At 68.7% G+C, this 56,739-nt stretch carries 53 protein-coding genes (1 of these 53 only partly in view); 22 read left to right on the top strand and 31 right to left on the bottom strand.

From position 1 onward, the window contains the following. From OOZ19_RS24965 to OOZ19_RS24950, 4 genes are all read right to left on the bottom strand, one after another. A protein-coding gene (locus tag OOZ19_RS24965) for an FtsK/SpoIIIE domain-containing protein (RefSeq protein WP_266092595.1) crosses the window boundary here: on the bottom strand, positions 1-432 show its beginning. Its footprint begins 939 nt before the window's first position; the window shows 432 of its 1,371 coding nt (coding positions 1-432); it begins with the start codon at positions 430-432; the stop codon falls past the left edge of the window. A 176-nt stretch (positions 433-608) separates the two neighbouring features. Beyond that, the gene (locus OOZ19_RS24960; protein WP_266092594.1) at positions 609-788 is read right to left on the bottom strand and encodes a hypothetical protein; all 180 of its coding nucleotides are present in this window, start codon (positions 786-788) and stop codon (positions 609-611) included. Continuing rightward, on the bottom strand, positions 788-1,036 hold the full coding sequence (locus OOZ19_RS24955) for a hypothetical protein (protein ID WP_266092593.1): 249 nt from the start codon (positions 1,034-1,036) through the stop codon (positions 788-790). The genes OOZ19_RS24960 and OOZ19_RS24955 overlap by 1 nt, the downstream gene beginning before the upstream one ends. A gap of 333 nt (positions 1,037-1,369) precedes the next feature. Next, positions 1,370-1,720: a hypothetical protein gene (locus tag OOZ19_RS24950; RefSeq protein ID WP_184484444.1), complete on the bottom strand. Its 351-nt coding sequence runs from the start codon at positions 1,718-1,720 to the stop codon at positions 1,370-1,372. Positions 1,721-1,852: 132 nt separating this feature from the next. Here OOZ19_RS24950 and OOZ19_RS24945 point away from each other — a divergent pair, with 132 nt between their 5' ends. Beyond that, complete coding sequence (locus OOZ19_RS24945; RefSeq protein WP_266092592.1) at positions 1,853-2,680, top strand: sigma-70 RNA polymerase sigma factor region 4 domain-containing protein; 828 nt, start codon at positions 1,853-1,855, stop codon at positions 2,678-2,680. Between the two features lie 4 nt (positions 2,681-2,684). Then, positions 2,685-3,479, top strand: a complete 795-nt coding sequence (locus OOZ19_RS24940) for a protein phosphatase 2C domain-containing protein (RefSeq protein WP_266092591.1) — start codon at positions 2,685-2,687, stop codon at positions 3,477-3,479. Between the two features lie 5 nt (positions 3,480-3,484). Here the strand turns inward: OOZ19_RS24940 and OOZ19_RS24935 are convergent, their stop codons facing one another. Then, entirely contained in the window at positions 3,485-3,679 is a 195-nt protein-coding gene (locus OOZ19_RS24935) for a MerR family DNA-binding transcriptional regulator (RefSeq protein ID WP_266092590.1), read from the bottom strand. A 111-nt stretch (positions 3,680-3,790) separates the two neighbouring features. Between OOZ19_RS24935 and OOZ19_RS24930 the strand changes: the two genes are divergently transcribed. Together OOZ19_RS24930 and OOZ19_RS24925 are read left to right on the top strand one after the other, a co-directional pair. Further along, positions 3,791-3,982 carry a hypothetical protein gene (locus OOZ19_RS24930; protein ID WP_184482113.1) on the top strand — a complete coding sequence of 64 codons (192 nt, stop codon included), beginning with the start codon at positions 3,791-3,793 and terminating at the stop codon, positions 3,980-3,982. Between the two features lie 3 nt (positions 3,983-3,985). Beyond that, positions 3,986-4,324: a sigma-70 RNA polymerase sigma factor region 4 domain-containing protein gene (locus OOZ19_RS24925; RefSeq protein ID WP_266092589.1), complete on the top strand. Its 339-nt coding sequence runs from the start codon at positions 3,986-3,988 to the stop codon at positions 4,322-4,324. Between the two features lie 647 nt (positions 4,325-4,971). On the opposite strand, the gene OOZ19_RS24920 is transcribed toward OOZ19_RS24925, so the two are convergent. The 4 genes from OOZ19_RS24920 to OOZ19_RS24905 form a co-directional block, all read right to left on the bottom strand. After that, positions 4,972-6,000, bottom strand: a complete 1,029-nt coding sequence (locus tag OOZ19_RS24920) for a reverse transcriptase family protein (protein WP_266092588.1) — start codon at positions 5,998-6,000, stop codon at positions 4,972-4,974. Between the two features lie 134 nt (positions 6,001-6,134). Further along, on the bottom strand, positions 6,135-6,920 hold the full coding sequence (locus tag OOZ19_RS24915; protein WP_266092587.1) for a hypothetical protein: 786 nt from the start codon (positions 6,918-6,920) through the stop codon (positions 6,135-6,137). Positions 6,921-7,653: 733 nt separating this feature from the next. Then, entirely contained in the window at positions 7,654-8,175 is a 522-nt protein-coding gene (locus tag OOZ19_RS24910; protein WP_266092586.1) for an anthrone oxygenase family protein, read from the bottom strand. Between the two features lie 38 nt (positions 8,176-8,213). Further along, positions 8,214-9,638 (bottom strand): MFS transporter, encoded by a 1,425-nt coding sequence (locus OOZ19_RS24905; RefSeq protein ID WP_266092585.1) that lies wholly within the window; start codon positions 9,636-9,638, stop codon positions 8,214-8,216. Positions 9,639-10,131: 493 nt separating this feature from the next. Here OOZ19_RS24905 and OOZ19_RS24900 point away from each other — a divergent pair, with 493 nt between their 5' ends. From OOZ19_RS24900 to OOZ19_RS24890, 3 genes are read left to right on the top strand one after another with little or no spacing between them, the layout of a single operon-like run. Further along, positions 10,132-10,704 (top strand): (2Fe-2S)-binding protein, encoded by a 573-nt coding sequence (locus OOZ19_RS24900; protein ID WP_266092584.1) that lies wholly within the window; start codon positions 10,132-10,134, stop codon positions 10,702-10,704. Beyond that, the gene (locus OOZ19_RS24895) at positions 10,701-11,693 is read left to right on the top strand and encodes an FAD binding domain-containing protein (RefSeq protein ID WP_266092583.1); all 993 of its coding nucleotides are present in this window, start codon (positions 10,701-10,703) and stop codon (positions 11,691-11,693) included. The genes OOZ19_RS24900 and OOZ19_RS24895 overlap by 4 nt, the downstream gene beginning before the upstream one ends. Further along, positions 11,690-13,807, top strand: coding sequence for a xanthine dehydrogenase family protein molybdopterin-binding subunit (locus OOZ19_RS24890; protein ID WP_266092582.1), 2,118 nt, complete (start codon positions 11,690-11,692; stop codon positions 13,805-13,807). Before OOZ19_RS24895 ends, OOZ19_RS24890 begins: the two co-directional genes overlap by 4 nt. A 381-nt stretch (positions 13,808-14,188) precedes the next feature. Here the strand turns inward: OOZ19_RS24890 and OOZ19_RS24885 are convergent, their stop codons facing one another. The 4 genes from OOZ19_RS24885 to OOZ19_RS24870 form a co-directional block, all read right to left on the bottom strand. After that, on the bottom strand, positions 14,189-14,758 hold the full coding sequence (locus OOZ19_RS24885; RefSeq protein WP_266092581.1) for a TetR/AcrR family transcriptional regulator: 570 nt from the start codon (positions 14,756-14,758) through the stop codon (positions 14,189-14,191). A gap of 259 nt (positions 14,759-15,017) precedes the next feature. Next, positions 15,018-16,838, bottom strand: coding sequence for an RHS repeat domain-containing protein (locus OOZ19_RS24880; RefSeq protein WP_416309496.1), 1,821 nt, complete (start codon positions 16,836-16,838; stop codon positions 15,018-15,020). A 506-nt stretch (positions 16,839-17,344) separates the two neighbouring features. Continuing rightward, positions 17,345-17,803, bottom strand: a complete 459-nt coding sequence (locus OOZ19_RS24875) for a hypothetical protein (RefSeq protein ID WP_266092580.1) — start codon at positions 17,801-17,803, stop codon at positions 17,345-17,347. Between the two features lie 349 nt (positions 17,804-18,152). Then, entirely contained in the window at positions 18,153-18,344 is a 192-nt protein-coding gene (locus OOZ19_RS24870) for a hypothetical protein (protein ID WP_266092579.1), read from the bottom strand. Between the two features lie 253 nt (positions 18,345-18,597). Here OOZ19_RS24870 and OOZ19_RS24865 point away from each other — a divergent pair, with 253 nt between their 5' ends. Further along, complete coding sequence (locus OOZ19_RS24865) at positions 18,598-19,101, top strand: RDD family protein (protein ID WP_266092578.1); 504 nt, start codon at positions 18,598-18,600, stop codon at positions 19,099-19,101. On the opposite strand, the gene OOZ19_RS24860 is transcribed toward OOZ19_RS24865, so the two are convergent. The 3 genes from OOZ19_RS24860 to OOZ19_RS24850 are packed head-to-tail and all read right to left on the bottom strand — an operon-like array spanning position 19,094 to position 21,402. Further along, on the bottom strand, positions 19,094-19,744 hold the full coding sequence (locus OOZ19_RS24860; protein ID WP_266092577.1) for a response regulator: 651 nt from the start codon (positions 19,742-19,744) through the stop codon (positions 19,094-19,096). The two genes, OOZ19_RS24865 and OOZ19_RS24860, sit on opposite strands and share 8 nt — an antisense overlap. Then, complete coding sequence (locus tag OOZ19_RS24855; RefSeq protein ID WP_266092576.1) at positions 19,741-20,952, bottom strand: sensor histidine kinase; 1,212 nt, start codon at positions 20,950-20,952, stop codon at positions 19,741-19,743. The genes OOZ19_RS24860 and OOZ19_RS24855 overlap by 4 nt, the downstream gene beginning before the upstream one ends. A 33-nt stretch (positions 20,953-20,985) precedes the next feature. After that, on the bottom strand, positions 20,986-21,402 hold the full coding sequence (locus OOZ19_RS24850) for a hypothetical protein (protein WP_266092575.1): 417 nt from the start codon (positions 21,400-21,402) through the stop codon (positions 20,986-20,988). A gap of 181 nt (positions 21,403-21,583) precedes the next feature. Between OOZ19_RS24850 and OOZ19_RS24845 the strand changes: the two genes are divergently transcribed. From OOZ19_RS24845 to OOZ19_RS24820, 6 genes are all read left to right on the top strand, one after another. After that, positions 21,584-23,317, top strand: coding sequence for an alpha/beta hydrolase (locus OOZ19_RS24845; RefSeq protein ID WP_266092574.1), 1,734 nt, complete (start codon positions 21,584-21,586; stop codon positions 23,315-23,317). Positions 23,318-23,673: 356 nt separating this feature from the next. Beyond that, positions 23,674-24,186 (top strand): RNA polymerase sigma factor, encoded by a 513-nt coding sequence (locus OOZ19_RS24840; RefSeq protein ID WP_266092573.1) that lies wholly within the window; start codon positions 23,674-23,676, stop codon positions 24,184-24,186. Continuing rightward, positions 24,183-24,983, top strand: coding sequence for a zf-HC2 domain-containing protein (locus tag OOZ19_RS24835; RefSeq protein WP_266092572.1), 801 nt, complete (start codon positions 24,183-24,185; stop codon positions 24,981-24,983). Before OOZ19_RS24840 ends, OOZ19_RS24835 begins: the two co-directional genes overlap by 4 nt. A gap of 21 nt (positions 24,984-25,004) precedes the next feature. After that, positions 25,005-25,790, top strand: coding sequence for an ABC transporter ATP-binding protein (locus OOZ19_RS24830; protein ID WP_266092615.1), 786 nt, complete (start codon positions 25,005-25,007; stop codon positions 25,788-25,790). After that, positions 25,787-26,662, top strand: a complete 876-nt coding sequence (locus tag OOZ19_RS24825; RefSeq protein ID WP_266092571.1) for a hypothetical protein — start codon at positions 25,787-25,789, stop codon at positions 26,660-26,662. Before OOZ19_RS24830 ends, OOZ19_RS24825 begins: the two co-directional genes overlap by 4 nt. 86 nt (positions 26,663-26,748) lie before the next feature. Further along, positions 26,749-27,198, top strand: a complete 450-nt coding sequence (locus OOZ19_RS24820) for a hypothetical protein (RefSeq protein WP_266092570.1) — start codon at positions 26,749-26,751, stop codon at positions 27,196-27,198. Between the two features lie 53 nt (positions 27,199-27,251). Here OOZ19_RS24820 and OOZ19_RS24815 read toward each other — a convergent pair whose 3' ends face one another. The 8 genes from OOZ19_RS24815 to OOZ19_RS24780 all read right to left on the bottom strand — a co-directional run bounded on the left by OOZ19_RS24815 (position 27,252) and on the right by OOZ19_RS24780 (position 37,551). Then, positions 27,252-28,748, bottom strand: coding sequence for a sodium:solute symporter family protein (locus tag OOZ19_RS24815; protein ID WP_266092569.1), 1,497 nt, complete (start codon positions 28,746-28,748; stop codon positions 27,252-27,254). Positions 28,749-28,935: 187 nt separating this feature from the next. After that, positions 28,936-30,078: a mannitol dehydrogenase family protein gene (locus OOZ19_RS24810; RefSeq protein WP_266092568.1), complete on the bottom strand. Its 1,143-nt coding sequence runs from the start codon at positions 30,076-30,078 to the stop codon at positions 28,936-28,938. A gap of 109 nt (positions 30,079-30,187) precedes the next feature. Continuing rightward, positions 30,188-31,600 (bottom strand): glucuronate isomerase, encoded by a 1,413-nt coding sequence (gene uxaC, locus OOZ19_RS24805; protein ID WP_266092567.1) that lies wholly within the window; start codon positions 31,598-31,600, stop codon positions 30,188-30,190. Between the two features lie 36 nt (positions 31,601-31,636). Then, on the bottom strand, positions 31,637-32,629 hold the full coding sequence (locus OOZ19_RS24800; RefSeq protein ID WP_266092566.1) for a LacI family DNA-binding transcriptional regulator: 993 nt from the start codon (positions 32,627-32,629) through the stop codon (positions 31,637-31,639). Between the two features lie 389 nt (positions 32,630-33,018). Continuing rightward, entirely contained in the window at positions 33,019-34,107 is a 1,089-nt protein-coding gene (locus OOZ19_RS24795; protein WP_266092565.1) for a zinc-binding dehydrogenase, read from the bottom strand. Positions 34,108-34,288: 181 nt separating this feature from the next. Next, positions 34,289-34,924, bottom strand: a complete 636-nt coding sequence (locus OOZ19_RS24790; RefSeq protein WP_266092564.1) for a TetR/AcrR family transcriptional regulator — start codon at positions 34,922-34,924, stop codon at positions 34,289-34,291. Positions 34,925-34,940: 16 nt separating this feature from the next. Beyond that, positions 34,941-35,750, bottom strand: coding sequence for an acetoacetate decarboxylase family protein (locus OOZ19_RS24785; RefSeq protein WP_266092563.1), 810 nt, complete (start codon positions 35,748-35,750; stop codon positions 34,941-34,943). Positions 35,751-36,342: 592 nt separating this feature from the next. Further along, a complete protein-coding gene (locus OOZ19_RS24780) occupies positions 36,343-37,551 on the bottom strand; it encodes an MFS transporter (RefSeq protein ID WP_266092562.1) in 1,209 nt (402 codons plus the stop codon). Between the two features lie 306 nt (positions 37,552-37,857). Here OOZ19_RS24780 and OOZ19_RS24775 point away from each other — a divergent pair, with 306 nt between their 5' ends. The 3 genes from OOZ19_RS24775 to OOZ19_RS24765 all read left to right on the top strand — a co-directional run bounded on the left by OOZ19_RS24775 (position 37,858) and on the right by OOZ19_RS24765 (position 40,773). Further along, positions 37,858-38,139 carry a metal-sensitive transcriptional regulator gene (locus OOZ19_RS24775; protein WP_184477411.1) on the top strand — a complete coding sequence of 94 codons (282 nt, stop codon included), beginning with the start codon at positions 37,858-37,860 and terminating at the stop codon, positions 38,137-38,139. Between the two features lie 58 nt (positions 38,140-38,197). Then, a complete protein-coding gene (locus tag OOZ19_RS24770) occupies positions 38,198-38,407 on the top strand; it encodes a heavy-metal-associated domain-containing protein (RefSeq protein WP_243789613.1) in 210 nt (69 codons plus the stop codon). A gap of 116 nt (positions 38,408-38,523) precedes the next feature. Next, positions 38,524-40,773, top strand: coding sequence for a heavy metal translocating P-type ATPase (locus tag OOZ19_RS24765; RefSeq protein WP_266092561.1), 2,250 nt, complete (start codon positions 38,524-38,526; stop codon positions 40,771-40,773). Between the two features lie 306 nt (positions 40,774-41,079). Here OOZ19_RS24765 and OOZ19_RS24760 read toward each other — a convergent pair whose 3' ends face one another. Together OOZ19_RS24760 and OOZ19_RS24755 are read right to left on the bottom strand one after the other, a co-directional pair. After that, entirely contained in the window at positions 41,080-42,249 is a 1,170-nt protein-coding gene (locus tag OOZ19_RS24760; RefSeq protein ID WP_266092560.1) for a DUF1015 family protein, read from the bottom strand. 103 nt (positions 42,250-42,352) lie between these two features. After that, positions 42,353-42,799 carry a hypothetical protein gene (locus OOZ19_RS24755; protein ID WP_266092559.1) on the bottom strand — a complete coding sequence of 149 codons (447 nt, stop codon included), beginning with the start codon at positions 42,797-42,799 and terminating at the stop codon, positions 42,353-42,355. A gap of 221 nt (positions 42,800-43,020) precedes the next feature. On the opposite strand from OOZ19_RS24755, the gene OOZ19_RS24750 reads away from it, so the two are divergent. Then, a complete protein-coding gene (locus tag OOZ19_RS24750) occupies positions 43,021-44,109 on the top strand; it encodes a hypothetical protein (RefSeq protein ID WP_266092558.1) in 1,089 nt (362 codons plus the stop codon). Between the two features lie 386 nt (positions 44,110-44,495). Here the strand turns inward: OOZ19_RS24750 and OOZ19_RS24745 are convergent, their stop codons facing one another. From OOZ19_RS24745 to OOZ19_RS24735, 3 genes are all read right to left on the bottom strand, one after another. After that, positions 44,496-44,729, bottom strand: a complete 234-nt coding sequence (locus OOZ19_RS24745; RefSeq protein WP_266092557.1) for a hypothetical protein — start codon at positions 44,727-44,729, stop codon at positions 44,496-44,498. A gap of 4 nt (positions 44,730-44,733) precedes the next feature. Beyond that, the gene (locus OOZ19_RS24740) at positions 44,734-45,489 is read right to left on the bottom strand and encodes a TNT domain-containing protein (protein ID WP_266092556.1); all 756 of its coding nucleotides are present in this window, start codon (positions 45,487-45,489) and stop codon (positions 44,734-44,736) included. Between the two features lie 613 nt (positions 45,490-46,102). Continuing rightward, positions 46,103-46,369: a helix-turn-helix domain-containing protein gene (locus OOZ19_RS24735; protein ID WP_266092555.1), complete on the bottom strand. Its 267-nt coding sequence runs from the start codon at positions 46,367-46,369 to the stop codon at positions 46,103-46,105. Between the two features lie 731 nt (positions 46,370-47,100). Between OOZ19_RS24735 and OOZ19_RS24730 the strand changes: the two genes are divergently transcribed. Genes OOZ19_RS24730 through OOZ19_RS24715 form a run of 4 tightly spaced genes read left to right on the top strand, consistent with a single transcriptional unit; the run spans position 47,101 to position 53,204 of the window. Continuing rightward, on the top strand, positions 47,101-48,507 hold the full coding sequence (locus OOZ19_RS24730) for a family 2B encapsulin nanocompartment shell protein (protein WP_416309497.1): 1,407 nt from the start codon (positions 47,101-47,103) through the stop codon (positions 48,505-48,507). A gap of 6 nt (positions 48,508-48,513) precedes the next feature. Continuing rightward, positions 48,514-50,679, top strand: coding sequence for a terpene synthase family protein (locus OOZ19_RS24725; protein ID WP_266092553.1), 2,166 nt, complete (start codon positions 48,514-48,516; stop codon positions 50,677-50,679). A 59-nt stretch (positions 50,680-50,738) separates the two neighbouring features. Then, positions 50,739-52,154, top strand: coding sequence for a family 2B encapsulin nanocompartment shell protein (locus OOZ19_RS24720; protein WP_266092552.1), 1,416 nt, complete (start codon positions 50,739-50,741; stop codon positions 52,152-52,154). Positions 52,155-52,169: 15 nt separating this feature from the next. Then, entirely contained in the window at positions 52,170-53,204 is a 1,035-nt protein-coding gene (locus OOZ19_RS24715; protein ID WP_266092551.1) for a family 2 encapsulin nanocompartment cargo protein polyprenyl transferase, read from the top strand. 242 nt (positions 53,205-53,446) lie between these two features. Here OOZ19_RS24715 and OOZ19_RS24710 read toward each other — a convergent pair whose 3' ends face one another. Both OOZ19_RS24710 and ilvD read right to left on the bottom strand, forming a co-directional pair. Beyond that, the gene (locus tag OOZ19_RS24710; protein ID WP_266092550.1) at positions 53,447-54,409 is read right to left on the bottom strand and encodes a sporulation protein; all 963 of its coding nucleotides are present in this window, start codon (positions 54,407-54,409) and stop codon (positions 53,447-53,449) included. Between the two features lie 418 nt (positions 54,410-54,827). Beyond that, complete coding sequence (gene ilvD, locus OOZ19_RS24705; RefSeq protein ID WP_266092549.1) at positions 54,828-56,522, bottom strand: dihydroxy-acid dehydratase; 1,695 nt, start codon at positions 56,520-56,522, stop codon at positions 54,828-54,830. Positions 56,523-56,739 lie beyond the last annotated feature (217 nt).

The raw sequence follows: 56,739 nt of genomic DNA, 5'->3' as shown, positions 1-56,739 counted from the left end.
GCGGCGCTGGAAATCCAGGCTGATCACACCCGGCTTGAGGGTGCGGACGGTGGCCCGGCGTGCCCGGTAGGCGTTGGCGAGGCGTTCCAGGACGGCTTCGAAGTCGCCGGGTTCCTGGGTCTTGACCATGCGGATGCGCACGTGGTCCCAGCACCAGGACGACGACACTCGGAGCACCTTCGGTGCCCACGACCGGCCCCGGTGATCGGTCACGACGAGTCCGGCGCGGTAGGCGAGGTCGAACCACTGGCGCTGGTAGACCGCCCACCGTCTCCACCACGCCCGCAACAACCGGCCCGCGAACCGATCGAACGTCGGACGATCCAGCACGCACCAGGAGGCACCGGCAACCACAGCGATAGTGGCGGCACTGAGCACCACCAGGTAGCCCAGCCACACCACCGACGCCCCCAGCACAACCGTGCTCGTCATGGAACGCGGATGCCGCGCCACCCACTTCCCTACCGCTCGTGCCGGAGTCATACCCACTGCTACCCGTGTGTCCGTCATAATCTGCTCCCCGGAAATACTGTGTGCGCATGAGAAAGGGGTGCCGGACTCGGTGAGGAGTCCGGCACCCCGGTGCCGATGTGTTCTGGTCTTGCGGTCTAGCTGCGTCGTTCGGCCATCTCCAACTGCGCGATGACCTCCCCGACAGCGGTTTTCACCGCCCGCAATTCGAACGCCACTTCCTTCGGTGTCCCGAATTTACGCAGGACTCGATTCATCGCGGCCATCGAGGAATCAATCCGCCGCACCGTCCCGTACACGCTCTCGCCCCGTGTCATCACTTGTATCCCTTCGCCACCACGGCACCGCCGTGTTCGGCTAGCGCGTCCCGCAACCGGGTCAACGCCACCTGCGCCTGCTGCGCCTGGTCCTCGATATCGGCGAACCGGCGTGCGTCGACGATGTCGTCTTCCAGGAACGCCACCCGGCCCAAGTCCTGGTCCAGCTCATCCACGAACCGCGCCAACACCTCCAGACGCGTCACCGCCACCGACGCCGGACCCACCCGCTTCAACGCCTGCTCCATCGCCACAATTGATCACCCCTTTCTCTTGTCACTCGCCGTTGTCGGCGAGATGCCACCGGCCACCCACGCAGCCGGAACCGTGACACCAAAAATCCCGATCAGAACGAACCCACATCATCTGGTCCTCTCAAAATGGACAAGGCCATGAAGACCCCCGAGCCCACGGCAACACCAGCAGGCTCGGGGACCAACAAAGCCCCACCGGCACACACATTCGTGCCGGAAAAAGGCATAGATCGGCCCACTATGGAATTCATCAAAGAACAAACAGCCCACAAAAACGGCTTGAAAAAATGCTTTAGATAAAGACCGTCACGCCCAGAGAGGCGGAGATCAGATCTGCGGAGTCAGTCCCGCCGCGCGGTACGCGAGCCCGGAGGCGTAGCGGCCGTTGCGCTCGGTCTGCCACGGCGACACCGTCGCATCGATCAACTGCACGTACGTGCCCTCCTCGAACCCGTCACCGGGGTCCGCGGTCAGGGTCACCTTGATCTCCTCACCCTTCTCCGCGAACTGCCCTTCCTGCGGACGCTTCTTCGCGAACAACGACACCACGAAGTGCTGAACCCCAGACCGGTCCGTCACCACTTCCTCGACGCCGTTGTCGTTCTCCCGCATCTTCAACGCCGGAGACTCCGTCACCATCAACTTGTAGCCCTGCAAGTTCACCGGGATGTTCCGCACCACTGCCTCCAAGAACTTCGATCGTTTACCCCCCTAAACGCTCCGGCATGCAAGGCCGCCGACGTGTTGAGGGGGTCTAAACACAAGCTAGGCACTTCCGCGAGAGCTGTCAAGGGGGTCTAAACTTGCGGCATGACGACGCGGGACGAGTTCGAGGCGGTCCGCCGGGAGGCCGACCCCATCCGACGCGGCCTGCGCGCCACCGAGCTGATCACCACGTACCAGCAGCGCGCCGCCGAGTTGGCTCGCCTGCGCAAGGCTGCGATCGAGGAAGCTCACCGCGATCTGGACATGAGCTACACCGAGATCGCGACCGCCCTGGGGATCACCAAGGGCCGCGTGAGTCAGGTGAAGAAGGACGCCGCCGGTCCCGAACGGGTGATCTTCGGCGTCGGCCCGGTCAGTGTCGGTATCCCCTACCGCTACCAGGTCACCGACCGCGAGCGCCCGCTGATCGCCGCTGAGGACTCCGCAACCCAGGCGCAGTTCGAAGACCTGTTGGGTGCAATGCGGTTCGCGGTGGACAAGTTCCACGTCGGCCCGGAGACCGAGGAGCTTCCATCCGGTGACGCTCTGGTGGTCTGCGGCCCGAAGTCCGCACCCGTCGCGGGCGCACTGCTAGCCGAGGACGAACGCGCCGCACTGGTCAAGGACGGGGGCCGTTGGTGGTTCGAGCACCGTCCCACCGGAAAGCGCTACGGCTCCCCCGCCGACGATGACGAACCGAAGTCCGCGGACATCGCCTACGTGGCCCGCCACCGCTACGACGACCGCGTGATCGTCCATGTCGCCGGAATCCACGCGATCGGCTCCCTCGGCGCGGCTCACTACCTGACCACGAACCTCGCCGAGCTGTTCCGCCAGGTCGGCGACGTCTCGTTCAGCCTGGCGGTTCGCTGCACCTACGACGGCCTGACTATCACCGGTAGCGAACTCGCCGCCGGCCCCTTCGCGTGGTGACCCGATGCGCATCGAAACGGCCCAGCTGCCCGACTACGCCGACAGCGACGACAAGATCCTGACCACCGAGAACGCGGTGATCGTGCTCGACGGAGCATCGGCGTTCCGCCCGGTCCCCGTCCCGGCAAGCCTGTACGCGGCCACCCTTGGCGAAGCTCTTCAACTCCGGTTGAGGCAGGAGCCTGCCGCGGATCTGCGCGCAGTCCTCTCCGAGTCGATCCGAGCTGCGGTCGACATGCTGGAGTTGACGCCGGGTGACTCGCCATCGAGCACGGTCGCGATCGTGCGCCGCAGTGGCGACCAGGTAGACGAGCTAGTTCTCGGCGACAGCCCGATCATCACGGCCGCGGGGGTGTTCGAGGACCCCAGGCTCGATGAACTGGAACTCCCCGAACGACGTGCCTACCGGGACCGACTCGCGTCCGGAGCGGGCTACGACGAGCACCACCGCACCATGCTGCGAGAGCTGCAAGACGCCCAAGCCGAACGGCGAAACCGCGAGGGCGGGTACTGGATCGCCGAGGCCGCCCCAGCGGCAGCTGCTCACGCGTTGGTGCGGTCGCGGAACGTCCGCGAATCCCCGTGGGCCGTGCTGGCCACCGATGGCGCGTTCAACACGATGACTCACATCGAGGCCGACGACTGGCCTCGCATGGCTGGGATGAGCTCTGCGGACTTGTTCGCCGAGCTAGAGCGCTGCCAGGCATGGGAAGCCCACGTGGACCCGGACGGGACGGACCTTCCACGGTCGAAGCGCCACGACGACAAGAGCATCGCCGCCGTCTGCTGGGACGCCTGAGCCCCTCAGTTTTCGCCGGAATCGGCGCGACGCTTGCGGATCTGCTGCCGGACGTCGTCTATGTCCCACCGGTAGTGACCGCCAAGCGTGACCTCGGTCGGGACCAGCAAGCCTTCGCGCACATAACGAGCGACAGTGCGCGTGCTGATACCCAGCTCACGCGCAAGGTCACCGGTCGGGACCAGACGAGGTTGCGCCACCCACGAACTGTCGCATTTGGCTCGTTTAGATGCCTATCCCTAGGCTCGTTTGAGTCCTTATGGTTGAATGTCTCGATTGAGTCGTATTGACCTGCGCGATTGGAGGATGGGATGTCCGACGAGTCCCGATCGCTAGCGGTGCTGCTGCGCCAGGCGCAGTGGGCGCTCGACGATGCCGCCTTCGACATCGGAGCCGGGCGCGCAACAACCGGCCAGCGCGAGCAGCTGGCAGCCGCCTTAGTCCGGCTCGCCCAAGCACTCCACGGCGACGAGCAGCCGCTGATCATCGACAGCCGCGGCTGAGTCATGACCACCACACCGCCGCCTGCCGACGACGCCATCAACGAATCTTCGACAACGCCGCTAGTTCCGGAACAGGCAACGCCCCGAAGCAGCGAAACCACCACCTGGGACGACATCGAAGAAGTACGCCAGGAGCACGATCCCGTGCGCCAGGCCACCCGAGCCACCGAGCTGATCAACGAGTGCCGCCGACGGGTCACAGAACTGGCCGCACTCCGCCGCAGCGCGATCGAGCGTGCCCACCGAGTCAACGGCATGACCTACGCCGACGTCGCCGACTCCCTCGGCATCACCAAAGGACGCATCGCTCAGATCCGGAACGGCCGCACAGAGCAGAACTGACCTACGAAGCTGGGCATCGTGGGCAAGCACCGCACCAGAATGGAACCTGCCGGGTACATCACCGCGTGGCGCGGAGAACTCTTCCCCGAGACGCCGCCGGAGATCCCCGCCCCTCGTGTCATGTCTGAAGCGCCGCCAAGCCCAACGTGGGCGACGCCTACCGTTCCACTGCTGCGACACGTCCTCGACAAGCTCCACGAGCTCTAGGCCCAGGCCAGCGCCCCAGAGCGCTCGTGTTCAGAGTTTCTTTTCTTCATCAAGGGCGGCCCCTGCGGGGCCGCCTGCCTGCTGTATGCGAGCCCCGGCCAAGTCGGGGGTCGCCGGGCGTGCGGCTGGCGCCGGTCCCAGCGCCCCCCGGCGTCCGGGGCGCAGAAGGAAGGCAGGCGGCCAGGAACCACGCAGGGGCCGCATGAAAGACCGAAGCACATCGCACAAGCTGATTTCGAGGCATAGGAGGCACAGTCAGGTTAACGAGATATCGTGAAGCGTCGCGCTTTCTCGCAAATTTCTCTACACCGTGCTGGGCACGCTACGTAGGCGGACATCTTGCCAGTTCCTACTGGCAGCTTTGCCTCATCAGGCGTAGCGGGTTGCCCGGCGGTGGTCGACAACCAGGGAAAATTGAATCAAATATAATTAATTTGAATTCACTCGTTACGCCTCAGCGAATCTCGATGGATACGTATATATTCACCAATAGAGAAACTTTTACCTTGAATCCCGGGAGAATCCATACTTCCGAAACCGCCAAAATAACTATTGGCGGGGATATTTTCCAAGAAAAACTTCAGCATCGGTTTCCCGATTTCCGGCTCTACTGAAGCAACATACCGAGCCCACCCCAATAGGCGATTCGGAAACATTTCTGACTCTCCGCCGCCAAAATCTTCATAATATACCTCGTAACCCACAGTTTTAATCATGTGCGTCACCCAGCGGAGCTGCTTCTTTATTGCACGAGGCACACGCGGTCTATCTGCGCAGCCCACGTAAAGCCCGGTCACATACTGCGGTCCTCCACGTCGCATAAAAGCTACTTTTCGATCATTAACAGACCATCCATCCTCCTCAAGTATTTCACGAATATCTAGCAGTTGCCGATCATTGACATCGCCAGAAAAAATCAAATCATCCACGTACCTGGTGAACGATAACCCTTGAATCTTGCTGTATTCCGCCAACTTAACGTCAGTATCATAAAAAACTAGATTAGACAACAGAGGTGACGTACTTAACCCGATCGGCAAAACCGAATTGATTGTCACAATGCGGGAGCAGATTTCCGCAGCATCCGGATTTAATCCTTGCTGAGCTAAAGAAGACTGCACCCGAGAAAAACTAATCGAAGGAAAAAATTCTTTGAGGTCCACCCTTAGAACACATGGCTTAGCCAAATGCTCCATCGCATTTGTCAGAGTAGAGCGGCCTTTGATAAAGCCATGAACGTGCATCGGCGGAGAGTAGGAAAACTCCTGAACAAAGTTACGATAAAGGTTTTTTGTGATATTATCCAGAGGAGCAGCCGGAGCCACTATTTCCCTAGTCCCCCCACCCCGAGTGGCATGACTAAACGACTGAAAGTCTCGCCCGGAAGGCAATCTATCAGCAATAACACCTAAGTATTTCACGGACGTGCCCGCAAACTGAGCGAGATCTTCAACCGTAAATTTAGCCATTACGTCGTCTGCCTCATCTTCAAAGTAAGGGGCGGAGCCATGTCCCTACACTGCGCATGACCTCTGCTGCAACGTGTGCGTAGTCGCACACTACTCTGACGATGGCTCCGCCTTGCGTAGCATATCACACCCCTTCAGTTCGCGCCAGAATTCCGATTCAGCAGGACTCCATGCTCGACCGAATACAATAATGATATGGTCGACTCCACTTCTCGAAAATTGCGGTATCCTCGCTTAGTTATATCTCTCAAGTACTGATCACGAGCCCAGCGACTGATGGCCATCATAATATAATCAATGATAGATACCAAAATCTTTTCACGCTTTTTTACCATTTCGACCCGAAGCGTCGGAAGCGAGACCTTACGCCCTAGCTTTTCGACCGCTTTGCGTGGCGCAATCAACGGCAGTTGCCGGGCAAATTCACGAAGTGAGCTATTCTCCTCAATATAGCAAAAAACTTCTTCTTCCCTGCGGTATCGAATCAGATTATCCGAAACCAGGGCTGCGTAAAGTTCCTTAATTTGCTCAACTTCCGAAAGAGGAGAGAGTCCACTTCGATCTGTTATGTAAACATAAGCCTTGAACGCCACGCTCTCTTGGATTAGCCTAAAGAAGGGTACAGAAATTTCAACAGAATCACTGCTGGCATGGAACCCATGCTCTCGAAATTTCTCGAAGCTTTCGTAACCCCTGAGATACCGGCGGGCAGCAAGGTTCTCATACAGCTGCTCAACTTCAGACTCCAAGCTTTCTGATTCAATGTCGGCAACAATCCCCCCTACGAGTAATGGATCTCGCTGGTTCCCATTTCCGGATTCATCCATATAGAGTTTAACTGGATATAACGAGAGCGCGTTTCCGTCAACTTCGTCTGGCGTACTTTTCTGGGAAAAGATCGTCCGTCTTTTTTGTTTCATTTTTATCCTCTCTTAATTCGCGCTACGCTTGATTGCTTCGATGAAGTGTATACGCCGGGAGTATGTAGCGTCACTAGCAAATTTGTGACCTTGGCTCTCGAATTACACAGCAAGCGATCATCGATGAGACACGAAGTCATCACCATTCGAGACAAGACGACACGGAACAACGGTTAAGTCGCACTAGACGACACAGGCCGTCACGAAGAATCCACAGTCCAGCCAGCCGAACCACCGCGCCGCTGCTCGCAAATCAGCAGGTTCCAAGTCACCGACCGCCTAGAGGCACATCCGGGGCACATGCAGCCCGCAGACAACCGACGACGACTGCACCTGACCGATGCTCGCGACTGGCTGCCCCACGCGGGAGGCCAGCCGCGCTTCAGAAAGATGCCACGGCTGGGAAGCCCTCCGGAGGCAGGGTTAATCGTGAGTGACTGTTGGTGGACACAGCCTAAAAGTTGCCAATGAAGTGCCAATAATCGACCCTCGCCGACGTCAGATGACGGCAAGCGACCTCACCTCTGCTCATGGCGTTCATGCAGGTGACCGGGGTTGTCGTCAAGCGTTGGAAGATGCCGGACAGCGCGGACACCAGAACAGCGGGTTCGGGGTTCAAGTCCCTGTTGGCGCACAGAAACCCCAGGTCATCGGCCTGGGGTTTTTTCTTTTGGCGGGTGTGGGGTGCCTTGATTCCGGGGCGGCCGTGAATGAATCGGCGCTCGCCTTCCGGTTACTTCCGGTGTTCTTCTCGGTGGCCTGAAATGAGCAAGGCGTACGAGAGCGCCGCCAAGGCCGCGGTCGAGGTCACGGCGCGGACGGTGTTCCAGCGGATCCAGGTGGCGGCGTTCGCCTCGCGGACCGCGTGCAGGTTCGGCGCCCGGTCGGGTGGTCCTGCGGCGTCGAGCGCGGCGTTGAGCGGGAAGTGGACCACCGATGTGATCACGACGGTGGCCATGGCCAGCAGGAATCCGACGGTCACCGACGCCCACAACGCCCGCCGCGTGCGGCGGTGGGTCACGACCGCGATCAGCGCGAGCACGGGGGCGCCCAGGAAGGTCGCGAGGAACCACGGGTTGATGAAGGAGACGTTGAACTGCTGCATCGCCGCGACGAACGTCCGGTCGTCGCCGAGCTCCAGTCCGGGCATCACCCCGCAGGCGAAGATGTAGTAGGTGCCTGCTTGCAGCCCGGTGGTCAGCGTGGCCAGCAGCAGGATCACCGTCCCGATCCGCGGCGAATCGATCACCGTCATCGCCCTCCGCTCCGGAGTTCCGCGAGGCGGGGGCCGGGTCATGTCGTCCCGTCCACTTCGCCGCGCTGTTCTGCCAAGGTTTCGCGGGCTTCCTCCCGCGAGCCCGCGGTGGGTTTCGCTCCGGGCAGGGGGCGGCCCGCGGTCTCCCTCGCGAACCAGGACGCGATCAGGCCGAGCAGCCCGGCGGCGATGAGCACGAACGCCGGGGCGGTGGTGTTGCCCGTTGTGCTGACCAGGTATTCCGACAGCAGCGGGGTGGTGCCGCCGAAGACCGCCACCGAGATGTTGTAGCTGATCGAGACGCCGCCGTAGCGGACGTGCGTGGGGAACAGCGCGGGGAGCGTGGAGGGCATCGTCGAGCTGAAGCAGATCAGCATCAGGCCGAGGATGATCAGGCCGCCGATCACGGCCCAAACCGCTCCGCGGCTGATCATCCAGAACGCGGGCCAGGACAGCACGACGAGCGCGCCGGCTCCGGCCGCGACGATCGGCAGGCGGCCGATCTTGTCGGAGATCCGGCCCAGCCGCACCACGAATCCCATGATGACCAGCATCGTGACCAGCACGAACACCAGCGCCGAGGTGTGGGCGTAGTGCAGGTCCGCGGTGATGTAGGTGGGGATGTACGCGGTGAGCATGTAGTTCGCGACGTTGAACACGGCTACCAGGGACACGCAGGTCAGCACCGGGCGCCAGTGGTCGCGGAAGATCGTGCGGTAGATGCCGAGACCGCTGTCGGCTTCGCCGTCGGCCGAGGACTCCGCTTGCTGCTGCGCGGGCGTCTCCTCCAAGCGGAAGCGCAGGTACAGGCCGATCACGCCGAGCGGTCCGGCCAGCAGGAACGGGATGCGCCAGCCCCAGTTCACCATCTCCTGCTCGCCGAGGGTGGTGAGCAGGATCGTGACCACCGCCGCTCCCAGCGCGTAGCCGGTGAGGGTTCCGAACTCCAGCCAGCTCGCCAGGAAACCGCGTCGCTTGTCGGGCGCGTACTCGGAGACGAACGTGGTGGCGCCGCCGTACTCGCCGCCGGTGGAGAAGCCCTGCACGACCCTGGCGACCAGCAGCAGGATCGGCGCCCAGATGCCGATCGTCGCGTACGAGGGGATGAATCCGATGGCCACGGTGCCGAGCGCCATCATGATCATCGTGATGGCCAGGACCCGCTTGCGGCCGAGGCGGTCGCCGAGCGGGCCGAACACGAATCCGCCCAGCGGGCGCACGATGAAGGCGACGGCGAAGGTGGCGAACGTCGACAGCAGCTGGACCGTCGGATTTCCCGCGGGGAAGAAGACCTTCCCGGTGATCACGACCAGGTAGCTGAAGACGCCGAAGTCGAACCACTCCATCATGTTGCCGATGCCCGCGGCGGTCACGGCACGGCGGACCTTGCCTTCCTCGACGATGTCGACCTGGTCCTCCAGGCGCTGCCCGCGATGTCGCCGCTTCCGTGCGCTCGCCGCCATCGGCTCCTCCTCGGCCGGGGTCCGCCCGGAACACCCGCGAACGATCATCGGCATGCGGGACGGCCCACCTCGGATTCGCCGGTGGTCTCTCCCGACCACCTTCGGCGACCTGCAGGACTCCGCGACCAGGCCCGCTCCGGCCGCGGGGAACCCAGCCTCACATCCCTGGATGCGACGCACATCTTGATGTGGTCGCGGTTCGGCTCACCTCGCGCGATCCGATTCGACCCGAACAGGTGGCCGAATGCGGGATTTTTCCGAAGCGCCGGGTCGTTGAGCGGTTTGCCGGGTCCGCCGCAGGTCGCCTACAGTGAAGTGGAGACGTCCCCGCTTGGATGGGTTTCCACTGGACCTTCGACGATCCGGCTGCGGCGACGGTCGTGTTCGACCGCTGCCGCGCGGTCTCGTGAGCACGAAGGTGGCCACCGCGGCACGCCCCGGAACCATCGCGCGACGTCACTTCCCGTCCTTGTCTGATACCGACGGAGACTCCATGTCCCACCACAGCTCCACCATCTCGCTGCGGGTGAACGGCGAGGACCGTTCCCTCACGGTCGACAACCGCACCACCCTGCTCGACGCGCTCCGGGACGAACTCGACCTGGTGGGCACGAAGAAAGGCTGCGACCAAGGGCAGTGCGGCGCCTGCACCGTGCTGCTCGACGGCAAGCGGGCGGTGTCCTGCCTGCAGTTCGCCGTCGGCGTCGACGGATCCGAGGTCACCACCGTCGAAGGGATCGCCGACGGCGACCGGCTGCACCCGGTGCAGCAGGCCTTCCTCGACTTCGACGGCTACCAGTGCGGTTACTGCACTCCCGGCCAGATCTGTTCGGCCGTCGCCGTCATCGAGGAGCACGCGGCGGGCTGGCCCAGCGCCGCCACCGAAGACGTCCGGCCCGACGCCGGCGCACCACCGCTGGACGCCGCGGAGATCCGCGAGCGGATGAGCGGCAACCTGTGCCGCTGCGGCGCGCACAACTCGATCGTGCGCGCGGTCGCGCAGGCCGCCACCATGCACGAGGCCGAGAGCACCGTGTCCCACGGCGGAACGGAGGTCTCGGCATGAAGGAATTCGACTACCGGCGCGCCACCGACGTGCGCACGGCCACGACCCTGCTCGCCGAGAACCCGGACGCGCGGTTCCTCGGCGGCGGCACGAACCTCGTGGACCTGATGAAGACCGGCGTGGAGAACCCGCCGCAGCTGGTCGACGTGCGCAGGCTGCCGCTGGACGCCATCGAGGTCACCGACGACGGCGGGCTGCGCATCGGCGCGACCGCCACCAACAGCGACGTGGCCAACCACCCCGAGGTGCGGCGCCGCTTCCCCGCGCTCGCCCAGGCGGTGCTCGCGGGCGCCTCCGGGCAGCTGCGCAACGTCGCGACCGTCGGCGGGAACCTGTTGCAGCGCACGCGGTGCGGCTACTTCGCCGACGTCACCCAGCCCTGCAACAAGCGGGTGCCCGGCAGCGGCTGCCCCGCGATCGAGGGCGAGCACTACAACCACGCGATCTTCGACTGGTCCGAGCACTGCGCGGCGACCAGCCCGTCGGACATGGCGGTGGCGCTGGCCGCCTTCGACGCCGTGGTGTCCTACGAGACCGCGGACGGCCCCGGCGAACTGTCCTATTCGGACTTCCACCGGCCCGTCGGGGAGCACCCGGAGCAGGAGATCGCACTGCCCGCGGGTGCGCTGATCACCGGGATCACCTTGCCCGGTGCCGCGCTCGCCGCCCGCTCCCGGTACCGCAAGGTGCGGGAACGAGCCTCCTACGCGTTCGCCAACGGCTCCATCGCCGCCGCGCTGGACGTGCGCGACGGGGTGGTCGACGACGTGCGGATCGCGTTCGGCGCCGTCGCGAACCGGCCGTGGCGGGCGCACGCCGCCGAGCGGGCGCTGCTCGGCCGCGCCGCCACCGCCGAGGAGTTCGGCGCCGCCGCCGACGCCGAACTCTCCGCCGCGAAACCCTTGCCGCACAACGGTTACAAGGTGCCGCTCATCCGGAACATCGTGGTGTCCGTGCTGACCGAAATCACCGAGGAGGCCACCCGATGACCACGATCGACCCGCGGGTGAGCACGACGAGCACCACCTCCCCCGCCGACACCGGGACCGCCGGCTCCGCCCGCACCCGGCTCGAAGGCCGCGCCAAGGTCACCGGTGCGGCCCGCTACGCCGCCGACCACTCCATCGAGGACCTCGCGCACGGTTCGCTCGTGCTGTCCACCGCCGCGCACGGCCGCATCACCTCGATCGGCGACGAAGCGGTGCTGGACATGCCCGGCGTGCTCACCGTCCTGCACCACGGCAACGCGCCGCGGCTGAACCCGGAAGCCGGGATCTTCGGCCCCGACCCGGGATTGCAGCTGCTGCAGGACGATCGGGTGCGCTACGTGGGGCACCCGGTGGCGCTGGTGGTGGCGAAGACGCCGGAGCAGGCCCGTGCCGCCGCCGACGCCCTCGAAGTCACCTACGAGGTCGAGCCGCACGACTCCGAGTTCCGCGCCGACCACCCCGCCGAGTACGCGCCGGAAGGCGCGGGCACCGTCGACAAGGGCGACGTGGACGCCGAAGCCGACGGGGCCGCGGCCGTCGTCGAGCAGACCTACAGCACTCCCGAGGAGCACCACGCGGCGATGGAGCCGCACGCGTCCATGGCGCGCTGGGAGGACGGGCGGCTGGAGGTCGTCGACGCCAACCAGGGTTCCTACCTGGTCGCGCAGATCTTGGCGACGCTGTTCGACCTCACTCCCGAGTCGGTGCGGGTCCGTTCCGAGCACGTCGGCGGCGGCTTCGGGTCGAAGGCCGCCGGTCCGCAGCTGGTGCTCGCGGTGATGGCAGCGACCCTGACGCAGCGCCCGGTGCGGGTGGTGCTGACGCGCCCGCAGGTCTTCGCGGTCACGTCGCTGCGGTCCGCGACCGAGCAGCGGGTGCGGCTCGCCGCCGACGCCGACGGCCGGATGCGCGCCATCGACCACGAGTCCAGGTCGTTCACCTCCACCATCAAGGAATTCGTGGAGCTCGGCACCGAGCTCACCGGCGTGATGTACGCGTCGGAGGCGATCCGCACCCGCACTCGCGTGGTGCCGTTGAACGTGCCCTCGCCGGGCTGGATGCGGGCACCCGGCGCGGCGCCCGGGTCGTTCGCGCTGGAATCGGCGATGGACGAGCTCGCGGAGCGGCTCGACATCGACCCGGTGGAGCTGCGGCTGCGCAACGAGCCGAACGTCGGACCCGTTTCCGGGACTCCGTTCAGCAGCCGCAGGCTGGTGGACTGCCTGGAGCAGGGCGCGAGCCGCTTCGGCTGGTGGCAGCGGGACCCGCGGCCCGGCATGCGCCGCGACGGGCGCTGGCTGCTGGGCACCGGGGTCGCGGCGGGCTCGTTCGGCGCCGGGCCGATGCCCTCCACAGCCGCGATCACCGCCGAGGCCGACGGCACCTACGAGGTGCGCATCGCCGCCGCCGACATCGGTACCGGGGCGCGCACCGCGCTGTCCCAGGTCGCCGCGGAAGCACTGGAGGTGCCGCTGGAAGCGGTGCGGATCCGGATCGCCGACAGCGACTTCGGGCCCGCGTTCCTCGCGGGCGGTTCGCGCGGCACCGAGTCCTGGTCCTTCGCGATCATCGAGGCGGCGCGGGCGCTGCAGAAGAAGCTCGCCGCGGGCGAGCGGGCACCGGTGACCGCGCGGGCCGACACCACCGAGCTGATCGGTGCCCGCAAGCAGCTCGAACGGCATTCCTTCAGCTCCCAGTTCGCCGAGGTCGCGGTCGACGTGGCCAGCGGTGAGGTGCGGGTGCGGCGGCTGCTGGGCATGTTCGCGGTGGGCCGGATCATCAACCCGCTGACCGCGCGCAGCCAGTTCGCCGGCGGCATGATCATGGGCTTGTCGATGGCGCTGCACGAAGAGGGCGTGCGGGACGCGACCGGGAGGCAGGCCAACGCGAACCTCGCCGGGTACCACATCGCCGCGCACGCCGACGTCCCCGAGATCGAGGTGGACTGGGTCGACGACCCCGACGAGGACAACCCGTCCGGGGTGAAGGGCGTCGGCGAGGTCGGCATCGTCGGCACCGCCGCCGCCATCGCGAACGCCGTGCGGCACGCGACCGGCGTGCGGCACCGGGACCTGCCGATCAGCCTGGACCGGGTGCTCAACGCGGCCGGGTAGTGCGCAGGTGATCACGTCGGCGGTCCGCCCGCCCCGAACGGGGTGGGCGGGCCGCTGTGCGTTCGGCTTCGTCGCGGACGCTCCGGAGTGAACGGTCCGTTCGCCCAAACCCGTTGGACGAATGGGCCGTTCACCCACATCCCCACCACCGAGCCACAACCGACTCCCCCTAGCGCCACCACACGCGCCCGGAAGCGATTCCAGTGGAGTGAACGGCCTGTTCGTCCGAACCCGTTGGACGAACAGGCCGTTCACTCGAATCAGCTTCCGACGTGAGCAACGCGGGGAGACGGCGCGGCCATGAGCTTGGTGGGGGCGATGCCGATGAAGTGAACGGACCGTTCGCCCACTCCTATTGGACGAACGGGCCGTTGACTCGGGTCAGCGCACGCGGAGGCCGTCGAAGAGCAGGTCGAGCAGCCGTTCGGCCTGCTCCCGGTGCTCGGCTCCCCCGGCGGCCATCGCGATGCCGAACAGGCCCAGCAGCAGGTCCGCCGCCGGAACGTCGTCCCTGATCACCCCGGCGCGGGCGCCCGCGTCCAGCAGCGGCGTGATCGAGTCGAGCAGCATTTCCTTGCTCTTGTCGTACGGTGCGCCACCGGAATCGATGACGGCGCGCAGCGCGTCGGCCATCCCCAGCTTCGCCGTCGCGTAGTCGAGGGCCCGGGCCATCCAAGCGCGCAACGCCTCTCCCGGAGGCAACGTCGCCAGCAGGTGCGGCGAGGCATCGCAGAGGCGGCTCAGCTCGTGCCGGTAGGCGGCCTCGATCAGCGCCTCCCTGGTCGAGAAGTTCCGGTACAGCGTGCCGGAACCGACGCCCGCTTCCTTCGCGATGTGATCGAGGTGCGCGTCCAAGCCCCGCTCGGCGAACATCCGCGCCGCGGTGGACAGGATCTTCTCCCGATTCCGCTGCGCGTCGGACCGCAGCGGACGGTCGGTGTCCCTGGCCATGTTGCGCCTCCTCCGGTCGCACCTCCCGGAATCGGGCACGTCACGGCCCACCGGAGCGTGCGGTGCGAGCCCGCATTCTAGGCCATCCGCCCTCCGCGAATTCGACGATCGAGCCCGAGCCCGGTGCCACGGACGGAACTACTTCTTCTCGCTGAGACCGCTACCAGGATCCGTCGTAGTCCAGGACTCGCCAACGGCCTCGGGATGGGACTCGAACCCGGACGAGCTGTTCCGCGTCCCGCTGGGGTGAGTTCCCCGGCTACTTCGGGTCCTCGTTGAACACTGCCGTCAACCTGTCGTACGCCTTCGGGTTGACCTTGGTCTCGTTGAGGCCGCTGCCCTTTTCGTTCTTGTCCGTGAGTGCGTCGTGATCGTTCATCATCTTCTCCTTGTAGGCGGGATCCTCTCGCATCCTCTTCGGGTCGGCCTCGGCGATATCGAGCTTATTCCCGCCGGAATCTCGCTTCGCGTAGATATCGAACACCTGGTGGTCCTTTCCAGCGGCCACCTTCGCGTCATAAGCAGCCGTGTCCGCTTGCCACTGCTTAAAGCTGCCCGTCATCTCCGGAGCATCACCATAGGCAGATGTCTCGGCAAATTCGTTCGCCGTTTTCTTGTCCGGGGTGACGTAGAAGCCGTCGCCCAGGTTCGTACCAGCGTTTGACCCGGCCTTGGGCGGGTTGATACCGGAGAGAATGCTTTCGGAATTCTGCTTTCCGGTACCGTGGTGGCCGATTAAGTCCCAGCCGCCTTCGTTGATCTTCTCCCGGTTCTTGGCGTTCAGCTCGTCGCACGCCATGAGCCCCAGCGGGTCGGTCAGGAGGTGCGGGTTCGCGACGTAAGCGTAGTTGTTGGGACCGGCTTCCAAACCGAGGGGGTCAGCGCTGGCATATCGCCCGGTCGCCGGATCGTAATAGCGGAAGAAGTTGTAGTGAAGTCCCGTTTCGCGGTCGTAGTACTGACCGGGGAACCGCAGCGGGGTCTCCGCCCCGGTCCGGCTCTGGTCGAGCGTCGAACCCCACAGCGTGTGCCGGTGGAACCACGCGATCTCACCGTCGTCGGTGACGAGTTCGGTGGGGGCCCCGGCGAGAGCCGTCACGATGACGTAGAACTGCTCGTCCACCCATTGCTGTGGTGCGTCTCGGAGCGGGAACCGCTCGCTTTGCAGCAGCGGCCGGTAGCCGTCCGGTTCGTGGTTCCACACGGTCACCCGAGCGCCGCCGCGCCCCGGCTCGCCGACCTGCGCCCGTTCCGCGAGCACCAGGCCGTCCCAGACGAAATCGACCTGCTCGATCACATTCCTGCCGTCCGGGGCGAGGCGCTGCTTCGCGATGCGCCGTCCGAACGGGTCGTAGCGATAGCGCCAGCGGGAACCGTCGGGAGTGACAACGCCGACGAGGCGATCCTCCGCGTTCCAGGAGTAGCGCCACGTGTCCGGTTTGTGCGACAGCCGCTGCCGCTGCCGGAGCACGATTCGCCCTTGGGCGTCGTACTGGTAGTGGAAGTTCCCAGCACGCCGGAGCAAGTTCCCCGCGTACTCGCGGTCACCGGGCGCTTCCTGGTTCTCGGAGGTCGCCGGGGTCGCCCACGTCGCCTGCGCGACGTTGCCCGCGGCGTCGTAGGCGTACTGCTCGGTCAAGCCGGAACCCTGCACGGCCGTCACCCGCCCGACCTGGTCCAGGCCGAACGTGCGGGGTCCGGTGAGCCGGTCGTGGACAGCGGCGAGGACGCCGTCCTCCTGGTAGCTGTACGAGCGCTGCTGGACCTGGTGCCCGGCCGCTCCGGTGATCGTCTGCGACAGCAACCGGTTCTTCGGGGTCCACGCCTGGGCCAGCGTCAAACCGGAGTCGAGACTGCGCTGGACCTCGCGCCCCAGGCCGTCGTAGCCGAAGCGCATCGTCCTACCCGCCGTGCGCAGGGTGACCGGGTTGTCGTTGTGGTCGTACTCCCAGACGCTTTCCGCGCCGGAAGGCGTGCGGCGGTGGGCCCGGCGCCCCCGCACGTCATCACGGGACGCGATGGTGCGACCGTTGGTCGTCTCCGCCACGATGCGGCCGAGCGCGTCGCGTTGGAAGGACACCGTCGCGTCCCCGTTCGCGGCCTCGACGGTCCGTCCGAGCGCGTCGTAGACGAAGGTGGAGACCTCCGAACCGGTGTGGCGCTCGATGACGTTGTCCAGCGAGTCGTAGACGAAGCGGGTCGTCTCGCCCGCTCCGTTGGTGCGCTCGACGAGCCGCCGCGCCGCGTCGTACCGGTAGCTGACCGACCGGCCGTCGAAGTCGGTCTCCCGCACGAGGTTGCCGACTGGGTCGTACTCGTAGTGCCAGACGAGTCCCTGCTGGTTCGTGACTCGGGCCAGCCGCAGTTCGGTGTCGTACGCGAAGCCGACCCGGGTCCCGTCGGGACGGGTCTCGGCTGAAACCCGGTCGAACTGGATGACCTCGGCGCTGGTCGTCCTGGCGAGCTGATCGACGTGGGACCGCGCGTTGCACGGCCGCCTCTGGACTCAACGGTCCGGCACCGGCGCAGCGGACTGCAGCACGACGGCGGCCGGGGCGACTGCCCTCGGCCGCCACCACGCGCGGTTCACAGCTGCGACTTGAGGTTCTGGAACATGTCGACCGCATGCTCGTCCACGGTCTGGTAGCGGCGCACCGCCTCGGCCACCGCGCCGTGCGCTTCGTCGAGATCCTTGCGGTACTGCGTGAGCACGCCGGTGAACGAGTCGCCCTCGCTGGTGGTCCGGTCGACGAACTTGCCCGCCATCGCCTCGCCCACGGGGTTCTGCCCCAGCGGCGCGCGGCGGCCGAGGTCGTCCGACCGGCGCAGCCAGGCGTCGACCTGATCCATCTGCTCGGTCAGCAGTTCCTGGACTTCGCGCCCCGCCGCCGGATCCAGCTTCAACCGGCCGGCCGCCACATCCGTCCGGAGCGTGCCGACCGCCACCGCCGAAGCCTGCAACCGCTGCTTCGCGGCCTTCAAAGGCTGCGCCTGCTCGGTTCCGACCTGCATCGGACGCAGCTCGGCTTCCTCCCCGCCACTCATGACTCCCCCCCGGAGCGGGCACCTGCCGGTGACACGAGATCTACCGGAGCCATTGCGATCGGCAACAGGGCGATCGCGGTGATCGTTACCGCCGGGCAACCACATTGGTCCGATCAGTCACAAGATCCACCGCGGACTCAACCTTCGGCCGTCCCACACGTCCACTTGTTGGGGAAAACTGCGATTTCCCAGGTGAAGAAGGAAACCCGGTCACGGGTTGACCGCAAGCTCATGGTTCCAAGGCGCCGCACCGGCGGGAGGAGCCCGCCCCCCTCCGCCGGAGCCGGTCCGTCCCCGCGCGGCCACGATCTCCGTCCGGAGACGTCGATTTCCACGCCGCGCCAACGGTTCAGCGCAACGATCCAGTGGCGGACCGCGCCAGGTCGACCACGAACCACACCGCGGCGAGCGTCAGCGCTCCCGCGATCACGTAATTCATCGCGTCCCACTCCTCGGCCCTGATCAGATTCGGCACCACGGAAATGGAGACAAGGACGAGGACCAGGAAGTTGACCAGGTTGCGGCGGGTCGGCTTGGACATGCTCTGCTCCATTCGCTTCGCGCCGGTGCGGCGCGATCTCGTTCGCTGTCAGCACTGATCTTTCCGAAGCGGCACCGCCTGCACATCGGACCCGAGAACGAACCCGGGTCCGGGCCACCGGCCGAAAGTACGAGACGCGCGGACACGTCCGGTTTCCTTGCCCGACAACGGAACCGGGCGTGCGGTGGGCCGTGACCGGACGCCGTCGGCCCCGAGTACCATCAGCGAATCGTTGCCGCTTTGGGGAGAACGCATGGTGCCGACCGGTGTGGAGCAAGGCGACCAGCACTCCGCCGCGGATCCGGTGAACACCGGCCCCGCGTTCCTGCGCAGGCGCTTCGGTCAGATCGGGCTGGACGCGCTGGCGCGCACCGCGATCACGATCCTGTTCGTCCCGCTCGTGCTGCCGCTCGCGTACGTGGTGCGGCAGTTCGGCGCATCGGCCACGACCAGCCTGGTCGGCGGCTTCTCCTTCTACTTCGTCCTGATGGTCGCGCTCGCCTGGTGGTGGCACGTGTGGTTCCCGCACCGGCACGGCGACCAGACCCCCGCGATGCGCTGGCTGAAGCTGCGCCTGATCGACATGGGCGGGGACGAGCCCGGCCTGGGGCAGTACAACGCGCGGTGGGTGATCACGGCCGCGGACTCGATGTTCTTCGGCCTGGTCGGCATCGTGCTGATCATCATGACGCCGCAGCACCAGCGGGCCGGCGACATCGTGGCCCGCACCCGCGTGGTGCGGACCGACATCAGCTGACGAGGCCGTGCTGCCAGGCCCAGATCGCGATCTCTGTGCGGTTGCGGACCGACAGCTTCTGCTGCGCGCTCGCCAAGTGCGATTTCACGGTGGACAGCGAAACGTGGAGCTCGGCGGCGATCTCCGCGTTCGTCGCCCCGCGCGCCACCGCCAGCACCGTGTCCAGCTCCCGCTCGCTCAGCGGCGCGTCCCGGCGGTTCATGCGGCGGCGCTCGGGCTGGGTGAAGTGCGACAGCAGCCGGGTGGTCACCGACGGCGAGATCATCGACTCCCCGTCGGCCGCCGCGTGCACGGCGTTGACCAGCAGCGTCGCTCCCGCGTCCTTGAGCAGGAAGCCGCGCGCCCCGGCCAGCAGCGCGGCGTAGACGTTCTCGTCCACGTCGTAGGTGGTGACCACGACGACGCGCAGCGGATCCGGCACGTCCGGCCCGGCCAGCAGACGCGTCGCCTGCAACCCGTCGACCTTCGGCATCTGGATGTCCATCAGCGTCACGTCCGGCCGCAGTTCGCGGGCCAAGTTGACGGCGGACTCACCGTCCGCGGCCTCACCGACGACCTCCAAGTCCGGTTCGGCGCTGAGGATGAGCCGGAACCCGGTCCGCACGAGGGTCTGGTCGTCGGCGATGAGAACGCGAATGGTCACCGGGGGCCTCCTTGGCCGTCGCCGCCGGCGTCCTGCGGAGGTGCGATCGGGAACCGCGCGGTCACCCGCCACCTCCGCCCCGGTGCGGGACCGGCCTGCACGGTCCCGCCGACGGCCTGCACGCGTTCGGCCATGCCGACCAGCCCGTAACCGGAACCCGTGCGGTCCGGCGATACCGACGGCACGTTGTCGTTTTCCACGACGAGCACGAAATCCGCACCTTCGCGGCGGCCGGAGACGCGAGCCTCGGCGGCGTCCGGGGAGTGCTTGCGCGCGTTGGTCAGCGCTTCCAGCACGATCCGGTGCGCCGTGGTCGCGAGTTCCGGGTTCACCGGCACCTCGTCGAGGTCGGCCGCAACGTCCACAGTGGCATGCACGCCCGCGGCCTGCCGCACCGCTTCGCCGAAACCGGTGCCGTGCGGGAGGGAATCGTCATCGTCGGTGCGGAGCATACCGACGAGCCTGCGCATCGCGGCGAGCGCTTCGGCCCCCGCCTGCTCGATCTCGGTGTAGACCTCGACGGGGTCCTCCGGTGAGACCCGCGGGTTGCTCGCCAAAGCGCGGGCGGCGTTCGTGCGGACCACGATGCCGCTCACGTGGAAGGCCACGAGGTCGTGCAACTCCCTCGCCAGCCGCAGCCGCTCACCGGTGCGGACCGCGGCGAGTCCACCGCGCCTGCGGTTGTCGGCGTCGCGCAGCACCAGGCCGATCGCCAGCGCGATGCCCCAGGTCAGAGCCGCCGCCACCGTGATCAGCGTGCGCGCGGTGCCCTCGTAGCGCAGCAGCGAGGCGGGCACCAGCGCGATCAAGCTGCCCACCGCGAGCAGCACCGCGGGCCGCGGGCGCAGCCGACGGCAGCATGCGCCGACCAGCAACGACAAGCCGAGGACCTCGGCACCGGTCGGCACCTGCCCCGTGGCGAACCCGGCGTAACCGAGCCCTTCGCTGATCACCGTGCTGAGCAGGCTCAGCGCGATGGCGGCGGCGGCGAGCCCGCCGACGTGGGCGGGGAACCGCCGTCGCAGCACCGCCAGCAGCGCGGCGATGGTGCCGCTCGGCGGAATCAGCAGTGCCGCGGTCGTCGAGGTGCTCGCGTCGATCCACGCCACCGAAGCCGCGTCCGCGAGGCAGACCACCACCAACGCGACGGCCTCCACGGCGAACAACCCGCGGCGGGCGGGCGGCCCGAAGAACCACGGACTGCTCATGATCACCGACCTTATCCCAGTGGAGGACGGAAATTACCGCGGCGCCTTGACGTCCACGACGTAGCGGTTCGAGTCGGGCAGGAAGCTCAGCACCAAGCCCACCGCGGCCAGGCCCAGCCCGACGTAGGCCGCCGCCCCCGCCGGACCGAACAGCGCGAGCAGTTGCAGCACCGTGAACACCGCCAAGACGATCCGCGCCCAGTTGCGGCCGGCCCGCAGCTTCAAGCTCAACCACACGTAGATCAGCATCGACACCACGGAGATTCCCAGCGCGAGGTTCACGAGCATCGAGTTCAGCTCCGGGGGCACACCGGGCGCCGGGGGCTGCGAACCGGAGAACAGCTCGATCGTTCCCCAGACCATCGGAATCACCGCGGCGGCGAGGTAGGCGAGCACTGCGCAGTTGATGGTCGACGGAGCGGAAGGGACGTGCACGTTCGAAGTCGTCATGGCCGGAAAACTAATCTCCCCGAAGAATCCGCGGCAAGCTCTTCCGGTGCATTTCGTACTTTCGGCCATGCGCCTCATTCCCGCGAACTAGAAGATTCGAATCAATTCATCCACGAGACCAGTACACAAATCCTAAAGCCCACGCGAACAATCGAACCGACCACTTTTCACTGGAGGTTCGATGCGTGATTCAGCGAAGCGGGCGGCACTCACCGCCGCCTGCCTGGGACTGGCGGTGACCGGCCTGCCCGGCGTCGCCTCGGCCGCCGACGACGCGGCCCCGCCGAAGTACTCCGGCCAGCAGCTCACCTGGGGCCCCTGCCCGTTCGAACCGGCCGAAGGCAGCCTTCCCGCCGAGTGCGCCGTGGTGACCGTGCCCCGAGACTGGGCCGACCCGGAAGCCGGACCCGACCTGGCGGTCTCGATCAGCCGAGTGCGGGCCGGTGGCGAACGACTGGGATCGCTGCTGGTCAACCCGGGAGGACCCGGTGCACAAGGCAGCTCGATGGCCGGAGCGATCGCCGGGCTCGAACCGGACCTGCACCAGGGGTACGACCTCATCGGCATGGATCCGCGCGGCACCGGACAAGAAGGCGCGGTCGCACCGGAACAGCTGGGATTCCTGTGCGAAGTGCCCCTCGACCGATTACCTCAAGGCACCAGCCTGGACGCGCGGGACCGCTCCGCGGCGAGCATCGCCGAACATCGGAAAACCCCGCGGGCCATCGCCGAATCCTGCCAGAGCGATGCGATCGCCCCGTACATCACGACCTGGCAGACCGCCCACGACATGGACCTCATCCGCGCCCTCCTGCACGAGGAGAAGCTCAACTACCTCGGCTATTCCTACGGGACCTGGCTCGGCGCCAAATACGCCGCCCTCTTCCCACGGCATTCGGGGCGAATGATCCTCGACTCGAACGTGAACTGGCAGGGCAGGTTGCAGGCCGCGTTCGAGGACTTCCCGCGCATCGGCCAGCGCTGGTTCGACGACGTGTACCTGCCGTGGACCACCCGGCAATTCCCCGAACTCGTCGGCACCGACGTCGAATCCGCCCGGCGCACCTGGGAGGACGTGCGTGCGTTCTACGCCGCGCAGGGCATCGCACCGGACAACTTCGACGCGCTGTTCGTCGGCGCGGGCAGCGAGATCCGCTGGGCGTTGGCGAGCGCGGTGCTCGTCGCCGCCATCAACGAGATGAACGGGCAGCAGCCGCCGGAGCCGGCCCGCTCCGCGGAGTTGCAGGCGATGCTCGACGAGCAGGCGCGGGCGAACTTCGGCGTCCCGCTCACCGAACTGACCCCGCAGCGCGTCGCCGACGGGCTCGCCGAGGACTACGTGCCGGTGTCCGGAACGCGGTTCGCCGTCGCCTGCGGTGACCAGCCGACCCGCTCCGCGCAGTGGTACCAGGAGCTCAGCGACCGCCAAGGACCGGACCTGCCGCTGAACGGCTGGGCCTACGGGCTGAGCGAGACCTGCGGGTACTGGTCCGACACCCCGCGCCAGGAACTGCCTCAGCTGCCGCCCGAAGTGGCGGACAACGTGCTCGTCGTCCAAGGCGAGTTCGATCCGCAGACCGCCTACGAGCAGGGTTCCGCCGCCGTGGACGCGGCCGGCGCGGTCAGCATGGTCTCGGTGGACGACTCACCGACGCACGGGCAGTACGCGATGGCGAACAACCCCTGCGTGGACGGCATGGTGAACGTGTTCCTGCTGCACGGCTCCCGCCCGGCCGACGCGGTGTGCCCGTCCGTGCCGCTACCCGGCGAGCAGGAGGTGTTCCCGGTCGACGGCCCGGTGACCTCGGCGCCCGCGCCGATGCCCGCCGACCTCGGCACCGGCCCGGACCACCCCGAGCTGCGCCGCTCCCTCCAGGACCAGATCAGCCGCGCCAACCAGAACCCCGCCGCCTGACCCGCTCCAGGAGCGCAGCACCCACGGGGTAGCGCACCACCTCAAGTGAACGGACCGTTCGCCCAATCCCGTTGGACGAACGGTCCGTTCACTCCGCCCCAGCAGTGCCAGCCGTCGTGCGTGTTCGGAGGTGGGTGAACGGACCGTTTGCCCCGTCTAGTTGGACGAACGGGCCGTTCACTCATCGATGGCGGTGGGCGAGCGGACCGTTCGTCCCATCTGGTTGGACGAACGGTCCGTTCACTTGATGTGATCCAAGACACTGCTCGTGGGAGAACCGGGGGCGGGTTTGCGGCGTCTTGCGGAAGGTGAGATGGGGCCGAGCGACGATCGAGCGGGCCGATGACGGTGCGCTCGTGCGGCTGGTCGCCAAGGGCGACCAGCGCGCCTTCGAGGAGCTGTACCGCCGCACCGCACCGTGGTTGACGGTGCGGCTGCGGCGGCGGTGCGCCGACGACCAGATCGTCGCGGACGTGCTGCAGGAGACCTTCGTCGCCGTGTGGCGCGCGGCAGGCACCTTCACCGGGTCCGATGTGGACGGTGGTTCGGCAGGGTGGTTGTGGACGATCGCCTCGCGCCGGCTGGTCGACGCGTTCCGCCGCCGCGCCCGGCACGCCGTTCCACCGCCCGCCGCGGCGGAGCCGGTGAGCGCGCCCGCCGCCGAGGAGGTCGCCCTGGAGGGCGCAGTCGGCGGCGAGCTCGGGGGCGCGCTGAACCGGCTGGCGCCCGAGCTGCGGCAGGTGCTGCAGGCGATGGTGCTCGACGGCCTGTCGGTGCGGGAGACCTCAGCCCTGCTGGGGCTCCCCGAAGGAACGGTGAAGACCCGAGCGCGACGCGCGCGGATCGCGATGCGGGAGGCCCTGACATGACCGAGCACGCCTCCGAGGAGTTGATCGCCGGATACGTCCGCGGCGACACCACGATCAGCCCGGAGCAGGAGTGGGCGCTGGAGGGCCACCTCGAATCCTGCGCCGAGTGCCGCGTCCGGCTCGCGGACGTGCCGAACGAGCAGGTGTCCGCGCTGGTCCTCGACGCGTGGGAAGGGATCGCCCCGGAGCTCGGCCACGTGGCACCCGCGCCGCGTCGCCGGTTCCGGGTGGTGCTCGACACTTGGGCCGCGCCCGCGATGCTGCCGTGGATCGCCGGGGCGCTGCTGGTGGCGGTGTTCGCCGTGCTGCTCGCGCTCGTGTCCGGGCGGCCCGACGGGGACTCGCCGCTGCTGCTGTTCGCGCCGGTGGTCCCGGTGCTCGGTGTGGCCGCGGCCTGGTCGACGGGGCTCGACCCGATGCACGAGCTGGCGGTGGCGACGCCGCGCGCCGGGCTGGCGCTGGTGCTGCGCCGCACGTTCGCGGCGCTGGTGCCGGTGGTGCCGCTGCTGACGGGCACGAGTCTGCTGGTCGGCACTTCTCCGCTGCTGTGGCTGCTGCCGAGCGCGGCGTGCACGGCGTTGTCGCTGGCGCTCGGCAGCGCCGTCGGCGTGCACCGGGCGACCCTCGGGGTGGCCGGAACCTGGTTGCTGCTGGTCGGCGGCGCGCTGTTCGTCGCCGAACTGCCCGCGACGGTGCTGGCGTGGACGACGACGCCGGTGTGGGCGGGCGTCGCGGTGGTCTCCGCCGTGGTGCTGGTGGTTCGAGCGGAGGCGTTCACCCGCCTCGCCGGAGGATGAAAGAGGGAGATCGTGGCACGAATGGTGACCGCCGCCGAGACGGCGCCGACGACGTACGCGCACGAGGTCCGCGCAGCGGACCTCACCCTGCGGGCGGGCCGCCGGGTCGCGGTGCGCGGGCTGGACCTGGCGCTGGGCACCGGCGTGCACGGACTGCTCGGCCCGAACGGGGCGGGCAAGAGCACCTTGCTCAGAGCGCTGGCCACCGTGCTGCGCCCGCGAAGCGGTGAGCTGGAACTGCTCGGCGTGCCCGCGGGTTCGCCCGCGCTGCGGGACGTGCGGCGCCGCACCGGGTACCTGCCGCAGGATTTCGGCTATTACCGCCGGTTCACCGTCCGCGAATTCGTGACGTACCTGGCGTGGCTCAAGGAGATGCCGGCCGCAGAGGTGCCGGGAGCGGTGCAGCGGGCGATCGAGCGGGTCGGCCTCGCCGATCGGGCGGACGACCGGATGCGCACGTTGTCCGGCGGGATGGTGCGCCGGGCCGGGATCGCGCAGGCCATCGTCAACGACCCACGCGTGGTGCTGCTGGACGAGCCGACGGCGGGGCTCGATCCGACGTTGCGGATGCGGTTCCGGGATCTGCTGCGCGAGCTCGCCGCCGACACGTGCGTCGTCGTCTCGACGCACCTGGTGGAGGACGTCGCAGCCGCCTGCGATTCGGTGCTGCTGCTCGACGGGGGGCGGCTCGCCTTCCGCGGCACTCCGGGCGAGTTGGCGGCGGCGGGCGCCGAATCCGACGACGGGGACACCGCGAGCGAGCGCGGCTACGCGGCACTGCTCGCGCGGCGCGGGTCGGCCGCGTGATCGGGCGGCTGCTGCTGATCGAGCTGCGCCGGTCCGGCGCGCTCTGGTTCGCGGCGGGTTTCCTGCTGCCGACGGTGGTGCTGCTGAACATGAGCGGCCCGTGGGCGCACGGCGGCGCGCAGTGGGACGAGCAGTGGACGGCGCTGGTGCTGTGGCAGCGCCACCAGCTGTCCTTCACTTGGCCGGTGGTGGTCGGGTTGGGCGCGTGGCTGGGTTGCGCTCGGCGCCGCGCCCGGCTGGACGAGGTGCTGGCGGGCATTCCGCGCCCGGCCTGGCACCGGATGGCTCTGCTCGTCGCTCCCGTCGCGGGTTGCCTGGTGGTGGCGATGCTGGTGCCGCTGGCGTTCGGCGCGGTGCGGGTCGCGAGGTACACGAGCTGGTACTCGACCGGTTGGGTGGCGCCGCTGCTGATCGGCGCGCTCGCGCTGGTGGCGGGCGCGGTGGCCGGGATGGGGCTGGGGCACGCGCTCCCGGTTCCGATCACGCCTGCGATGGCGACGCTCGCGGCGTTCGCGGTGACGGTGGTGCTCCAGCCGGGGCCGCAGACGTTCACCCCGGAGGGCGGGTTGCCGATCGCGGTGGAACTGCTGTCGCCCGTGCTGCGCGGCCCGAACTCGCCGTACACCACCGTCGCACTCGAAGTCCACATTGGACAACTGCTGTTGTTCGGCGGTCTCGGAGCAGGCGGGTTCCTGCTGCTGGTGCTGCGCCGCGCCCGCTGGACGGCGGTGCTGCCGGTGCTGCTCGGCATCGCGCTGGCCCTCGCGATCTTCCCGGACCGCGCGAGCGACGCCTACCCGATCGATCCGGCGTGCACGGGGTCGACTTGCGTTGAGACTTTCCGCGATTCGCCCGCACGACCACTTGAGTGATCCACGTCACTTCGATTCGGAGAACCTGGAACCCCGCCCGGTTCGACTTGCTTGATGAATGCGGAAGAACTGGCAAAGGGGCGAACATGGCGAACTCGAAGAATTTGACGAGCATTTCCAGCGCGATCATCGGAATCGCGCTGATGGCGGCAGGAGCAGGTGTGGCGTACGCGGCCAACGCCCCGCAGGACCAGCAGCACGACCGGCAGGAGAGCAACGTGACCAGTGAGATGCAGGCGAAGGACCTTCCCCCCAAGGGCGCTCGCGCCGTCGTGAACGTGAGCCCGAACCCGACCTCCGAACGCGGCCAGGAAGTGACCCTGACCGGCCATTGCGGCGGCGGGAAGGAACTGCGCGGATTCATCAGCGGAATGGGCGGCAAACCCGTTCTGGAGAACATCGAGATAGTCAATTCCGACCCGAACGGATTCGAGGCCAAGGCCACGCTCCGGGAGGAGGTCGGCAACGGCGTCGGACCCGTTTTCGTCGACTGCGGCGACGAGGTCGGCGTGACGCTGCTGGTGACCCACGTCTGATCCGCGCGCCGCGACCGCGAACGCCAGGTGTTCGCGGTCGCGGCGCGCTCGGATCACGTCGTGGCGGGTTCCGCGCCGGTCGGATCCGGATCGCGGGTGAGCGCGCCGGTGATCTCCTCGGCGGCGGGCGGAGCGTCCCGGCACCAGGAACCGACCGCCGCGAACAGCAGCAACGAGACCAGCACGGGCGAGACCACGGTGATCGCCTCGGACAGCCCCAGCACGTACTTCGTGAGCGCGAAGGTGAGCAGTCCGCCCGCCCAGGAGGTCAGCGCGGCCGTGGGCCCGACGTGCCGGAACGGCCGCAGCATGCCCAGCATCATCGGGATCGAGATCGGCCCGATCAGCGCGCCCACCCAAGCGACGATGATGCCCAGCACGCCGCCGAGGTTCTCGGCGTTGAGCGCCAGGACCACGCTGAGGAACACGAACACCACCGTCAGCACCCGGCCCGCCCGGAGGAACTGCTCGTCGGTGAAGCCCCGGGCGCGACGCCACACGTGCGGCAGCACGTCGCGGGTCATCACCGCCGAGATCGCGGTCGCGTCGGACGCGGCCATCGCCATCGTGTGCGAGAAGACCCCGACCAGCACCAGCCCCAGCAACCCCGCAGGCAGGAACTGCAAGGCCATCTCGGCGTAGACGTCCTCGGAGTCCTGCACCCGCACCAGCAGCGGTGCCGCGAACATCGGCAGCATCAGCACGATCGGCCACACCAGGTAGAGCGCGCTGGACAGCAGCGCCGTGCGCCGCGCCGCCGCCGAGGTGGGGGTGGCGATGTAGCGCTGCGCCAGGTTCCACATGCCGCCGTTGTACTCGAACGTCTTCACCAGCACGTACACCAGCAGGAAGTACGCGGGATAGCTGCTCGTGGTCGGCGAGGTGTGGCCTTCCGGCAGCGCGGACCAGAAGTTCGCGTAGCTGAACCCGCGGTCGGCCAAGGCGATCCCGACCGCGCCGATCATCGCGAACGCGGCGACGCCCTGGATCACGAACTGCCCCAGCTCGGTGAGCGCGTCGGCCCACAAACCGCCCGCGGTGCAGTACACCAGCGTCACCGCCGCGGTGATCACGATGCCCCAGCCGAGCGGGATGCCGACGAACTTGTTGAGCAGCAACGCGATCGCCGACCACTTGGCCGCCACGTCGAACACCTTCAGCAGCGAACCGCTCCACGCCAGCACCTGCTGGGTGGGGACGTTGAACCGCTGCGCGAGGTACTCCAGCGGGGAGGCGATGCGGTAGTGCGTGCGCAGCCGGTTCCACTTGGGGGCGAACAGGAAGGCGCCGATCCCGGTGGCGACCGCCAGCGGGAACATGAACACCACGTACGACACGATGCCCTGGTCGTAGGCGACCCCGGCGTAGGCGACGAACACGACGGCGCTGTAGCCGGACATGTGGTGCGAGATCCCGGCCAGCCACCACGGCATCCTGCCGCCCGCCGTGAAGAAGTCCGCGGTGTCGGCGACCTGGCGGTGCGCCCAGACACCGATCGCCAGCATGATCAGCAGATAGCCTGCGATGATCACCCAGTCCAACGGGTGCATGTGGTTTCCCTTCCCTGGCCGGAGGAATCCGGCTCTCACGTCGTTGTGGGGGTTCGCCGCCGTCGCGGCTCTCGGGCGGTGCGGAGTGCGTTCAAGCTAGGGAGGCGCGGCACCGGCGGCAATCAGTTGCCACTACTTGCCACGGGCCGGGGATGTGCGCGGAGGTCGGGCCGGAAGCGTTTCGCCGCTACGGTTGCTCGCTGGCCGTAGTGGTCGGGGTTTCGGCGTCGATGGCCGCGATCAGCTCGTCGTCCGAGGTCAGGTCGGTGTCGAGTGCGGTGAGCACTCCGCGGGCGCCGGAGCGCGCCGCCGGTACCAGGGCCGCGGACATCGGATCGTGGACGTCGCCGTCTCGGAGGTGGGCGATCCATGCTGCGAGCACCGCCACCGCGGCCTCCGGCAGCCGACCGGCGGCGCGTTCGCGGTGCAGGACCGGCAGGATGCGCGCCGGGATCTTCTGCGAACCGTCCACCGCGATCTGCCGCAGGCGGTGCTCGATGGCCGGTGCCTCGAAGCGCCGCCGCAGAGCGGCCCGGTACTCGTCGAGTTCCGCCGTGGGCAGCGGCAGGTGCCGGGCGACGGTGTCCCACCACGACTCGACCAGCCCGGTGAGCACCGCGTCGTCCATCGCCTCCCGGACCGAGCTCCGGCCGCGCCCGAGCCCGGCGTACGCGAGCAGGCTGTGCGCGCCGTTGAGCAGCCACAGCTTGCGCCGCTGGTAGTCGTCGACGGAGTCGACGAACCGCGCGCCCGCCCGCTCCCAGCCCGGCCGGTCACCGGGGAAGTCGCCCGCCAGCAACCATTCCGCGTACGGCTCGGTCACCACCGGCACCGCGTCGCGGACACCGGTCAGCTCGTGCACGGCCCGCACGTCGGCGGCGGTCGTGGCGGGCGTGATCCGGTCCACCACGGTGCTCGCGATCGACACCCCGGCTTCGACCCACGCCGCGAGCGCCGCACCCTCCCCCGCCACCGCCGCCCGCAGCACCGAGCGCAGCACCGCCCCGTTGTCCGGCACGTTGTCGCAGGGCACCAGGGTGATCGGCGCGGCGGCGCCGCGGAACCGAGCGCGCAACCCCGCCACCAGCCGGGAGATCGCGGAATCCTCCCCCGCCCGCGGCACCCGGTAGGCCGCCTCGGTCACGGTGAGCGTGACCACCGCGACCTCCGGCGCGGCGAGGTCGGCGAGCCACCGCTCGCGCTCGGCACCCGCGTGCGCCCGGCTGATCGAGCCGACGGTGCGCACGCCCTCGCCGCGCACCAGCAGCGAATACAGCCCGCCCTGCGCGGTGAGCTCCGCCTGCGGAACGTGTACGCGGCGATGCCCCACTCCGGATCGGCGGCCGTGTAGGAGGCCTGGTGCGCGCGGTGGAACGCGCCGAGGCCCCAGTGCACGGCGCGGACGGGGGCGGGTTCGGTGTCCCGATGCAGGCGCACGATCACAACCTGAAGGCGGTGCGGGGCTGGCGGTCGTTGAGATCGCGCAGGACCTGCGCGGCGTCGTCCTCGCTGAGCACGTGCTCCGCGACGAGCGAGGCCAAGTGCCCGGCGTCCACCCGGCGCGCGGTGTCGTGCCGGGCGGGGATGGAGCAGAAACCCCGGGTGTCGTCGATGAATCCCGCGGTGCGGTGGAAACCGGCCGTCTCGGTGACGGCGTCCCGGAACCGCCGCATCGCGCGCGGCGCGTCCAGGAACCACCACGGCGCGCCCAAGTACACCGACGGGTAGAACCCGGCTATCGGGGCGAGCTCGCGGGAGAACACCGACTCGTCCAGCGCGCACAGCACCGTCCGGAACCGCGGATCGGTGCCGAACCGCCGCAGCATCGGGCGCAGCGACTCCGTGAACTCGGCGCGCGTCGGGATGTCGTGGCCGGTGTCGGGGCCGTAGCGGGCGAAGGTCTCCGGGTGGTGGTTGCGCAGGCTCCCGGTGTGCAGCGCCAGCACCAGGCCGTCCTCGCTGGACATCCGGGCCATCTCGCCGAGCAGCTGCCGCGACAGCAGCGCCGCGTCGCCGCGCCCGGCGCACACCTCCGCGAACAGCCGGGACGCCTCCCGCTCCGGCAGGAACTCCATGCGCGGGTCCGGGGCGCCGTGATCCGTCGCGGTGGCGCCGTGTTCGCGGAAGAACTCCCGCCGCGCCTCCAACGCCCGGACCAGCCCGCGGTAGTCGCCGGTGTCGATGCCGCTGACCTCCGCGAGCCGGTCCAGCGCCGCCGGCCAGTCCGGGCGGGCCGCGTCGAGGTAGCGGTCCGGGCGGAACGTCGGCACCACCCGCCCCTGCCAGCTCGAATCCTCCGCGAGCGCGCGGTGGTGGCGCAGATCGTCGGCGGGATCGTCGGTGGTGGCGAGCACCTCCATCCCGAAAGACCGGTACAGCGCGCGAGGCCGCAGCTCGGGCCGGGCCAGTCGTTCGGTGAGCTCGTCGAACAGCGCGTCGGCGGTCGCCGCGGACGGCTGCACCACCACACCCAGCACGTCGTGCAGCTCCGACTCCAGCCACTGCCGCGACGCGGTGCCGAGGAACAGGTGCCAGTGCGAGCAGAACGCCCGCCACACCTCCCGCGGCGGCGCCGGTTCCTGCGGCCCGCCGGGGAGGCCGCACTCGTGCAGCGCGACGCCGTGGGCGTGCAGCAGCCGCGTCACGTAATGATCGGGCGTCACCAGCAGCGCCGCCGGGTCGGCGAACGGCCGGTCCGCCGCCAGCAACTCGGGGTCGACGTGCCCGTGCGGACTGATCAGCGGCAGGTCGCGGACCGCCGCGTAGAGGCGCCGAGCGATGGGCCGCTGCACCGGATCGCTGGGCAGCAGCCGATCCGGGTGCGGCGCGAGCGGAGTCGAACCACTAGCCATGCCCGCAGAATCGGCCGCGGGTCGCGCGTCGGACAACTAGTTGCCATCGGTTGCCGGTGCCGGTCCAGTGGAGCCGCGGACCACGAGGTGCGCGTCGAACGTCAGCGACCGGGTCGCGCCGCCGGTCAACTCCGCGTGCACCAGGTCGACCGCGGCCCCGCCGACCTTCTCGGCAGGCCCGGCGATCGTCGTCAACGCGACCAGGTCGGCGCCGAAGATGTCGTCGCAGCCGACGATGCTGCGATCCACCGGCACCCGCAGCCCCATGCTCCGCACCCGCTGCATCGCTCCGATGGCGACGAGGTCGTTGTAGGCGATGGCCGCGGTCGCCCCGTCGAGCACGAACGCCTCCGCCGCATCCCGCCCGCCTTCCCTGGTCGGCGGATGCGGCCCGAGGTACGCCGACTGCAAGCCCAGTGCCGCGGCCTCGGCGTGCACCGCCGTCCAGCGCTGGCCGTTGATCCACGAATTGCGCGGACCGGACAGGTACGCGATGCGGCGGTGCCCGAACGCCGCGACGTGGCGCACCGCCGTGCGCATCCCGCCCGCGGTGTCCACCACCAAGCTCGGCAAGCCCTCGATGACGCGGTTCACCATCACCAGCGGGCGGTGCCGCGCCAAGTGCCGCACCACATCGTCGGCCAGCCGGGACGTGGCGAGGATGCCACCGGTCGAATTCGCCAGCAGGTGCCGCAGATTCCCCGCCTCCACTTGCGGTGACTCGTCGCTGTCGGTGAGCGCCAGCGTGTAGTGCCGCTCGATGGCGCGGGACTGCACCGCCTTGATCATCGCGGCGTAGTAGGGGTTGGCGATGTCGGTGACCACCAGCATCAACGTGCGCGACCGACCCGGCGCTTCGGCCCTGGCCAGCGGGCGCGGCTCGTAACCGATCTCCACGGCCGCGGCCCGGACCCGGCTGCGGGTCGTGGCGTTGACCCGCGACGGATTGCTGAACGCGCGCGACACGGTGGAAGCGGCAACACCGCAGCGCCGCGCCACGTCGTAGATCGTCGGCCTTCGCTCGCCCACGCCCCCACTCCCTTCTCCGCTCTCCCCAATCGACCACGCCCCCCGAACCCCTGACAACCACTGGAACCTCGTCGCCACCCCTCGCCCCCGCCGGAGACCACACCCCGCGGCACCCACCCGGTTGGAGTGAACGGACCGTTCGCCCAATCCCCTTGGACGAACGGTCCGTTCACTCGATCCCGCCCGCACCATCCGAAGCCGGCGCTCCGACCGGGCTCCCCGAGTGAACGGACCGTTCGTCCAATCAGATGGGACGAACGGTCCGTTCACTCCAAATCCGTCCCACGGCCGCTACCGAGCAGGCGTGACGTCAACGACCGAGTTCGGGGCGGGTGAGCGGACCGTTCGTCCAGTGAGATTGGGCGAACGGTCCGTTCACTCCGACCCCGTCACGGCGCCAGCAGGATGCGGATCGGGGCGCCGTCGTGGTCGCGGAGCCTGCGGATGCCCTCGGCCACGTCGTCGAGCGGCAGCACGGCGGTGACCGAACCGGACACGTCGAGCCTGCCGCGATCGGTCAGCTCCACCAGGTCTTCCAGGTGCCGCATCCGGTAACCGGTGTGGCCGATGACGCTGTGCCGATTGCGCACGAAGTGGATCTCACGACCGACCTCTAGCTGATCCGGGGAGATGCCGATCAGCACGAGCCTGCCGCGATGCCCCAGTGCCGCATCGGCCTGCGCGAACGTCGTGCTCCGCCCGACGCAGTCGAACGCCGCGCGCAGCCCACGACCACCGGTGATCTCTTTGATCCGAGCGGCCGTGTCCGCAGCGGCCGGGTCCAGCGCGTAATCCGCGCCCAGGTCGAGCGCACGTTCTCGCGCCGACGCCAACGGGTCCAGCGCGATGATCGGCGAGGCGCCGCAGATCCGGGCCAGCTGCACGAGGTGCGTGCCCAGCCCACCCAAACCCCAGATCCCCACCGATTCCGCCGCGCGCAGCTCCGCGGTTTCGATGGCTCCGTACGGGGTGGACACGGCGTCGGCGAGCACGGCCGCGTGCTCCAACGGCACCGACCGGGGGACGTCGACCAGGGAGACGGCAGCGGTCAGCACGTACTCGGCCCAGGCGCCGTCGTAGTGGAACGCCATCACCTGGAGGTCCTCGCACCGGTCGGTGCCGCCGCCGGTCCGGCATTCCGAACAAGCGCCGCACTCGTTCCCCGCGGCGATCACCACCCTGTCGCCCACCTGCCGGTGGTGCACTCCTTCGCCGAGCGCGGCGACCACACCGGCGGCTTCGTGCCCTGGCGTGATCTCGGGCAGCCGAGGTGCGATGTGGCCGTCGAGCTGGCTCACGTCGGACTGGCAGATTCCGCAGGCGGCCACTCGCACCAGCACTTCACCCGGCCCCGGCAGCGGAACGGGCACTCGGCGGATCGCGAGCTCGCGGGTCGCCGCGTCGAATCGAGCCGCGCGCATCGTGGTGGGCAGGTCAGGGGACGACGGGTGTTCGGTGAGCGCCGGGACAGCTGTCATCGGAGTGTCCTTTCGGATGTCGGTCGAGCTCACGTTTCCGGGGCCTGGCGGTGATTTCCGGGCACGGTCGATCACGCCGCCGGGCTGCCTCGGCCAGGCGAACGCGAACCGCTGGGTGGCATGGGGAAGAGGGGGCGAACGATCGTCGGCCGGCGCGGGAAAACCCGTGTGAGGGGGAACGTCAGTCGTCGAACGCGGGAACGCCGCCGGCGAACAGGGTGCGCACCGAGTCGGCGAGCTCCTCGGGGCTCCAGTCGGGTTCGGGGTCGAGCAGCAACCGGGCACCGGATTCGGCCGCACCGACCGCCAGCGCGGCCAGCGCGCTCGCACGGCGCTCACTGCCAGGGCGGGAACCGGAGCCGTCCAGCCAGCCGTGCAGCACCGGGGTGAGCCGGGTGATCGCGCGGGACCTCGAGCCTTGCACGGCTTGCGCCCGGTCCGCACGCACCCTCGTCCCGTACAGCAGCCGGTAGCTGTCCGGGGAGTCGCGGACCGCGGCGAAGTAGGCCACGAGGACCCCGTGCAGGGCGCGCGCCGGGTCGGATTCCGCCTGCGCCGCGTCCAGCGCGGTGGCCAGCTGCTCGGCGAGCCGACTGCTCTCCCGCTCGTCCAGCGCGTGCAGCATCGTCTCGCGGTTGCTCCAGCACCGGTACAGCACGGTCTTCGCCACACCCGCCTCGGCGGCCACGGCGTCCATGGACACGGCGTCCCCGTCGCGCAGCGACACCCGCAGTGCCGCGTCGAGCACGAGTTCCTTGCGGACCGCGAGCGGCAGGTGCTGCGCGCGCTCCGGCTTCTCCCCCTTGGCACCGGTCATGACCGGCTCCCTTCGCTCAGCTGTCCCGCATCGGGTGCATGCGCAGCAGGAAGGTCGGCGACACCAGGCCCACCGGCAGCGGCAGCTTGCCCACCCTCATGTTCACCCGGCGGAAGTGCGCGTTCAGCGGCGGGCCGGAGATGAGGGTGTCCAGCGGGTCGGTGTAGGAGCCGCCGACGGTGAGGTCGACGTCGGCGTTGCGCTGCTCCAGCGGGTGGTCGACGGTGCTGAAGGTGACCAGCCGGGGCACCGAGAGCCCGACGGTGCCGATCACGTTGCGGAACGGCTGGTTGAAGATCGGCGGGACCGAGTCGACCTCCTCGCCGAACTTGCCGCTCATCCGGATCAGCTCGACGCCGCGGCGCCGGACCACTGCCTCAACGCCATCGTCCTGCTCGGACCAGTCGATCTCGGCGATCTTCTTCGGGAAGCCCAGGGTGTCCCTGCCTCCGATGAGCGCGGTGTCGTCGTCCACCACGATCCACGGGCAGTGCGCGGCGCGGAACGGGCCGTGCTTGACGTTCAGGAACAGCGCGGCCTCGCGGTAGGTGCTGTTGAAGTTCGTCCACGGGTAGTCGACGACGAAGAGCGTCGCGGTGCTCGATTCGTCCATCTTCACGCCGGCGGGCAGCACGTGGTCGGCCGCTTCGCGGTTGATCGGCACCGTGGCGGAGAGGAACTTCGCGTTCTTGTACTTGTCGGCCTTGGGGTTCTGCCTGCGGCGGAGATCGCTCTTGGCCTCTTCGAAGGTGAACTCGGGACGGGCGTCGGCGGGCGCCACTCCCTCCTCGGACATCTGCACCTTGTTCGCGCTCTGAGCGGTCACGCTTACCTCCCGTGGTTTGTACTGTCAAGTACAATCATTGTACGAGCGAGTACAAAAGTCAAAGCCCCAGGTGATCACCCGCCCCACCCCGCCGCACGACGCCCAGGAACGCACCCGACGAGCGACCACACCCCAACCACCACTTCCGGAGTGAACGGACCGTTCGCCCGAACTCGTTGGACCAACGGTCCGTTCACTCGCCCCGACCACCTCAGCTACCCGTGAACCACCGGGATCGACTGGAGTGAACGGCCTGTTCGTCCAATCCCGTTGGGCGAACGGTCCGTTCACTCGGAAACGCTCGGCGGGCCGACGGCCGGGCAGATGCTCGCCGACGCGCTCAGCCGTGGACGTGCACGCGGTCGCTTCTGGCGGAGTGAACGGACCGTTCGTCCAGCTGGATCGGGCGAACGGTCCGTTCACTCACATCCAGCCCAGGCCGGACGGAGCACGGATCAACCCGGGGCGCTCACGGCGAGAGGGGGGTCGAGGAGGCGACGTACCGACCGGAGCCCCGGCATCCGGGCGCCCTCACCTCCGCGAGCCCGCGTCGAGCCGGAGGCCGATCAGAGCAGCACTCCAGCACACCCGCTCACCCGCGCGAAACCGCACCGTCGCGCACCGGCACCCCACCGAAACGGCGCAGGAAGTGCTCGGTGGTCTGCGGTACTCCCAGCACGACCGCGATGGCGACGACGGGGCCGACCATCAGCGCGGTGAACGCGGTGGTGTAGCCGGCGTGCTCGACGACGTAACCGAACACGCTGGGGCTGAGCACCCCGGCGAGCTGCCCACCGAAGAGGATCACTCCGGCCGCGGCTCCGCTCAGCGCGGCGGGCAGGCTGCGCAGCGGTACCGAGAAGCACGGCAGGTAGGCCAGCCCGGCGACGCCGCCGAGCACCGTCGCGCAGGCCACGAACAGCGGCACCGTGGGCATCCGCGGCAGCAGGAACAGCAGCACCCCGACCACGATCATGCTGGGCACGACCACCCGCTGAGGACGTCCGCCGAACCGGTCCGACAGCCGGCCGCCCACCACGATCCCGATCGCGCCGAGCAGCGTCGGGCCGACGACCACCAGCCCGGCCTCACCGATCGGCAGCCCGTGCCGTTCCACCAGGTAGGAGGTGGTCCAGGTGCTGATCCCCCAGCTCACGATGTCGTAGGCGAAGAACATCACCGCGAAACCCCAGATCGCGGGTGAACGCAGCACCCGCATCGTGCCGCCCGCGACCCGGCGTGGTCCGGTCAGGTCGAGCGAGAGCGGCTCCGGCATCCACCGCAGCACGGCCACGAACACCAGCAGGCCCAGCCCGGCCACCGCGCAGAACGCGATTCGCCAGTCCCAGACGGACAGCAGCGCCGAGCCCACCACGGCTGCCAGCAGCGCGCCGATGGCGTTGGAGCTCTGCATCCAGCCGTTGGCCGTGAGCCGCTGCTCGGGAACGCTGCGGGCGCTCAGCGCGCTCACCGAGGCTCCGGGAAACAGACCTTGCGCGGCCCCGAAGCTCAGCCGCACGGCCAGCAACGCGGTGAACGACCACGCGAAGGCGGTGAGCCCGGTGAACACCGACCAGAGCAGCAGCGCCAGCGAGGCCATCCGCACTCCGCCGTAGCGGTCGGCGAGCAGCCCGCCGGGGATCTGCATCAGCGCGTAGGTGAGGAAGAACGCCGAGACGACCAGTCCGCGTTCGCCGTGGTCGAGGCCGAAGGTTTCACCGATGGACGGCAGCGCGACGTTGATGATGAGCCGGTCGATGTAGTCCACGGTCCAGGCCGCGAACAACAGGGCAACGGTCACGCGGGTCGTTCGGTGCACTGATGCTCCTCCCGCCCGGAACGGGCGATCACACGGCGGCCACCCCGGAACCTACCTCTAGTAGGTATCCGGTCGGGAGGGGTGAACCTGCGATCGACCGGCCGAATCCGCCGCACGTGGACCGGCGCTGGAACGCTCGAACCCCTCCGGCACCTCCCGGCGCACCGCACGCCCCTGACGTGCATGTTCCGCACCCCGTGCATCGATGCCCACATTCAGGCCACAGTTGACACCCATACCCCCCATGGGTATACCTGTGTCCGTTGGCGCCGGACCGGGGAGAGCTCGATGCACGGATACACACAGGACAAGGACGAGTACGCGAAGCGGCTGCGCCGCATCGAGGGACAGGTCCGCGGCCTCGCCAAGATGATCGAGGACGACAAGTACTGCATCGACGTGCTCACCCAGATCAGCGCCACCACCAAGGCGCTCCAGTCGGTCGCGTTGGGACTGCTCGACGAGCACCTCAAGCACTGCGTCACCGAAGCACTGGCCGAAGGCGGCGACGCCGCCGACGAGAAGGTGGCCGAGGCCGGCGCCGCGATCGCCCGGCTGGTGCGCTCCTGACGGACGACGAGAGCGGCCGGCGCCCGCAAGGCAAGACGACCATGAGGAAGGGACGTACATGAGCCAGTCGACCTACACCGTGACCGGGATGACCTGCGGACACTGCGTGAGCTCGGTGACCGAGGAGATCAGCGAGCTCTCCGGCGTCTCCGACGTCGCCGTGGACCTCGCCACCGGCGCGGTGACCGTGACCAGCACCGAACCGCTGTCCGAGAACGCGGTGCGCGGTGCGGTCGAGGAGGCCGGCTACCAGCTGGTGAACGCGTAGGCGTCCAGGCGGGAGCGGTTCCGCCGCTCCCGCCGCCTCGCGGCACATCCCGACAAGTCCACTGCGGACGTCCCTTCCGGACGGATCCGCGCGGCGGGTGAACAGGAGATCGCACGATGAGCACTGGAGCATCGACGGCACCGGGCGCCACCGGACGGCAGGTCGAGCTGATCATCGGAGGCATGACCTGCGCTTCGTGCGCGAATCGCGTGGAACGCAAGCTCGGCAAACTCGACGGTGTGACCGCCACGGTCAACTACGCCACCGAGAAGGCCGCCGTCAGCTACCCCGCCGAGCTCGACCCGCAGCGGCTCATCGACCAGGTCGAAGCCGCCGGATACACCGCCGCGGTCCCCGCACCACCCGCTGAGGACACCTCCCCGGACGACGCGGAGGACGACTCGACCACCGCGCTGCGCGACCGGCTGATCACCGCTGCCGCGCTGTCGATACCGGTCATCGCGCTGGCCATGGTGCCCGCTCTGCAGTTCACGTACTGGCAGTGGATTTCGCTGACGCTGGCCGCTCCCGTCGTCGTCATGGGCGGTGCGCCGTTCCACCGCGCGGCGTGGACGAACCTGCGCCACGGCGCGGTCACCATGGACACCCTGGTCTCGCTCGGCACGCTCGCCGCGTTCCTGTGGTCGCTGTACGCACTGCTCTTCGGCACCGCCGGCATGCCCGGCATGACCCACGACTTCGACTTCAGCACCGGCTCCGGCAGCGGATCCGGGTCGATCTACCTGGAAGTGGCCGCCGGCGTCACGACGTTCATCCTCGCCGGGCGCTACTTCGAAGCCCGATCGAAGCGCCGGGCCGGCGCGGCGCTGCGGGCGCTGCTGGAACTCGGCGCGAAGGACGTCGCGGTGCTGCGCGACGGCCGGGAACAGCGCATCCCCATCGACCAGCTGGTCGTGGGCGACCGGTTCGTGGTCCGCCCCGGCGAGAAGATCGCCACCGACGGCACCGTCGACGAAGGCGGTTCGGCGATCGACGCCAGCGTGCTCACCGGTGAATCCGTTCCCGTCGAAGTGGGTCCCGGCGACTCCGTGGCCGGTGCCACCGTCAACGCGGGCGGACGGCTGATCGTGCGCGCCACCCGCATCGGATCCGACACCCAGCTCGCGCAGATGGCGCGACTCGTCGAAGAAGCGCAAACCGGCAAAGCAGCGGTGCAGCGCCTCGCGGATCGGATCTCCGCGGTGTTCGTCCCGATCGTCATCGTGCTCGCCCTGGCCACCTTGGTTGGGTGGCTGCTGGCCGGCGGCGGCGTGGACGCCGCGTTCACCGCGGCCGTCGCGGTGCTGATCATCGCCTGCCCCTGCGCACTCGGGCTCGCGACCCCGACCGCGCTGCTGGTCGGCACCGGCCGGGGCGCGCAGCTCGGCGTGCTCATCAAAGGCCCGGAAGTGCTGGAATCGACGCGGCGCATCGACACGGTCGTGCTGGACAAGACGGGGACCGTCACCACCGGGCAGATGTCGCTGGTCGGCGTGCACTTCGCCGACGGCACCGACGAGATCCAGGCGCTGCGGCTGGCGGGTGCCGCCGAGCACGCCTCGGAACATCCGATCGCGCGGGCCATCGCGCTCGGCGCCGCGGAACGGGTCGGCGAACTCCCGGTCGCGGCCGAGTTCGGCAACGTCGAAGGGCTCGGGGTGCGAGCCACCGTCGAAGACCACCAGGTCAGCATCGGCCGGATCTTCGACGGTGAACTCCCGGACGCGCTGCACGAGGCAAAGGCCACCGCGGAACGCGCAGGGCACACCGCAGTCGTGCTGGCCTGGGACGACGTCGCGCGGGCCGTGCTCGAAATCGCCGACACCGTGAAGCCGACCTCCGCCGAAGCGATCCGGCGGCTGCGCGGCCTCGGTCTGCGCCCGGTGCTGCTCACCGGCGACAACGAGACCGTGGCGCGCACCGTGGCCGCCGAAGTGGGCATCGACGAAGTCATCGCCGAGGTGCTTCCGCAGGACAAAGCCGCGGTGATCACCCGGCTGCAGGGCGAAGGGCGCGCGGTGGCGATGGTCGGCGACGGCATCAACGACGCCGCCGCTTTGGCCCGAGCCGACCTGGGCCTGGCGATGGGCACCGGCACGGACGTGGCGATCGAAGCCTCCGACATCACGTTGGTCCGCGGTGACCTGCGGGCGGCGGTGGACGCGGTCCGCTTGTCCCGCCGCACCTTGCGGACGATCAAGGGCAACCTGTTCTGGGCGTTCGCCTACAACGTGGCGGCGCTCCCGCTCGCCGCGGCAGGCATGCTGAACCCGATGATCGCCGGGGCGGCGATGGGCTTCTCCAGCGCCTTCGTGGTCGCCAACAGCCTCCGCCTCCGCCGCTTCCACCCCACAACCCCCTCCTGATCGGGGTGGAGTGAACGGACCGTCCGTCCAATCCCGCAGGACGAACGGTCCGTTCACTCCATCCGAATCCCCACCCCGCTCGAACGGCTTTCGAAGTGAACGGCCCGCTTGCCCAATAGCGTTGGGCGAAAGGGCCGTTCACTTCTCTCGAACGTCGGATTCTCAGGTGCGTCGAGATCAGCGTTGGCAGCCGATCGAATTAGGTGAACGGACCGTTCAGCCAACGGAATTGGGCGAACGGGCCGTTCACTCCGCCGGATCCCCCAGCGGCCACGGTGGATTCGGTCGGGCTGCCGCTCGGAGAGGTCAGGGCAGGCGAGGACTGGGAAGCGTGCGCAGGACCAGGCCGGGATGCGGGTTGGGGCCGAACGCCGTGGCCTTCGGCGGGAGGCGCACACCGGTCGCCGCAGCGGCGGACAGGTCCAGCTTGCTCGGGGGGAACGTGATGGCGGCGATCCCTCCGACTTCGCGCACCACGTGCAACGCCCTCGGCGCACTCGGTTCGTAGTGCACGGTCATTTCCGGCGAATCCCGCACCGTGTCGAGGAACGCCTGCAACACCGAGATGTGCATCGACCGCAACGACTCCGGGAACCTCCCGCACGGCCCGGCCAGGAAGTGCGCATCAGGCCGGTCGAGCAGGAACGCTCTGTCCGGTGTCGCCACGATGAAAGCCGGGCCGTGATACGCCCGCGCCCGCAGCACGTCGAGCCATTCCTCCAGCGGCCCGCTCAGCGCGGTGATCTGGAACCACTGCTGCGCGGCGGCGAGCACCTTCCACGGGTCGGCGTGCGGCAACACCCGGTGCACCGGCCGCAGCCGCAGCGGGCTGCGTTTGGTGTCGACGAGTAACGCGGGCAGGTAATCCCACGGCCCACGGCCGTGCCCAGCGGCGTGGACATCACGGCGGAACCGACGGGCGGCGACGTGGCGGTGGTGCCCGTCCGCGATGAGCGCGGCCCGCTGGTGCAGCCCATCGATGATCTGCCCGCAGATCTCCCGCTCCGCGAGTCGCCACACGCGGTGCTCCTGTCCGTCCGGTGTGCGCAGCTCGGTCAACGGCCGTTGCCGGGTCGCCGCGTCCAGCTGTTCGGCGATGCGGTCCGTCCCGGAATAGCCGAGCAGGATGGGCGGCATGCTCATCTCCCCCGCCCGCATCAACTCGACCATGCCGTCGGTATGAGCGGGGGTGACGTCCTCGTGCGGCAACAGCCGGCTGTCCAGGTGCACGGCGGAGATCACGCCGCGCTGCACGCCGAGGGGCCCGGACTGCTCGTAGACGTACATCGCCGGACGTTCCTCACGAGCGAGCACCGCGAGCCGCTTCCACTCGCCCAGCAGCCGCACGGAATTCCCGACGTCAACACGGTCCCACGGCGTGGCGTGCCGGTCCGCGAGGCCGCGCAGGCGTTCGGGCGCGAGGACCCAGGCGCGGAACGGGCGGATGTCCACTCCCACACGTACCGAACTCGTCACCACCGCAGTATCAACCCGCTGCCGCGCGTGTGGTCAGGTGGCCGTGGAAAGCACCGATTTGTGCGCTATGCCAGGGGTTTTCCAAACGGAGAGTGAACGACGATCACCCGAGCGGGGTGGCGACGAGCGCGGCGCGGAGATCTCCGAGAGCCCGGTCGAGGGTGATCAGATCGTGGGTGCACACCTGCTCCGCCTCCGGCCTCGGTGGGAAGCATCCACGTCGGAGCAGTCGGTCCACTCGCTGCTGCAACTGGCGTGCGGAAGCGATGACCTGCGGAGGATGTTCCGTCGGTTCAGTGGCGCTGAGCGCGATGTTGCGCACCTGCGCCACGTACCGTTCGCATCGCTCCGTGCCGTGCTGCGCGGGACGCGTGAAGCACTGGTCCTGCGACACGAATCCGATCTTGGTGATGATGTCGTCGCGGGAAGCGCTCGGCGCGTGGTGCTGCACTCCCGGATCGGTCTGGTACCCGGCGCACCCGCTCAGCACGAACCCGGCGAGCAGCGCTCCTGCGGCCGACCGCGAAAACCTCTGCTGCGACGTCCTCATCACGCCCCCTTCCCGTGTCACGGTACGCCCGCTCCCCCCGGAGCAGCGGCCGTGTGCGCTCCCGTCCCGATGCCGAGTGAGCGGACCGTTCGACCAAACCCGTTGGGCGAACGGTCCGCTCACTCGATGCCAGCCGAACGCGAGCCCCGTCCGACACGCCGATATCGACCCGAAAGGGAGCGGATCATTTCCGAACTGAACGGACCGTTCGACCAACCTATTTGGACGGATGGTCCGTTCACTCCACCACAAGCGCTCGAGTTGTCCACAGGGCGGCGATTCATCCACAGATCTTGAAATCGACCTGGCGCGCGAGTTCTCCGGTTGGTCATCGTGGAGTCATGCCGAGGAGAACGATCGTTGACTGGGACGGGGTGGCCACTGCGGCCACTCACGGCGTCCTCACCGCGCGTGCTCTCGACGAACTCGGCGTGCCAAGACAAACCACGTACCACCGGGCGTCGATCGGCGGCCCGTGGAAGCGGCTGCTGCCGGGCGTCATCATGCTGTCGTCCGGCACCCCCACCCTCGAGCAGCGCCATGACGCCGCTTTGAGGTACGCGGGAACCGGTTCGATGATCACGGGTCTGGCCGCGTGCCGGTTGCACGGCATGACGCGCCTTCCCGAAACCGACGAAGTGCACCTGCTCATCCCGGAGGCTCGCAAACGTGCCAGCAAAGGTTTCGTCGAGATCGAACGAACCACGCGCCTCCCGTCGCCGGTGACTCGCGGCGGCTTCAGAGTGGCACCGCTCGTCCGTGCGTTGCTCGACGCCGCTCGCCGGTTGCCCACGCTGGACCAGGTCCGGGCGTTGCTGGCCGAGGCGGTGCAGCGGGAGTTGGTGACGCCGGAAGCGCTGGCGGCCGAAGCCAAGGCCGGTTCGCGGCGCGGCGTCGCTCGATGTCGCGTCGTGCTGGAGGAAATGGGCGCCAACGTGCATTCCCCTGCTGAGAGCTGGGCGTACCGCTTGACGCAGAACTCGGATTTGCCGGCCATGCAGTGGAACGTGCGGCTGCTGGGGCCGGACGGGACTTTGCTCGGGATTCCGGACGGCTGGATCGACGAGGTGGGTCTCGCCTGGCAGATCGACTCCATGGAGTACCACTTGCGGCCCACCGGCTACGAGAACACGGTGTTCCGCCACACGCTCATGACCGCCGCAGGTGTCGTCGTGGTGCACACGCTGCCGAAGCGCCTTCGCTCCGATCCCGCCGCGGTGCTCGACGAACTGCGCCGCTCGTACCGCGCGGCCCAGCAGCGGCCCCGCCCACGGGTGACCGCGGTCCCTCGTGTCCCAGCACGACGCTGAACGCTTCCGTCCGAGGCTCCATCAGGAGTGGACGACCCCTTCACCCACTCCACCGGCCAATCAAGCCTCCCCTGACACGCCTCGCGCATCGCGGCTGATCACGCACAGCGCGTCCCGGTAGCCGCGCCCTCCTCACACCCGCACCACTCGACGGGAACTCAGCGATCTTTCGGAGTGAACGGACCGTTCGTCCAATCCAACGGGACGAACGGTCCGTTCACTCGCATGGATGCGGTCCGGGTGGGCGCCGGGCGGTGCGGGCGCGAGCGCACGCCGGCGGACGGTCTTGGGCCTCGGGGAGGGCGAGTTCGTGGAGTGAACGGACCGTTGGCCCAAGGTGATGGGACGAACGGGCCTTTCACTCCACCAGGATGGGGGCGGCGGGGTCAGGGTTGGGCTAGGCGTAGGAGGCGGGCGCAGGCGGTGTCCTCGTCGGGGGACGAGGTGATCACGTGCCAGACTCCGCGTTCGGCCACGCCGGTGTCCCAGCCGTTCTCGCCCTTGCGCAGGAACAGGAATTCTGTGGGCGGCGTTCGGGGTTCGTGCACACCTTCGATCCACAGCTCGCTTTCGGCGACACCCGCCCCGCGCAGCAGGGTGAACAGTTCGCGGCGATCCATCCGCCTACCGTAGATCGTCCGCGGGCTTGAGGTATCCATTTGACAGCAGCCACCTGACGTTCAGCCGCTGCCCCTCGCCCGGCTGGAGGAATGCGGCGTCGAGCAGGATCTGGGTGCCGCCGCCGGGCTGCGCGAACCAGGGTGCGATCGGGCCTTCCCACACGGTGAACGGCCGGGCCACTTCGTACCGGTGGTAGCCGCAGGGGAAGTCGGCTTCGCGGGTGGTGAGGCTTTGCGGTGGGAGCGAGCGCTCGGCGTAGTCGTCCCCGACGGGAGCGAGGAACGAGCCGTACTCGGAGCCGAAGCGGTCCAGGTCGTCGCCGACGTCCAGCACTTCGGGGTGCTTGTCGGGGCTGCCGTCCGGGCCCACTTCGAAGCCGTCCTGCGGCGGGTACCTCCAGCTGTTCGCTGCCGAATCCCAGTAGGTGTCGAGGAACTCGGCGGGCGCGAGGTCGCCACTGCGGGAGTACTCGTCCAGCAACGGGCCGACCGGCTCTTGCCACGGCCGGGGCAGGAATTCCGGGCCCCAGCGCTCGTCGCCGGCGTGCACGCCGGAGCACTGGACGTGCGGGCCGACGGGGCTCGCCGAAGCGGCCTGCCCCAGCCCGGCCTGCGTGGGAACGACCGGGATCAGCACCGCCGACAGCCCGACACCGAGCGACAGCAGCGCTCGGACGCAGCGAGTTCCGCCCCGTGCTCTGGGTTCTCCGAACCCCACGCCCTCGGTGGGACGCCTGTTCGCCCGTCCGAACCCCAGCATCGGAACTCCCTCTGATCGCACGTGGTTGCCCCACTGATAGCCGCCGGACGGCCCTGCGTGGAATGCTCCGGAGCGAACTAGACCCGAATGATCCACTCGATCGACCCGATCAGGTGGATCTTGAAACGCGAACTGACTCTCCGCGTCCGGATTCACGTCCGGGAATCAGAGCCGGGCCAGCGCAGGTAAACCACTCCACATCAATCCCGCAGAACACGGTTCGTCCTATTTGGACGACGTTTTACCTGTTGCTTTCACGGAGATACCACCTCGGACTCGACCTCCACTCGACATCAGGCCGAGCCAGACGGGCTCCGATAAATCGGGCGGCCCTCAATGACCGGGGCCACCGATCCGATCGTCAGCAGCGCAGCCGACAGCAGAAGAATCCACCATCACAGCAGTGGGGACCCGACCTTTTTCAGCGATTGCCGAGCCGACAGGATCCCGACCACGAGGAACCGGGCATCGAAACCGCATACGCAATGCCGCCACCGCTGGAGCCGAAACCCCCTCCGAAACGAACGAGTGACCGACCTCACCGATTCCACTCTTCCGCAATTCCACCCGCTAAAGGTATTTCGCGCACGACACGCCCGCGCGACGCATGCGATCACACCGGATCCGAATGCTCCGATTCCGTCGCGTGACCGCCGCGAACTCGCTCCGGCTGCGGGATCAGCAGCTCGTCCACCTCGCAGCCGAGGACGGCGCAGAGCACGTCCAAGTCGTCGAGCTTGACGCTGCCCGGCTGGCCGGACCACAGCGCGGACATCTTGCCGGCCGAGATCACCATGCCCCGCTCAGCAAGCCTGCGCTGCAGGTCACCCGCCTTCCAAATGCCGCGATTGGCCGCAGCCAGCCGCAGGTTCCACCGCATCCGGTCACCCTCCTTCACCCCCGACCGACCCCGCGGACGCGCGCGCGGAACCGGGCACGAGACGACTCCGCGGAGATCCCCGCACCGACCAGGGATCTCCGAACACACGTCGAGCGCAAGATTATTTCAATAGGACCGAATTCGACTCGTCGAGGTCGGATTCAACCGCTGAACGGTACTGCATCGATCCAACCACTCCGCAACCGGTTCTCGCCGAACACCTCCGCACACCCCCCGTTCGGACCAGCACCTGGACCCGAACCGATCCGATCCGTGCACGAGCCCGGACTCCGGATCTCAAATAGACCAAAGAACGATGAATTGATTACAGCGACAACTACTTTTCGTGGCCGCGAAAGGCGAATCGCAGATGGATCGCAGATTTCGTCACTGGGCGCAAACGGCACAGCCAGGCTTAGCACCTTCGGGTGACTGTACGGCTCCATCCGGCAGTGCTAGCGTCTCTCCCGCCAGGAAATGAGCACGCATTTCGCCGATGCCCGGTTTCCACGTCGGCGTCTATCCATTCACCCAAACCACTTCGACTCGACCTGGGTTCATATCGGGTCGGGCCGTTGCCGACCTGATCCGCGTCGCGGCCCCTCCCGATCCGGACCGGTCGATGCGCTGCCGGACCGGCGGGCACCGCCCGCCGGCTCAGCGCATCCGCTTCACCGGCGCATTCGGCGCCGTTTCCCTGACCCCATACGAAAGATTAGGTGGTGTACGTCGTGACCGTGGCGGATTCGGGTGTCGACGAGAACGAGCAGCCGCAGCTGAGCCTGGGGACGGCGGCAGCGCGCAACCTCGCGACAACGACCAAGACCCCACCGCAGATGCAGGGCATCACGTCCCGCTGGCTGCTGCGGATGCTGCCGTGGACTCAGGCGACGGGCGGGACCTACCGGGTCAACCGCAGGCTCACCTACACCCTGGGCGACGGGCGGGTGACCTTCACCAACACCGGCTCGGACGTGCGCGTGATCCCCCAGGAACTGCGCGAGCTGCCGCTGCTGCGGGGGTTCGACGACGAGTCGGTGCTGGGCGCGCTCGCCGACCGCTTCGTGCAGCAGAACTTCGAGCCCGGCGACGTCATCGTCGAAGCGGGCAGCCCCGTGGACCAGGTGTTCCTGCTGGCGCACGGCAAGGTGAACAAGCTCGGACGCGGCGAGTACGGCGATGACGCGGTGCTCGGCGTGCTCGCCGACGGCGACTACTTCGGCGACGGCGCGCTGGTCTCGGCCGACGAGACCTGGAACCACACGATCAAGGCCGTCACCTCGGGGACGTTGCTGGCCCTGCGGCACCAGAGCCTGCAGGAGATGAACGCCGCCGAGCCGCTGCGCGCACACCTCGACCAGGTGCGTGCGACTCCCGGCAAGGCGCAGAACGACCACGGTGAAGCGGAGATCGGCATCCACTCCGGGCACACCGGGGAGCACCCGCTCGCCGGAACCTACGTGGACTACCAGCTCGCCCCGCGCGAGTACGAGCTGAGCGTGGCGCAAACGGTGCTGCGGGTGCACAGCAGGGTCGCGGATCTCTACAACCAGCCGATGAACCAGACCGAGCAGCAGCTGCGCCTCACCATCGAAGCACTCCGCGAACGCCAAGAACACGACCTCATCAACAACCCCGACTTCGGACTCCTCCACAACGCCGACCTCTCCCAACGCATCCACACCCGCACCGGCCCACCCACCCCCGACGACCTCGACGAACTCCTCTCCACGGTGTGGAAGGAGCCGAGCTTCTTCCTGGCCCACCCGCGCGCGATCGCCGCGTTCGGCCGCGAATGCAGCAAGCGCGGCCTCTACCCGCAGAACGTGGACTTCCAGGGGCACCAGATCCCGGCATGGCGCGGTGTGCCGCTGCTGCCGTGCAACAAGATCGGGGTCTCGGAGACCCGCACCAGCTCGATCATGCTGATGCGCGCGGGCGAGCAGAACCAGGGCGTGGTCGGCCTGCACCAGACCGGCATACCCGACGAGTACCAGCCGGGCCTGTCGGTGCGGTTCATGGGCATCAACGAGAGCGCGGTGATCTCGTACCTGGTCAGCACGTACTACTCGGCCGCGGTGCTGGTCCCCGACGCGCTCGGCGTGCTGGAGCACGTCGAGATCGGTCGCGAGGGCTGATCCGGTATGCGGGCCTTGGAGATCACGGGTTCGGGTGAGCCGTGCGGCGCACGGCTGAACCCGAACGTGGACCGCGCGTACGCGAACACCGCGCGATGGGCGCGGGACCAAGGCCTGCTGTCGTCCGATGTGGACTTAACCGGTCCGCGTCAGGAGTCGAAGGCGGGGGTCTCCGGTTCCCCGCCCAGGCCCGAGGACGTGCCGGACACCGTCCGGTGCGCCTCAGGGCGACGAGCTCCGGAAGCGGTGGGGCCCGCGGTGGGCCCCACCGGTCCCGGGGTTCCCGCATCCGGCATCCGGGATCAGGTGCTGCTCGCCGCCTGGACGCATCCCGATGTACCGGGCCCGGAGCTGTCGCTGATCGCCTGCTTCGGGGTGTGGCTGGACGCAGTGCGCCACCACCTGCGGCGGCACCGCCAGGCGACGACGGCCGAGCGCTACGTGGCGAAGCTGCGGGCGCACCTGGCCGGTCCGCCGGGCGGAAGTGATCCCAGGGGCGCCGCTGATCCGGTCGAGCGCGGCCTGTGCGACCTGCGCGCACGGGTCGCGCCGTCGTGGCGGTGGCAGCTCGATACCGCGCTGATCGACCTGCTGCGCGGGCAAGCTGCGGAGTCGGCCGGTTCGGTGGTGTCCCGGGTACCCAATCCGATCGACCACCTGGAGCTGGGTCGCGGCCCCGGTCCCGGCCCGTGGGCGGCGCGGTTGGTGGCGTACGGACTGCGCACCACCCTCCCCGCCGAGGTCACCGGCGTTGCGGCTTTCCGCGCGGTGCACAACGCGTTCTGCGACGTGGTGCTGCTTCGCGCCCCTTCCGGTGCCGCGCCGGAGGGAACCGAGCGCTCCGGCAGCGTCGTCGTGCTGCAACGGCACTTCGGGCAGTCCCGCCCGCTGGCCATGGCCATGCTCGGCGATCTGCAGGCGCGGCGCTCGCAGCGGTTCGACGAACTGACCTCCGCCGAGCTGCCCGCGCTGCTCGTGGGTTGCCGGGACGAGGCGCAGCGCGAGACGGTGCTGCGCTACGTGCAGGGCCTGCGGGATTGGCTGGCCGGGATGCTGGCGTGGCGGCCGAACTCGGCGGCGGCGGAGGTCGAGGCAGCGACCCGACCCGCGCCGGCGAGGCAACGCACGGCGAACCGGGTGCGGCTGCCGGACTTCTTCATGCCCTTCGACACCCATCCGAATCCGGCACTCGAAACGACCCGGCGGCACACCCGCGCATGGGCTCAGCAGCACGGGCTGCTCGACGGCGGCGGCCCGGAACGAGCGCCTCGGCAGTGGACCCCCGCCGGGTTCGACGCCGCCGACTACGCGCTGCTGGCCGCGCTGACCGAGCCGGATGCGGACGAGGCGGAGCTGGCGCTGGCCGCCGACCGGCAGGCGTGGTCGTGGCGCGCCGACGATCATCTGATCGCCTCCGACGGCGGGGCGGACTTCCTGAGCAGGCTCCCCCAGCTGCTGCGCCCGGACTCGCGAGCCGCGGGAGCCCCGTGGGAGCGGGCGTTGACCGACGTGTGGCGCCGCACCACCGCCGGCCTCGACTCCCGGCCGCGCCGGGAGATCGCGGTTCGGCTCGCGGAGATGCTCGAGCTCCGGGCGGCGGAACTGGGCGCCGCGGAAGCGGCGGATCCGCTGGAACTGCTGGCGTCGCGCCGCCGCACCTGCGGCGGCGAGCTCACCGCCGCGCTCCTGCGCCACCGGCACGCGCCGGGGATCCCGGCCGAACTGTTCGCGACGGCCCCGATGCGCACGATGGCGACGACGTTCGCCGAGGTCGGAGCCCTGCGCCACGACCTGTTCCGCTACCGCGCCGGACCGGGGGGAGCCCACTCGGTGCCGGACGTGGTCACCGCGGTGGCGGCCTTCCTCGGCTGCGGCCCGCACCAGGCGGTGGCCATCGCCGATGACATGTGCACCGCCCGCCTGCGGCGGTTCGAATCGATCACGCATCGAGAACTTCCCGCAGTGATCGAAGAATTTGCGCTCACCGCCGCAGCCCGCGCCCGGCTGGAGCGATACGTGCGCGGACTGCAGCAGTGGATGGCGGGCGAGCTGCGGTGGATCTCCGTCACCGGCCGCTACGCGAGCACCGGCGATCGGTCGCGCCGGGCCCGCCGGGCGTTCGGGCGGCCCGGATTTCCGCGCCAGCGCTTCCTGCGCCGAGCACCCGGCTAGTCCTCCGGGCCCCGGCGGGGTCCGGTTCTTCCAGCAACGACAACGGGAATGGTGACTGCATGACCCGCGAGACCAACACCGAGGACCCGACCGACGCGGGTTCCGGCGCTCGCCCCACACTGAGCCTGGGCACCGCGGCGGCGCGGAACCTGTCGACGACGACCAAGACCTCGCCGCAGATGCAGGGCATCACATCCCGCTGGCTGCAACGGACCCTGCCGTGGGTGGAGGCGAGCTCGGGCACCTACCGGGTGAACCGGCGGCTCACCTACACCCTCGGCGACGGACGCGTCACGTTCGTCAGCACCGGGCAGGAAGTGCGCGTGGTGCCGCAGGAACTCAGGGAACTGCCGCCGCTGCGCGGATTCGACGACGCAGGCGTGCTCGGCGCGCTCGCCGACCGTTTCGTGCAACGCGAATACGGGCCCGGCGAGGTGCTGGCCGAAGCCGGATCGACGGTGGACCGGATCCTGCTGCTGGCGCACGGGAAAGCGCACAAGCTGACCGCCGGCGAGTACGGCGACGACGCAGTGCTCGGCCTGCTCGCCGACGGCGACCACGCTGGCTCCGGCCTGCTCATCGACCAGGACGGCACCTGGAAGTTCACCGTCAAGACCGTCACCACCTGCACCGTGCTCGAGTTGCGCGGCGACGTGATCGAACAGACCGCGGCCCGTTCCGAAGCCCTGCGCGCACACCTGGACGAAGTCCGATCGCTGCCGGTGAAGTCGCAGAACAAGCACGGTGAAGCGGAGATCGGCATCCACTCCGGGCACACCGGGGAGGCGGCGCTCGGCGGCACCTTCGTCGACTACGAGACTGCGCCCCGCGAGTACGAGCTCGCGGTCGCGCAAGCCGTGCTGCGGGTGCACACCCGCGTGTCCGACCTCTACAGCACTCCGATGGACCAGACCGAGCAGCAGCTGCGCCTCACCATCGAAGCACTCCGCGAACGCCAAGAACACGACCTCATCAACAACCCCGACTTCGGACTCCTCCACAACGCCGACCTCTCCCAACGCATCCACACCCGCACCGGCCCACCCACCCCCGACGACCTCGACGAACTCCTCTCCAAACGCCGGAAGACCCGGCTGTTCATGGCCCACCCGCAGGCGATCGCGGCGTTCGGCAGGGAATGCAGCCGACGGGGCGTGCTGCCGGAGACGGTGCAGGTCGAGGGCGTGCGGGTCACCGGATGGCGCGGGGTGCCGATCCTGCCCAACGACAAGATCCCCGTCACCGAGGCCGGCACCAGCTCGATCCTGGCGATGCGCACCGGCGCCGAGGACAACGGAGTCGTCGGCTTGCGCCAAACCGGCATCCCCGACGAGTACGAGCCCGGCCTCAACGTGCGCTTCATGGGGATGGACGAGCACGCCGTGGTGTCCTACCTGGTCAGCACGTACTACTCGGCCGCGGTGCTGGTCCCCGACGCGCTCGGGGTGCTCGAACACGTCGAAACCACCCGTTGAAGGAGACCGGCGGAGATGACTGCACAAGTGGGACAGGCGCGAACGGTGACCGAGACGCTGCGCACGGGCCGGAACTTCGTGGATCCCGCGCTGCGCGCCGCCGTCGGTTCGCTGCCCGAGTCGATGCAGCGCATCGTCGGCCACCACTTCGGCTGGCTGGACGAGCACGGCGACCCGGTGGACGAGGACCAGGGCAAAGCGATCCGGCCGACGCTGGTGTTGCTGGCCGGACGCGCCGTCGGCGCGGATCCGCTGCAGGTGCTGCCCGCGGCGGTCGCGGTGGAGCTGGTGCACAACTTCTCGCTGCTGCACGACGACGTGATGGACGGCGACCTGACCCGGCGGCACCGGCCCACGGCGTGGAGCGTGTTCGGCTCCGGACCGGCGATCCTCGCCGGTGACGCGCTGCTCACACTGGCGGCGGAGGTCCTCACCAGCAGCGGGCACCCGGCGGCGATCGCGGGGTTGAAGGAGCTCAACGCCACCGTGCTGGACCTGGTGGACGGGCAGAGCTCCGACATGTCGTTCGAGCGGCGGTCGGACGTGGCCCTGCCCGAATGCCTCACGATGGTCGGGTCGAAGACGGGTGCGCTGCTCAGTTGCAGCTGCGCCCTCGGCGCGTTCTTCGGCGGGGCGAGCGAGGAGCGGGTCGAGCACCTGCGCCGCTTCGGGTTCCGCCTCGGCTTGGCGTTCCAGCTCGTTGACGACGTGCTGGGCATTTGGGGGGATCCGGCGGTGACCGGGAAACCGGTGCATTCGGACCTGCGGAACCGGAAGAAGTCGCTGCCGGTGGTGGCAGCGTTGAACTCCGGCACCGCGGCGGGACGGGAGCTGGCGGAGCTCTACGCGGACGGCCGGGAGCTGTCAGAGCAGGACGCCGTTCGCGCCGCGCGGCTGGTGTCCGACTCCGGTGCGAGGGATTGGAGCCGCACCCACATCGGCACGCTGGAAGCGGAGGCCCTGCACCACCTCAACACCGCCGGCCCTGAGCCGGGGCCTGCCGCGGAGCTCACCGAGCTCACGCACATGCTCACCCGACGCCGGAACTGAGGTAGCCGCGGTGTGCCGGGGCGGCCAGGTGGAGTGAACGGTCCGTTCGTCCAACCGTTCTGGACGAACGGACCGTTCACCCATCGCCGATCCACCGCCGGGTGCGCCACACGGCAGGCGACCGTGCAGCGGGTGCCTCGCTCAGCAGGTTCTGGTGAACGGACCGTTCGTCCAAGCCGGTTGGACGAACGGTCCGTTCACTCACGACGCCGGTGGCGCCTGCCGCGGCTCAGCGGGGCGGGTCAGTCCTCGTCGCCTTCGAAGAAGTCGCCCGCTTCATCGATCACTTCGCCCACGACCATGCCGCCGACGATGCCCGCGCCCACGCCGAGCGCGGCTCCGGCCGCGACGCCACCCCAGCCGGGGCCGCCGCGCTGGTCGTCGTGGTGCTCGTGGTGGCCGTGCCCGTGCCCGTGCCCGCCGCCGAGCAGGCCACCGCGCTGGGCGACCTCGTCGAGCCAGCGGGTCAGCTCGGCGACCCAGTCGACCTGCTCCGCCTCCGCGTGCGTCCGGTGGAACCGGCCGAACGCGTCCTCGCCCGAGCGGAACAGGCCGCCTCGCCGGTCGGCTTCGAGGACGACGTGCAGGCCCTCCGCATCGGCCACGAACGTCAGCTCGACCTCGTTGACGCGGCCGTCGTACTGGTGCGGCGGGTAGAACTCGATCTCCTGGAACATCGGCAGCTGCTGCTCGATGCCGGCCAGCTGCGCGATCTCCAGGTCGGTCGACTTGAACTGGAAACCGAGGGCGCCGAACGCGTCCAGCACCCTGGATTGCGAAGGCAGCGGTGCGACGAACAAGCCGTCGAGGTCGCCCTTGTCCACGCTCTTCGCGACGGCAAGCTCGGTCCGCACGCCGAGTTGGACTCCCGGCAGCTGCTGGCCGTCGACGACGTTGAGCGGGGTCTCCCACGGCACGGGGATCGCGAAGGGGATCACCTTGTGCTCGTTGGCCTCGACGCGGCAGTTCTCGGCGACGATGGCGTGCAGGAACTCGACGGTGGCGTCGTGCTGCTCATCTCCGCGTTCCAGCTCGGAGCGCGCCTCGAACCGCAACGTCACCCGCTCGATGTCGACCTCGCCGTCGCCCGCGGTGATGCGAACCTCACCGGACAGGGTGGCGCCCGGGTACACGTGCGGTTCGGAGAGCACCGTGTCGACGGTGGGACCGCCGATCCCGAACGCCCGCAGCATCTTCTTGAACACCAACGCGACCTCCCAGTCGTTTCAAGATCATCATACGAGCCCCTGCCCCGCGTCCGATCTTGCCCCAATGTCCGGTTCGCGCGCTATCAACGGGCCCCTCATCGCACTGGTCCCCGCGAAGATCCGCCGAACGACGGAGCGGGCAGCACAAACCGAGCCGAACCACCGACATCCACTGCCCCGGGCCTCCCGAAGGCACGACCGGTGCTCCCCGACACGTACCCGGCACGACGTCGACGCAGGAATGAGGTGAACGGACTGTTCGTCCAATGCCGTGGGACGAACGGTCCGTTCACTCCCCGCTCGGTCACCCGTGCTCGGTGTCGCACGACGGATGCTGCTCAACCCTCGTCCAGGTGGAGTGAACGGACCGTTCGTCCAAAGTCGTTGGACGGACGGTCCGTTCACTTCGTTGGGGTCAGCAGATGGCGCCTTCGGCGGCTGAGCCGACTAGGCGGGCGTACTTCGCGAGGACTCCGTGGCGGTGCTTCGGGGCTGGCGGTGTCCAAGTGGTCCGGCGGCGGGTCAGCTCGGCCTCGTCGACGAGCAAGTCGAGGGTGCGCGCCTTGAGGTCGAGGCGAATCGGGTCGCCGTCGTGGACGAGGGCGATCGGGCCGCCCTCGGTGGCTTCGGGGGCGACGTGGCCGATGCACAACCCGGTCGTGCCACCGGAGAAGCGGCCGTCGGTGAGCAGCAGGACGTCCTTGCCCAGCCCGGCGCCCTTGATCGCGCCCGTCACGGCCAGCATCTCCCGCATCCCCGGGCCGCCTCGCGGACCTTCGTACCGGATCACGACCACATCGCCGGCTCGGAGCGCGTCCTGTTCCACCGCTTCCATCGCGCCCTGCTCGCCGTCGAAGACCCGAGCGGTCCCCTCGAACGACGCCGCTTCGAAGCCCGCGCTCTTCACGACCGCGCCCTCCGGCGCCAGCGAACCGCGCAGGATCGTCAGGCCTCCGGTGGGATGCAGCGGGTTCGACAACTCGTGCACCACCTCGCCGTCCAGCTCCGGCGGGTCCAGTTCCGCGAGGTTCTCCGCGAGGGTGCGCCCGGTGACCGTCATGCAATCGCCGTGCACCAGTCCCGCATCGAGCAAGGCCTTCAGCACCACCGGGACCCCGCCGATGCGGTCCACCGCGGGCATCACGTGCTTGCCGAACGGTTTCACGTCCGCCAGGTGCGGGACCCGGTCGCCGACCCGGTTGAAGTCCTCCAGCCGCAGGTCGACCCCGGCTTCTTTCGCGATCGCCAGCAGGTGCAGCACCGCGTTGGTCGACCCGCCGAAGGCCATCACCACCGCGATGGCGTTCTCGAACGCCTCCTTCGTGAGGATGTCGCGGGTCGTCAGTCCCCGCTCCAGCATGCCCACCACGGCCCGGCCGGCGTCTCGGGCGCTCACGTCCCGGCGCCGGTCCACCGACGGCGGGCTCGCCGACCCCGGCAGCGACATGCCCAACGCCTCGGCCGCGCACGCCATGGTGTTCGCCGTGTACATCCCGCCGCAGGCACCTTCACCTGGGCAGATGGCCCGCTCGATGCGTTCCACCTCGTCCTCGCCGATGAGTCCTCGCGCGCAGGCGCCCACGGCCTCGAACGCGTCGATGATCGTCACCTCGCGGTCGTCGACCTTGCCGGGCAAGGTCGAACCGGCGTAGACGAAGACCGAAGCGAGGTTCAGCCGCGCCGCGGCCATCAGCATGCCCGGCAGGCTCTTGTCGCACCCCGCCAGCAGCACCGAGCCGTCCAGCCGCTCGGCCTGCATCACCGTCTCGACCGAATCAGCGATGATCTCGCGGGACACCAGCGAGTAGTGCATGCCGACGTGCCCCATCGAGATGGCGTCGGACACCGAGATGGTCCCGAACTCCATCGGAAAACCACCGGCCTCGTGCACACCTTCCTTGCCCGCTTTCGCCAGCCGTTGCAACGAGAGGTTGCACGGCGTGATCTCGTTCCAGGAGGAGGCCACTCCGATCTGGGGCTTCGCGAAGTCGGCGTCCTGCATGCCCACCGCCCGCAGCATGCCGCGGGCCGGGGAACGTTCGATCCCGTCGGTGACCTCGTGACTGCGAGGCTTCAGGTTCCGTGGTCCGGGGTGCTCGCCGCTAGTCATCTGGCCGACTGTAGTGCCGGCGACCGAGTGGGACACCACAGCCGAGGGCCCTCGCCGAGGATATGGGCATGACAAAGCCCTCCAGGTGGCTACCTGGAGGGCGAAAACGAACGCGCCCGATGATGAGAGGTGGATAGACGTGGAAATGCGGGAACGCCCCACAGCTGTCAGCTGTGGGGCGTTCCCGGATGAGTATTGTCGGCGGTGTCCTACTCTC

The organism is Saccharopolyspora sp. NFXS83, from assembly GCF_026241095.1.
Taxonomy (GTDB): Bacteria; Actinomycetota; Actinomycetes; order Mycobacteriales; family Pseudonocardiaceae; genus Saccharopolyspora_C.
Note: the sequence above shows the minus strand (reverse complement) of the source record. Positions and strands in the feature narration are given on the sequence as shown.

Coding starts and splice junctions, on each gene's coding strand:
- OOZ19_RS24960 (WP_266092594.1), bottom strand. CDS start 788: ATGACACGGGGCGAGAGCGTGTACGGGACGGTGCGGCGGATTGATTCC.
- OOZ19_RS24955 (WP_266092593.1), bottom strand. CDS start 1,036: ATGGAGCAGGCGTTGAAGCGGGTGGGTCCGGCGTCGGTGGCGGTGACG.
- OOZ19_RS24945 (WP_266092592.1), top strand. CDS start 1,853: ATGACGACGCGGGACGAGTTCGAGGCGGTCCGCCGGGAGGCCGACCCC.
- OOZ19_RS24940 (WP_266092591.1), top strand. CDS start 2,685: ATGCGCATCGAAACGGCCCAGCTGCCCGACTACGCCGACAGCGACGAC.
- OOZ19_RS24930 (WP_184482113.1), top strand. CDS start 3,791: ATGTCCGACGAGTCCCGATCGCTAGCGGTGCTGCTGCGCCAGGCGCAG.
- OOZ19_RS24925 (WP_266092589.1), top strand. CDS start 3,986: ATGACCACCACACCGCCGCCTGCCGACGACGCCATCAACGAATCTTCG.
- OOZ19_RS24920 (WP_266092588.1), bottom strand. CDS start 6,000: ATGGCTAAATTTACGGTTGAAGATCTCGCTCAGTTTGCGGGCACGTCC.
- OOZ19_RS24915 (WP_266092587.1), bottom strand. CDS start 6,920: ATGAAACAAAAAAGACGGACGATCTTTTCCCAGAAAAGTACGCCAGAC.
- OOZ19_RS24910 (WP_266092586.1), bottom strand. CDS start 8,175: ATGACGGTGATCGATTCGCCGCGGATCGGGACGGTGATCCTGCTGCTG.
- OOZ19_RS24905 (WP_266092585.1), bottom strand. CDS start 9,638: ATGGCGGCGAGCGCACGGAAGCGGCGACATCGCGGGCAGCGCCTGGAG.
- OOZ19_RS24900 (WP_266092584.1), top strand. CDS start 10,132: ATGTCCCACCACAGCTCCACCATCTCGCTGCGGGTGAACGGCGAGGAC.
- OOZ19_RS24895 (WP_266092583.1), top strand. CDS start 10,701: ATGAAGGAATTCGACTACCGGCGCGCCACCGACGTGCGCACGGCCACG.
- OOZ19_RS24890 (WP_266092582.1), top strand. CDS start 11,690: ATGACCACGATCGACCCGCGGGTGAGCACGACGAGCACCACCTCCCCC.
- OOZ19_RS24885 (WP_266092581.1), bottom strand. CDS start 14,758: ATGGCCAGGGACACCGACCGTCCGCTGCGGTCCGACGCGCAGCGGAAT.
- OOZ19_RS24875 (WP_266092580.1), bottom strand. CDS start 17,803: ATGAGTGGCGGGGAGGAAGCCGAGCTGCGTCCGATGCAGGTCGGAACC.
- OOZ19_RS24870 (WP_266092579.1), bottom strand. CDS start 18,344: ATGTCCAAGCCGACCCGCCGCAACCTGGTCAACTTCCTGGTCCTCGTC.
- OOZ19_RS24865 (WP_266092578.1), top strand. CDS start 18,598: ATGGTGCCGACCGGTGTGGAGCAAGGCGACCAGCACTCCGCCGCGGAT.
- OOZ19_RS24855 (WP_266092576.1), bottom strand. CDS start 20,952: ATGAGCAGTCCGTGGTTCTTCGGGCCGCCCGCCCGCCGCGGGTTGTTC.
- OOZ19_RS24850 (WP_266092575.1), bottom strand. CDS start 21,402: ATGACGACTTCGAACGTGCACGTCCCTTCCGCTCCGTCGACCATCAAC.
- OOZ19_RS24845 (WP_266092574.1), top strand. CDS start 21,584: ATGCGTGATTCAGCGAAGCGGGCGGCACTCACCGCCGCCTGCCTGGGA.
- OOZ19_RS24835 (WP_266092572.1), top strand. CDS start 24,183: ATGACCGAGCACGCCTCCGAGGAGTTGATCGCCGGATACGTCCGCGGC.
- OOZ19_RS24830 (WP_266092615.1), top strand. CDS start 25,005: ATGGTGACCGCCGCCGAGACGGCGCCGACGACGTACGCGCACGAGGTC.
- OOZ19_RS24820 (WP_266092570.1), top strand. CDS start 26,749: ATGGCGAACTCGAAGAATTTGACGAGCATTTCCAGCGCGATCATCGGA.
- OOZ19_RS24815 (WP_266092569.1), bottom strand. CDS start 28,748: ATGCACCCGTTGGACTGGGTGATCATCGCAGGCTATCTGCTGATCATG.
- uxaC (WP_266092567.1), bottom strand. CDS start 31,600: ATGGCTAGTGGTTCGACTCCGCTCGCGCCGCACCCGGATCGGCTGCTG.
- OOZ19_RS24795 (WP_266092565.1), bottom strand. CDS start 34,107: ATGACAGCTGTCCCGGCGCTCACCGAACACCCGTCGTCCCCTGACCTG.
- OOZ19_RS24790 (WP_266092564.1), bottom strand. CDS start 34,924: ATGACCGGTGCCAAGGGGGAGAAGCCGGAGCGCGCGCAGCACCTGCCG.
- OOZ19_RS24775 (WP_184477411.1), top strand. CDS start 37,858: ATGCACGGATACACACAGGACAAGGACGAGTACGCGAAGCGGCTGCGC.
- OOZ19_RS24770 (WP_243789613.1), top strand. CDS start 38,198: ATGAGCCAGTCGACCTACACCGTGACCGGGATGACCTGCGGACACTGC.
- OOZ19_RS24765 (WP_266092561.1), top strand. CDS start 38,524: ATGAGCACTGGAGCATCGACGGCACCGGGCGCCACCGGACGGCAGGTC.
- OOZ19_RS24755 (WP_266092559.1), bottom strand. CDS start 42,799: ATGAGGACGTCGCAGCAGAGGTTTTCGCGGTCGGCCGCAGGAGCGCTG.
- OOZ19_RS24745 (WP_266092557.1), bottom strand. CDS start 44,729: ATGGATCGCCGCGAACTGTTCACCCTGCTGCGCGGGGCGGGTGTCGCC.
- OOZ19_RS24740 (WP_266092556.1), bottom strand. CDS start 45,489: ATGCTGGGGTTCGGACGGGCGAACAGGCGTCCCACCGAGGGCGTGGGG.
- OOZ19_RS24735 (WP_266092555.1), bottom strand. CDS start 46,369: ATGCGGTGGAACCTGCGGCTGGCTGCGGCCAATCGCGGCATTTGGAAG.
- OOZ19_RS24725 (WP_266092553.1), top strand. CDS start 48,514: ATGCGGGCCTTGGAGATCACGGGTTCGGGTGAGCCGTGCGGCGCACGG.
- OOZ19_RS24720 (WP_266092552.1), top strand. CDS start 50,739: ATGACCCGCGAGACCAACACCGAGGACCCGACCGACGCGGGTTCCGGC.
- OOZ19_RS24715 (WP_266092551.1), top strand. CDS start 52,170: ATGACTGCACAAGTGGGACAGGCGCGAACGGTGACCGAGACGCTGCGC.
- ilvD (WP_266092549.1), bottom strand. CDS start 56,522: ATGACTAGCGGCGAGCACCCCGGACCACGGAACCTGAAGCCTCGCAGT.